General features: G+C 47.9%; 42 protein-coding genes (1 of these 42 only partly in view). 37 read left to right on the forward strand and 5 right to left on the reverse strand.

Going from position 1 to position 57,671, the window contains the following annotated elements; translation table 11 throughout:
• The 31 genes from HYN51_RS06785 to HYN51_RS06930 form a co-directional block, all read left to right on the forward strand.
• Positions 1-1,035, forward strand: partial view of an ImcF-related family protein gene (locus tag HYN51_RS06785; RefSeq protein ID WP_108899328.1) — the final stretch only. 2,577 nt of this gene lie to the left of the window's left edge; the window shows 1,035 of its 3,612 coding nt (coding positions 2,578-3,612); its start codon lies off the left edge, out of view; its stop codon occupies positions 1,033-1,035.
• Positions 1,025-2,293 (forward strand): type VI secretion system protein TssA, encoded by a 1,269-nt coding sequence (gene tssA, locus HYN51_RS06790; protein ID WP_108899329.1) that lies wholly within the window; start codon positions 1,025-1,027, stop codon positions 2,291-2,293. Before HYN51_RS06785 ends, tssA (HYN51_RS06790) begins: the two co-directional genes overlap by 11 nt.
• On the forward strand, positions 2,245-2,604 hold the full coding sequence (locus tag HYN51_RS16705) for a type VI secretion system domain-containing protein (RefSeq protein WP_268993528.1): 360 nt from the start codon (positions 2,245-2,247) through the stop codon (positions 2,602-2,604). The genes tssA (HYN51_RS06790) and HYN51_RS16705 overlap by 49 nt, the downstream gene beginning before the upstream one ends.
• Before the next feature lie 14 nt (positions 2,605-2,618).
• A complete protein-coding gene (tssF, locus tag HYN51_RS06800) occupies positions 2,619-4,385 on the forward strand; it encodes a type VI secretion system baseplate subunit TssF (protein WP_108899331.1) in 1,767 nt (588 codons plus the stop codon).
• Entirely contained in the window at positions 4,349-5,389 is a 1,041-nt protein-coding gene (gene tssG, locus HYN51_RS06805; RefSeq protein WP_108899332.1) for a type VI secretion system baseplate subunit TssG, read from the forward strand. The genes tssF (HYN51_RS06800) and tssG (HYN51_RS06805) overlap by 37 nt, the downstream gene beginning before the upstream one ends.
• A 17-nt stretch (positions 5,390-5,406) precedes the next feature.
• Positions 5,407-5,952 carry a type VI secretion system lipoprotein TssJ gene (gene tssJ, locus HYN51_RS06810; RefSeq protein WP_230514030.1) on the forward strand — a complete coding sequence of 182 codons (546 nt, stop codon included), beginning with the start codon at positions 5,407-5,409 and terminating at the stop codon, positions 5,950-5,952.
• Positions 5,953-5,964: 12 nt separating this feature from the next.
• Positions 5,965-6,378, forward strand: a complete 414-nt coding sequence (tssE, locus tag HYN51_RS06815; RefSeq protein WP_108899333.1) for a type VI secretion system baseplate subunit TssE — start codon at positions 5,965-5,967, stop codon at positions 6,376-6,378.
• A 62-nt stretch (positions 6,379-6,440) separates the two neighbouring features.
• Positions 6,441-9,449 carry a type VI secretion system tip protein VgrG gene (vgrG, locus tag HYN51_RS06820; RefSeq protein WP_108899334.1) on the forward strand — a complete coding sequence of 1,003 codons (3,009 nt, stop codon included), beginning with the start codon at positions 6,441-6,443 and terminating at the stop codon, positions 9,447-9,449.
• Between the two features lie 11 nt (positions 9,450-9,460).
• Positions 9,461-10,333, forward strand: coding sequence for a DUF4123 domain-containing protein (locus HYN51_RS06825; RefSeq protein ID WP_157953000.1), 873 nt, complete (start codon positions 9,461-9,463; stop codon positions 10,331-10,333).
• Position 10,334: 1 nt separating this feature from the next.
• Positions 10,335-13,049 (forward strand): T6SS effector BTH_I2691 family protein, encoded by a 2,715-nt coding sequence (locus HYN51_RS06830; RefSeq protein ID WP_108899336.1) that lies wholly within the window; start codon positions 10,335-10,337, stop codon positions 13,047-13,049.
• Positions 13,046-14,059 (forward strand): DUF6708 domain-containing protein, encoded by a 1,014-nt coding sequence (locus HYN51_RS06835; RefSeq protein ID WP_108899337.1) that lies wholly within the window; start codon positions 13,046-13,048, stop codon positions 14,057-14,059. Before HYN51_RS06830 ends, HYN51_RS06835 begins: the two co-directional genes overlap by 4 nt.
• 155 nt (positions 14,060-14,214) lie before the next feature.
• Positions 14,215-15,213 (forward strand): DUF6708 domain-containing protein, encoded by a 999-nt coding sequence (locus tag HYN51_RS06840; protein WP_108899338.1) that lies wholly within the window; start codon positions 14,215-14,217, stop codon positions 15,211-15,213.
• Between the two features lie 240 nt (positions 15,214-15,453).
• Positions 15,454-15,717, forward strand: a complete 264-nt coding sequence (locus tag HYN51_RS06845; RefSeq protein WP_108899339.1) for a PAAR domain-containing protein — start codon at positions 15,454-15,456, stop codon at positions 15,715-15,717.
• Positions 15,718-15,785: 68 nt separating this feature from the next.
• The gene (locus HYN51_RS06850; protein ID WP_108899340.1) at positions 15,786-16,970 is read left to right on the forward strand and encodes a hypothetical protein; all 1,185 of its coding nucleotides are present in this window, start codon (positions 15,786-15,788) and stop codon (positions 16,968-16,970) included.
• A gap of 32 nt (positions 16,971-17,002) precedes the next feature.
• Entirely contained in the window at positions 17,003-20,614 is a 3,612-nt protein-coding gene (locus tag HYN51_RS06855; RefSeq protein WP_108899341.1) for an ImcF-related family protein, read from the forward strand.
• Entirely contained in the window at positions 20,604-22,184 is a 1,581-nt protein-coding gene (gene tssA, locus HYN51_RS06860; protein ID WP_108899342.1) for a type VI secretion system protein TssA, read from the forward strand. The genes HYN51_RS06855 and tssA (HYN51_RS06860) overlap by 11 nt, the downstream gene beginning before the upstream one ends.
• A gap of 14 nt (positions 22,185-22,198) precedes the next feature.
• Positions 22,199-23,965: a type VI secretion system baseplate subunit TssF gene (tssF, locus tag HYN51_RS06865; protein ID WP_108899343.1), complete on the forward strand. Its 1,767-nt coding sequence runs from the start codon at positions 22,199-22,201 to the stop codon at positions 23,963-23,965.
• A complete protein-coding gene (gene tssG / locus HYN51_RS06870) occupies positions 23,929-24,969 on the forward strand; it encodes a type VI secretion system baseplate subunit TssG (RefSeq protein WP_108899332.1) in 1,041 nt (346 codons plus the stop codon). The genes tssF (HYN51_RS06865) and tssG (HYN51_RS06870) overlap by 37 nt, the downstream gene beginning before the upstream one ends.
• A 17-nt stretch (positions 24,970-24,986) precedes the next feature.
• Entirely contained in the window at positions 24,987-25,532 is a 546-nt protein-coding gene (gene tssJ, locus HYN51_RS06875) for a type VI secretion system lipoprotein TssJ (protein ID WP_230514030.1), read from the forward strand.
• A gap of 12 nt (positions 25,533-25,544) precedes the next feature.
• Positions 25,545-25,958: a type VI secretion system baseplate subunit TssE gene (gene tssE / locus HYN51_RS06880; RefSeq protein WP_108899333.1), complete on the forward strand. Its 414-nt coding sequence runs from the start codon at positions 25,545-25,547 to the stop codon at positions 25,956-25,958.
• 62 nt (positions 25,959-26,020) lie between these two features.
• On the forward strand, positions 26,021-29,425 hold the full coding sequence (locus HYN51_RS06885) for a DUF2345 domain-containing protein (protein WP_108899344.1): 3,405 nt from the start codon (positions 26,021-26,023) through the stop codon (positions 29,423-29,425).
• A 6-nt stretch (positions 29,426-29,431) separates the two neighbouring features.
• Positions 29,432-31,915, forward strand: a complete 2,484-nt coding sequence (locus HYN51_RS06890; protein ID WP_108899345.1) for a phospholipase D-like domain-containing protein — start codon at positions 29,432-29,434, stop codon at positions 31,913-31,915.
• Positions 31,912-32,982: a T6SS immunity protein Tli4 family protein gene (locus tag HYN51_RS06895; protein ID WP_108899346.1), complete on the forward strand. Its 1,071-nt coding sequence runs from the start codon at positions 31,912-31,914 to the stop codon at positions 32,980-32,982. Before HYN51_RS06890 ends, HYN51_RS06895 begins: the two co-directional genes overlap by 4 nt.
• 327 nt (positions 32,983-33,309) lie before the next feature.
• Complete coding sequence (locus HYN51_RS06900; RefSeq protein WP_108899347.1) at positions 33,310-34,374, forward strand: T6SS immunity protein Tli4 family protein; 1,065 nt, start codon at positions 33,310-33,312, stop codon at positions 34,372-34,374.
• A 161-nt stretch (positions 34,375-34,535) separates the two neighbouring features.
• The gene (locus tag HYN51_RS16325) at positions 34,536-34,676 is read left to right on the forward strand and encodes a hypothetical protein (RefSeq protein WP_157953001.1); all 141 of its coding nucleotides are present in this window, start codon (positions 34,536-34,538) and stop codon (positions 34,674-34,676) included.
• 380 nt (positions 34,677-35,056) lie between these two features.
• Entirely contained in the window at positions 35,057-35,845 is a 789-nt protein-coding gene (locus HYN51_RS16585) for a phage late control D family protein (protein WP_230514031.1), read from the forward strand.
• 76 nt (positions 35,846-35,921) lie between these two features.
• A complete protein-coding gene (locus tag HYN51_RS06910) occupies positions 35,922-38,681 on the forward strand; it encodes a T6SS effector BTH_I2691 family protein (RefSeq protein WP_108899348.1) in 2,760 nt (919 codons plus the stop codon).
• The gene (locus HYN51_RS06915; RefSeq protein WP_108899349.1) at positions 38,682-39,827 is read left to right on the forward strand and encodes a hypothetical protein; all 1,146 of its coding nucleotides are present in this window, start codon (positions 38,682-38,684) and stop codon (positions 39,825-39,827) included.
• A gap of 96 nt (positions 39,828-39,923) precedes the next feature.
• Positions 39,924-41,069: a DUF6708 domain-containing protein gene (locus tag HYN51_RS06920; protein ID WP_108899350.1), complete on the forward strand. Its 1,146-nt coding sequence runs from the start codon at positions 39,924-39,926 to the stop codon at positions 41,067-41,069.
• Positions 41,070-41,165: 96 nt separating this feature from the next.
• Positions 41,166-41,348, forward strand: coding sequence for a hypothetical protein (locus HYN51_RS06925; RefSeq protein ID WP_108899351.1), 183 nt, complete (start codon positions 41,166-41,168; stop codon positions 41,346-41,348).
• A 171-nt stretch (positions 41,349-41,519) separates the two neighbouring features.
• Positions 41,520-41,903: a hypothetical protein gene (locus HYN51_RS06930; RefSeq protein ID WP_157953002.1), complete on the forward strand. Its 384-nt coding sequence runs from the start codon at positions 41,520-41,522 to the stop codon at positions 41,901-41,903.
• 84 nt (positions 41,904-41,987) lie between these two features.
• Here the strand turns inward: HYN51_RS06930 and ltaE are convergent, their stop codons facing one another.
• Entirely contained in the window at positions 41,988-43,043 is a 1,056-nt protein-coding gene (ltaE, locus tag HYN51_RS06935; protein WP_108899353.1) for a low-specificity L-threonine aldolase, read from the reverse strand.
• A gap of 326 nt (positions 43,044-43,369) precedes the next feature.
• Here ltaE and HYN51_RS06940 point away from each other — a divergent pair, with 326 nt between their 5' ends.
• Complete coding sequence (locus tag HYN51_RS06940) at positions 43,370-43,834, forward strand: C40 family peptidase (RefSeq protein ID WP_108899354.1); 465 nt, start codon at positions 43,370-43,372, stop codon at positions 43,832-43,834.
• 59 nt (positions 43,835-43,893) lie between these two features.
• Positions 43,894-44,910 carry a lipoate--protein ligase LplA gene (gene lplA, locus HYN51_RS06945; protein ID WP_108899355.1) on the forward strand — a complete coding sequence of 339 codons (1,017 nt, stop codon included), beginning with the start codon at positions 43,894-43,896 and terminating at the stop codon, positions 44,908-44,910.
• 220 nt (positions 44,911-45,130) lie between these two features.
• Here the strand turns inward: lplA and HYN51_RS06950 are convergent, their stop codons facing one another.
• Together HYN51_RS06950 and ppsR are read right to left on the reverse strand one after the other, a co-directional pair.
• Positions 45,131-46,180 (reverse strand): 3-deoxy-7-phosphoheptulonate synthase, encoded by a 1,050-nt coding sequence (locus HYN51_RS06950; RefSeq protein WP_108899356.1) that lies wholly within the window; start codon positions 46,178-46,180, stop codon positions 45,131-45,133.
• Positions 46,181-46,413: 233 nt separating this feature from the next.
• Entirely contained in the window at positions 46,414-47,235 is an 822-nt protein-coding gene (gene ppsR / locus HYN51_RS06955; RefSeq protein ID WP_108899357.1) for a posphoenolpyruvate synthetase regulatory kinase/phosphorylase PpsR, read from the reverse strand.
• A gap of 290 nt (positions 47,236-47,525) precedes the next feature.
• Here ppsR and ppsA point away from each other — a divergent pair, with 290 nt between their 5' ends.
• Complete coding sequence (gene ppsA, locus HYN51_RS06960; protein WP_407936337.1) at positions 47,526-49,916, forward strand: phosphoenolpyruvate synthase; 2,391 nt, start codon at positions 47,526-47,528, stop codon at positions 49,914-49,916.
• A 263-nt stretch (positions 49,917-50,179) separates the two neighbouring features.
• Here the strand turns inward: ppsA and ydiK are convergent, their stop codons facing one another.
• A complete protein-coding gene (ydiK, locus tag HYN51_RS06965) occupies positions 50,180-51,277 on the reverse strand; it encodes an AI-2E family transporter YdiK (RefSeq protein ID WP_108899358.1) in 1,098 nt (365 codons plus the stop codon).
• Between the two features lie 297 nt (positions 51,278-51,574).
• On the opposite strand from ydiK, the gene ydiJ reads away from it, so the two are divergent.
• Genes ydiJ through zntB form a run of 3 tightly spaced genes read left to right on the forward strand, consistent with a single transcriptional unit; the run spans position 51,575 to position 56,119 of the window.
• Positions 51,575-54,628, forward strand: coding sequence for a D-2-hydroxyglutarate dehydrogenase YdiJ (gene ydiJ, locus HYN51_RS06970; protein WP_108899359.1), 3,054 nt, complete (start codon positions 51,575-51,577; stop codon positions 54,626-54,628).
• Between the two features lie 27 nt (positions 54,629-54,655).
• On the forward strand, positions 54,656-55,078 hold the full coding sequence (locus tag HYN51_RS06975; protein ID WP_230514032.1) for a hotdog fold thioesterase: 423 nt from the start codon (positions 54,656-54,658) through the stop codon (positions 55,076-55,078).
• A 57-nt stretch (positions 55,079-55,135) separates the two neighbouring features.
• Complete coding sequence (zntB, locus tag HYN51_RS06980; RefSeq protein WP_108899361.1) at positions 55,136-56,119, forward strand: zinc transporter ZntB; 984 nt, start codon at positions 55,136-55,138, stop codon at positions 56,117-56,119.
• Positions 56,120-56,296: 177 nt separating this feature from the next.
• Here the strand turns inward: zntB and ttcA are convergent, their stop codons facing one another.
• The gene (ttcA, locus tag HYN51_RS06985) at positions 56,297-57,220 is read right to left on the reverse strand and encodes a tRNA 2-thiocytidine(32) synthetase TtcA (protein WP_108899362.1); all 924 of its coding nucleotides are present in this window, start codon (positions 57,218-57,220) and stop codon (positions 56,297-56,299) included.
• Between the last annotated feature and the right edge of the window lie 451 nt (positions 57,221-57,671).

Genomic DNA, 57,671 nt, shown 5'->3' on the forward strand with positions numbered 1-57,671 from the left:
GAGCAGGCGTGGCAGGCGGTACTCGAGCCGGCGGCCATGAGCTTTAATAATGCTTGGCGTGAAAGCATTGTCGACCCGTGGTACCGGGCCTTTAATGGCCGCTATCCGTTTAAAGCCACGGCGAACGATGTTTCCCTGCCTGAGTTGGGGCGTTTTCTGCGTCCCGATACCGGCCTGATTGAGCGCTTTGTCAGCACTCAACTGGGGGGAATGCTGCATAAGCAAGGGGACGTTTGGGTTGCCGATGCGCTGAACTCTCAGGGATTAACCCTTAATCCGCAGTTTATCAGCGCGTTAAATCAGCTCAGTCGCATTTCCGCCATGCTGTATGCCAACGGTGATGCGGGAATGACCTTTGAATTGATGGCACGCCCCAGCCCGGGGGTCACCAAAACCGAACTGCTGTTGGATGGCGCAACCCTGAGCTATTTCAACCAAATGGAAAGCTGGAAAACCCTGCGCTGGCCGGGCGATGCTTACACTTCCGGCGCGCAGCTAAGCTGGAGTACCGAACAAACCGGGCTGCGCCTGTTGGACAGTCCAAAAGGCAGTTGGGGCTGGGTTCGCCTGCTGGATAAAGCCAACATCACTCAACTGGACAGCACCCGCTATCGACTGGTGTGGAAGGCGGATGACGGCAGCGAACTCAACTATATCCTGCGAGTTCAGAGCAATAGCGGCCCGGTCGAGCTGCTGAGTCTGAAAGGCTTCACCTTACCGGCTAACGTATTCCTGACCTCTCGGACGCCGGTGATGCCGGACGCCTCGGGAGATATGACGCAACCGGCCAAACCAGCAACCAAGACAACCGCCAGCCCACGAAAACATACGCCCGTGTCTACCGCCGACGCCTCAACGGTGATGCCGGCTAAGTACCGCAAGAAAAAGGCCGCTGCGGATAAGGTGGCGCAATCCATCGCCGAACAGGCAGCCGCGACCCCGGACGAAACGGCGACTGACGAAAGTGTACAGCCCGAACCGGCTGAGGAAACAACCATCGTCCCGATGATGAGAAGAGAACACGATGCTAACTAATTTACTGCAAGCCCTGTTTGGCAGCCGCGACCCGCAGGAAGGGGTGAAAAAACGCATCCAGCAACATTGGCAATCGTGGTTGGTGCCAATCGAAGGGGATAACCCCACGGGCATCGACCCCAGCTATGACGACGATTTTCAACTGATAAAAGAAGAGATCGCCAAACTGTCCGGTATTGACGCCGCGCTGATTATTGAAATCAGTGAAAAGCTGCTGCAAAAGCGCACCAAAGACATTCGCGTGGCCTCTTACTACGCTTGGGCGCGCCTGCGGCTGGACGGTATTTCCGGACTGGCGGACGGTCTGGAACTGATGGCCGGTCTGGTGGCCCGCTACGATACCGCGCTGTATCCCAAACGTGCCGAAAGCAAAAAGTCGTCCATCGAGTGGTTAGCCAGCAGTAAGTTTATTGACTTACTGGACGTGCAAAACAGCTTTCAGCATCAGGATCTGGAACGTGCCATCTCTGCACTGTCGCTGATGGTTGGCTATATCAATCAGTGGGAAGGGGAACTGCCGCCGGATTTACGCGGCCTGATCCGCCTGTTTGAAACTCGACTGGAAAACCCGGAACCGGAGCCGTTACCGTCGGCACCGGTCACGCCGCTGACCAATACGGTTTCGACCAACGGCCTGAAAGTGAAGACTGAGGACGTGCGTTCATTACGGGAAGTGCTGGACCAAACCCGTCAGATTTCTGCATTTTTGCGCGAGAAGCCGGATGGCTATCTGGCGGCGTTTCGCCTGATCCGCAGTATCCGATGGGATACGGTCACGGCGTTACCCCCGCACGATACCCACTATGCGACGCGCTTAATCGCTCCCCGCAGCGAGCTGAAACAGCACCTTAATCGCCTGTGGCTCCAACAAAGCTGGATAGAACTGCTGGAGCAGGTAGAGCGTGCGTTTTCTGAGGCGGCCAACCACTTCTGGCTCGATCTGCAACGCTATGCTTGCGATGCCATGCTCAATGCTGGCGCACCCTATAGCGGCTGGCAGGAGATCTGCCTGACGGATGTGGCCCTGATGCTAGACCGGTTGAAAGGGCTGGAGCGATTGACCTACAGCGACGGCACGCCGTTTGCCGATGATGACACCCTGAACTGGATAGCGTCGTCCGCCTCTATTCGTCATCTGGATGAAGGCGAGTCTCTGGCACCCATTCCGGTGAATGTAGGGGGAATTGGGGCGAAATTGAACAGCAGGCGATGGAAATCGCCGGTCGCGACGGGCTGGAATCCGCCTTTAACTGGATGAACAACCTGCCGGATATGGTGACCGACCGCCAACGCTATCTGCACCGTATGCTGTTGGCGCGACTGGCAGAACAGCATGGGCAGCGGGATATGGCCTTTCGTCTGTTGAATGCGCTCAATCGGGAATGTGATAACTACCGCTTAACCGGCTGGGAGCCGGATCTGGTGTTTGAACTCAAGTCGCGGCTGTTAAAGCTGGTTCAACAAAAAAGCGTACTGAAAGATGCGGATAAAACCACGCTGAATAAAGACGCCGATCAACTACTCAGTGAGCTAACGGTACTGCATCCTGCTCGCGCATTGACATTTTAAGGGCACCGACTCCAATGGACGATTTGATTAAACGCTATTATGAAGCGGAAATGCGTTATCTGCGTGAAGCAGGTAAAGAGTTTGCACAGGTGCATCCGGACAGGGCAGGCCTGCTGAATCTCGATCGGGTTGGCGACAGAGACCCCTACGTAGAACGGCTGTTTGAAGGCTTTGCTTTTCTCATGGGCCGCCTGCGCCAAAAGCTGGACGATGACCTGCCGGAGCTGACCGAAGGGGTGGTCAGTCTGCTGTGGCCGCACTATCTGCGTATTATTCCTTCGCTGGCGATTGTTGAACTATTACCAGACTTCAACGTACTGCCGCGTAAAGAGATCGTCGAGCCGGGGTTTGGGGTACAAACTTCGCCTATCGGTCCCTCGAAAACCTGTTGTAAATATCAAACTACGCAGCGGGTAGAAATACAGCCAATCAAAATTACCCGCGCAGGCATACGCAGCCATCAGGATGGGCGCTCGGTTATCCATATGCGCTTTGATTTTGGTGAGATGGCGGACAGAAAACAGATGGATCTGTCTAATCTGTGCCTGTATATCAACGCCGACACACCGGTGGCGTCAGCCCTGTACCGCGCTATGGTGTATCAGGTCGGCGCGATGAAAATCCGCTATCCCGGCTATCAGGATGGCGCGCTACAGCCGTTTAATGGGCGCATCACCCCGGCCGGTTTTTCTTCCGATGAGCGGCTGTGGCTGAAGCCGGATAATGCGTTTGGCGGCTATCAACTGCTGCTGGAGTATTTCACCTTCCGCGAAAAATTTATGTTTGTTGATTTACAGGGGCTGGATTTGGCGCAAATACCGCTAGCCTGTAACGCTTTTGAACTGGAGCTGGTGTTAAATGAAATCTGGGCTGACGACCTGCCTTTTAACGCAGAGAATATCCGTCTGCACTGTTCACCGGTGATTAATCTGTTTCCGATGGAAGCCGATCCGGTCAGAGTGAATCAATTGGACAGCGAATATCTGCTGCGTCCGCTGCTTTTGCAGGATGGACACATTGAAATCTATTCGGTGGATGCAGTGCAGTCCATCAGCCGCCACGGCCGTGCCAGCTATGTTCCCTTCACCAGCTTTCGCCATCGCGGCGGGATGTTGCGCCATGACGCACCGGAGCGCTATTACCACACGCGCGTACGGCGCGGCGCATCGGGATTGCACGATACTTGGTTGATTCTGGGGGGACAGGTATGGGATAGGGCAGAAGAAGTCTATGATGAGACGCTCTCTCTGCGCATTACCGGCACCAACGGCATGTTACCCCGCAAGGCGCTGCGTAATGCGTCAATCAATCAAATCAGCCATAGCCAAACCGGCGTGGTGGCGGTGCGTAATCTGTGTGCGCCAACCTTGCCGTGCTACCCACCGGTGAATGACCGTTTTCACTGGCGGGTGTTGTCCCATCTGGCTCCTAACTACCTGTCATTAATGAATGCCGAAGTGCTGCGCGGTACCTTGGCCCTGTACGATTGGACGGACAATGAGCTTAATCGCCGCCGTCTGGAAGGCATTGTGGAGGTGAAACACAAACCGGTACAGCGCATGACCAAGGGCATGCTGGAACGCGGGGTGGAAATTGAAATCACCCTGAATACCCATCAGTTCCCCGGCGAGGGGGATGTGGCCCTGTTTGGTGAGCTGCTGCATCAGTTCTTTGCGCTATATGCCGACCTGAATCTCTTTACCCGCCTGACGTTAGTACTTTTACCTACAGGGAAACGTTTAAAATGGACCGACAGCAAGACAGTACGTTCTCCCCTTTGATGGAAGGGCTGTTCCGGCACGTGCCGCGAATGAATTTTTATAAGTTCTGTCAGTATATTGAACAGCAACATCCTGATTTACCGCCGCTGGGCAAAACCGAAACGCCGGGCACCGATCCGGTTCGCTTTCGGCCAGTGCCGGAGATGGGGTTTCCCGCCAGTGAAATGAAGCGAGTAGAGTGGGACGCACAATTTCCCGAGCGCCCGCCGACGGTACGCACCACCTTTTTGGGACTGTACGGCGTCGATGCGGTACTGCCTTACGCCTGGCTGGATGACATTGTTCAGCGTCAGGAGGGGCATGAGTCGCTGGAAGGGTTTCTCGATATCTTCAACCATCGGGTCATGACCCAGTATTATCGAATTTGGCTGAAATATTACTATCCGGCCGGGTTTCGCGCCGGGGGGACCGATTTAGTCTCCCAGTGTTTACTGGGGCTGGCGGGCTTCGGTATCGAAGGATCTAGCGAGCAGATAGCCGCGCCGCCGTCGCGTTTTCTGGCGCTGCTGGGGCTGATCACCCAACGAACCCGCACCGGTGACGGCTTACGCTGTGTGGTAAATTTGCTGCTACCGGGCGCGGAGGTTGAGGTGCGGGAGTTCTATCCCCAGTGGTTCAATCTTGAGTCGCCCGCCCGATTACAACGGGATGAACCGGTTAGCCTACAGCGCTCGGCGGTTTTAGGCCGACGCTTTAAAGAGAGCAACAGTGCGGTTCACGTCACCATCACCCCCATCAATATTCAACAGGTAGAAGGGCTGCTGCCCGGTGAATCGATTCATACCGATTTAATGGCGCTGCTGCGGGCCTACCTCGGCTATCGTTTTGACGCCTGTATGAACATGAATGTGAAACGGTCGTTATTGCCTAAAGCACAGTTAGGGGAATCCCGGGTGCGTTTAGGGCTCACGGCGGTGCTGGGCATGAAGCAATGGGATAAGCAACATCAGGCAATAACGGTCAATCTGGGGCGCTATGTGGGTTTAGCCGCTGGACAGCAATAGAGAAAAGGAATGACAAAATGACAATGAAACAGCAAAAAAAGAATAAGTCAGTCGCGGTACTTGCTGTCGGCATGATGTTACTGGGCGGTCTGTTAACCGGATGTGGGCTGATGCAAACCGCAATGGATGGAACGGTCAGCGTCGCCAAAGCCATTTTTATTAAAGACATCAACGTGCTGCATCTGGACTTTGCTGCCCGCGCCGAGCTTAACCCCGGTGACGGCGGCGTTCCTGCGTCACTGGTGATTCGCACCTACCAGTTGGGCAAAAAGGAAAACTTTGAAAAAGCCACCTATCAAGACCTGCTGGAAAATGATGAAAAGGTGCTGGGGGCGGACTTCATCTCTCGGGATGACGTGGTGCTGACCCCGTCGTCCGCCATTGCGCTGGATTCATCAATGCATAAAGAGGCCGCGTTTGTCGGGGTGGTCGCCTTATTCCGCACGCCCAATTTGGACGATAACAGCTGGCGCGTGCTGATTGAACGTAATGATTTAGAGGCAGATAAACCGAGGCTGCTGGTGGCGAACTACGCGGAAATCGGTTTGGTTCCGGTCAAATAACAAGGAGTCACGATGGGACCGTCACTGTATGAATCCCTGATGGGGAATTTTAAATCGGGTATCGCGGTGGATGAGGTGAATGAACAGACGCAAACCATCCTCAGCGTGATGGACAACATTCAACGTATCCTCAACAGCCGGGCTGGCGCGATTAAATATCTGCCGGACTATGGCTTACCCGATCTCAGCCTGATTTATCAGGAATTGCCGTCATCAGCCCACAGCCTGATGCGAGCTATCCAGCATACGTTGCTCAAGTACGAACCGCGCCTGTATGACGTTGAACTGACGCTGGAGCCCGGCGGAAAAGAGATGATCCTCAGCTACACCTTAACCTGCCATCTAAAAGAAATAGGGCTGGTACGCTTCGGTACCTACTTTATGCCGGAAGGCAGGGCGATATTACGGCGGTTGACGGTGCGGTGAGAGAACGTAAATGGATGGCAGTCAGGTTGTTACCTGACCGGCATTAAGGGAGGAGAAATAGCGTGAAAGATAAAGTTATCAGTGCGGGTAGAGCCATGTTGAATGAGCAGCTTAAGGCTTATGGAATAGGTGATACTTCCGGGTCAGCCAGCACCGGTTTTTCATCATTAGGTGATGGCATCAACCGTTATCAGTTGGCGATAGACGGATTGAACGCCCCACTTTCTGTGTTAAGCGTACAGGGCCATGAACACCTGAGCGAAACCTGGCAATACGACATTCAGTTTACCGCACAGCATGGCCTGACCATGGAGCAGATACTGAGTGAAAAAGCGGTGTTTACGCTGGCTCCCGGCGGTATCAACAGCTTGAGCGGTGCAGCCGGTCAGTTAAGCCATGAACTGATGAGCGCGTTTAACGCCTTTGGCGGGATGTTCAGCGATAAGATTGGCGGTATCACCGGTAAAACCTCGGGCTTATTGGGCAAAGCAGGCTCCAGCCTGTCGACCCTCAGCGGTATCACCCGTTCACTAGGCGGTAGTGAAAGCGAAACCCGAATTTTATACGGGGTGGTCACCGCGTTCAGTCAGTTAGCCACATCGGCAGACGAAGCCCGTTACGCCATTACGCTCGCCCCGCGTTTAGCCCTGCTGGAAAATACCCAAAACAGCGCCATCTACCAGAACCAGACGGTTCCCCAAGTGGTAGAGCAGGTGCTGCGTCAACACGAAATGACCGGGGTGGATTTTCGCTTTGAGCTCACGGAAAGCTACCCGGTCAAAGAGTACATCTCTCAATGGCAAGAGAGCGACCTGACCTTTATTCGCCGGTTGCTGGCGGACAGCGGTATCTGGTTCCGCTTTGAAACCCACACCAAACACAACTGTGATGTGGTGGTGTTTGGCGATTGTGAACAGCAATATCAGGACGGCCCAACCGCCAGCTATCGTCAGCCTTCAGGCAATAACGACAACGGGGTGGAATCGGTATGGGATATGTCGGTAGCCCGCAAGACCGTGCCCAAAAATGTGCTGACCCAAGACTACAACTACCGTAACGCTCAAACCGGCATGAAGTCTGACGTTAACAGCGCGCAAAAAGATAACACCACCCGCGGTCAATATTATGTTTACGGTGAGCACTATCGCGACAAAGGAGAAGACACCAACCACGCCAATGCACAGGATGATTTAGTCGGTCAGTTCAGCAATATGATGCCAAACGGCTTAGGGGATATCCCCGGCGTCAGCCAGTTAAGCGGCGTGGCAGGCTCGGTGGGCGGTGCGGTCAGCGGCGTTAAGGGTGGGGTTTCATTACCCTCGCCAGCGGGTATCGCCGGAGGAACATCGGCTGCGGGTATGGGCGATATCGCTAGCGCTGCCGCGGGTTCAGTGGGTTCCTCTGCTCGTTCAGCGGTTTCCGGCGTGACCGGTACGGTACAGAACATGGCGGGTCAGGCCAAAGGGGCTTTCGACAGCGTCGGCAGTTCGCTGGGAGGCTTATCCGATAAAGGTGGAGACCTGCTCAATGGCTTGAGCGGCAGCGACAGTGAAAGTGACGCTGCTGCCAGCGAAGAGCCCGAGGGCGTGGGTCAAGGCGCGTGGTATGCTCGCCTGCGCCATCAGCGCTTTATGACCGAACAAATCACCATCAGCGGAAAGACCACCTTATCCCATCTGGCTCCGGGGCAAATTCTGACCGTATCCGGTTCGCCAATAGCCGAAGCGGGCAGCGGCATTCTGATTGTTTCAGTAGAGACGCAGGGCGACCGTCAACAGGCCTATGTCATCAGCTTCACCGGTATTCCTTACGACGTACTGCGGCCTTACCGCCCAGCTCGTTTGCCTTGGCCGACCATCAGCGGCACCTTACCGGCTCGGGTCACTAGCCCGGATAACGACACCTACAGCTACATCGATGCACAGGGCCGCTATCGGGTGAAGATGGACTTCGACCTGAACGACAACTGGCGTAAAGGGGAAGAAAGTTTATGGATGCGGTTGGCGAAATCCTACGCCGGTGAAACCTACGGCATCCACTTCCCGCTGATTGACGGCACCGAAGTGGCTATCGCCTTCACCGAAGGCAACCCCGACCGACCGTATATCGCCCACGCCATGCACGACTCCCGTCATGGGGATGTGGTCACTCTTGCCAACCATAAACGCAACCTGATCCGCACCCCAGCCAATAACAAATTGCGAATGGACGACGAGCGCGGCAAAGAGCACATCAAAGTCGCCACCGAATACGGCAAAACCCAGCTGAATATGGGGCATCTGGTGGATGCCGAACGTAAACAGCGGGGAGAAGGGTTTGAGCTACGCACCGATGAGTGGGGGGCTATACGGGCGGGGAAAGGCGTACTCCTGTCTTCTTACCTTAGGGAAAAAGCGCTGGGTAACCAGCTAGATATCGACGAAACTATAGCGCATTTAGAGAATGCACTGGGGCTTGCCCGCAGTTTTGCAAGGCAGCTTGAAATCGCAGGTATTGAGCCGATGGATGTTGACGGGCAGGAAAATTTTCTGAATCAGTCAATTAAGCGTCTTGAACAACCTGCGATTGTTGCGACATCGCCGGCGGGAATTTCTCTCTCTTCGGCTGAAAATATTCAACAGAGTACTAATGCGGACTATATTGTCGCCGCTCAGAAGAATATGACGTTTTCTGTGCTTAACAACTTTATCGCAGCGGCAAAAAAGTCAATCACCCTCTTTGCCAGTGGGTTAGGCATCAAATTAGTTTCAGCGAAAGGTAATGTGAGTATTGAAGCACATCAAGATGCTATTGATGTTATTGCCAATAAAAACGTCAATATAACCAGTGTTGGAGAGGAAATTATTATTTCTTCTAACAAGAAAATCACCCTAAATTGCAATGGTTCTTACATTACTCTTGATGGATCCAAAATAGAGATTGGCACCCTAGGTGATGTGGTTATTAAAAGTGCTTCTTTGTCTATTGAGGGACCACAAAATAACAAAGTGGCTATAAAAGGGTTTGAACAATGTGCGCAATTGGCGACAAAAAGTGCCGCTGATGGTAATGGGCTTGTTCCTCTGGGATAGGTGTAATGACTATGATGAAAAATATTAAGCTTCTTTCTCAACCGAGTGAACGAGGCTCACATAATTACGCGTTTATTGACCGTATTTTTTATGATCACATAGGGCAAACCCTTCCTGTTTTGGAGGTCGTTATGCCCACCATGCAGGCTCAGGCGCATTTATACCCCTATTTATTATTATTGGATGAATTAGATGATGATAGTTGGATTGCACTGAATGAAACCATTGCCGGCCAAATAGCACTGTCGGAACCTTTACTTTGTAGCGTTTTTTTCACTAGCAGATTATTGCCTAAAGCGTTATGCCAGATATTGGCAGAACGTCTTATCAGAAGGTATGACGATAAATATTATGTCCTTCGCTATTACGATCCGAGAGTGATGACCCATTTGCTCTGGATGTTTCCTGATGAGGAGTGGCAAGCGTTTGAGCTGGAAACTAAATGCTCTAGTTGGAGTATTTATCTGAACGGTGGTTGGCATTCGTTTGAGATTGGGTCAGATGAAAATGGTGTAGGGGCAAACACAGTAAGAATTAATAAAGAAACGTTGTTGAATATTGGCGATATTAATTGTGTTCTTTCTGCTTTGCCTAAAGAGACTCAGCTTGAAGACCACATACGTTTAAGCCAAAAGGTTAACGGTTATTTAATAACGGCAAAAGATCGATATGGTTTTGTGAACCCAACAGATCGTATTGCTTTTGCGCTTCATTGCGCTACGGTTGGAGAGCGGTTTGATGAAACACCTTTTATGACCAGAGCAATAAGCAATGCGAGACAAGAAAATATTGGGTATGCCATTTTCACAGGGAATTTTTCTCCCTTAGATTGGTTATTGATTAAAGATCAGTTAGTGCACGAATGTGTGAAGGAAAGGGTCTGATATGGGAACGTTAAAAGAAGAAAAGCCTTGTGGTTGTATCGAACATGACGCTCGGATGTCAATTCCGCTCATGCCTGTCAGAGCAGCGATTGCACCATTAGGTGCAAAAACGCCGACATTACCTAAAAATTTTCAAGTCTTGGCTAAGGCCGATGGTGAAATTACCTATACATCCAGAATTCTAAAAAAGGGGTTTCTCTATGTTTATGATGAAAAAGATAAGATTTGGTCAGAATATCTGATTAACGAGGGGGGATATTATTTCCCGTTAAAGAAAGATACCTTGGTTTCAGACCAGATGCTGAGTGCAAAAACGTTTAACTGCTCATTTAATCCAACCCATGAAGGAATGGCATCATTTATTACCGTGAAGGCGCATAAGGATTTTGTTACGCGGCTGGCATGGTCTCCGGTCAGATGGACGGACAAAGTCTGGAAGATGTACCAAGATGGCAAAGACGGTGCTGAGAATCGCAATAAGTTTATGCAGGTCTTTAATTCAGGGGCATGGTATGAGTATGTGATGTCTAAACAGGAGGAACCGACGAATGTTCCTAACTCTATAGGTATGCGTTCATTAGCGACTGTTGTTGCTGAATATGCTGAAAGTGCACAAAGCAACACGGAGAAATTTAATCGTTTTTCCCTGACGAATTTTACCAGTAAACCGCAAAAACTTGTTGGTTCTATTCATTCTGAGGCCGATAAGGTTTTATTCCACGGAGGCGCGCTCTTCAATGTGCAAGATCCAACGGGTATTACCACCGACTTGGCCTCGCTAAGACATGTCGCATTGGACGATAAGCTGTTTGAAAATGAAGAGTTTAAAGATGGTTTGTTTTTATTAGGTGCCATCACTCAGCTTGAAGTTAACATCAGGGAAAAAGCGGCGAAGGAGTTTAGCGATGCGCATTATAATCTTGGACAGCCTGTTCAGAGTATGGGGTCGATAGGCCAAGATCTGGAGATGTATAACAAGAGTGAAGAGCAACGAGAAGAGATTGAAGAGAAAAGGGATGCGGAGCGAGCTAAATTAGCAAAAGAAATCAAACTGGCTGAAGATGAAGCCTGGGTACAATATAGTGAAAGAATAGATGAACGGGGCAGAGGCAGTAGCGGCGGAGAGAAGAGCGCAAAGGTCCTGTTTGAAGAGAAGTATGCGGCTGCCTATAAAAAGATATGTGAAAACATCATCAAGCCTATCGATGATATGCATGCCGCCATTACAGGTTCAACGATATTTAGCGAGCAGTTTGAAGGCCATTTTGATGGTGACAATCCCAAGCATAGCGTCGTGTATGTAAAGCTTTTTTCAAGCTGTATTATTGGTACACAGGAAAGTCCTACTTGTGCTGCCGTATATAAAAAATGGATGGATGACGATACGGATAAATATAATCCACTGAACCGTGCGTTATTATTTAACAATGATGCATTGATAAAAGAGGTGGATCAGGCTGTTAAAAATAAAGTGGGTTACGATAAAATCCCGTGGGCCGATTATTTTAATCAACTGAAAGCTTTTATCGAGATGGCAGAAAAAGCACTGGGAAATAATGTTGAATATAAAGAAATCGGTCAATTGAATGATGCGCTGCTTAAAATTATAGCGAATCCCTTTTCAGAAACATTGCAACAGAATTCGACATTAATTAATAAAATATCGAAAACTATTATTGGTGCCGGTGTTTCGCAGTACCGGGCGTTTATACCCGTTAATGTCATCGGTAAGCAACGGGAGTTTATTACCGAAATTGTTCGAATTGCGACCGGGATAAACGCCAGCGATCATATTACGGATAAACAGGTTAGGGATATACTCCAGCGTCTAGCGATTAAAGGCGTAAGGGTTGCTGGTCAAGGTAAAAAAATAAAACGCTACTTTATTGCGTTAGATGAAAAAAGCCTCGATAAAATAGAGGAAATAATCAAGAACGGAATATCTTGGAAAGCGTATCGAGATCATACAAGGGATACGGCAGCGCGTATGCAGAGAACGACTGCGAGGGTACAGAGTACGCATTTAAGTGTTAGAGGATTTGTAGTTGTTCTACAGGCCGCCCAAGTATTGCAATTTATGATGGATAAGAATGAGTGGTCGAGGAGTGGAAGACCAGAAACTGTTTTTGCTGGATTAAGTTTAGCCGCTTTGGCGGGAGGGGCTATTGAGTTGGGGGCAGATGCGATACTCGCGTACCGAACGTTAACAACTTCAGGTACAGAAACTGTTAAGAGTATAGCAAGGTATGGGAAAAGATTGGGTGTTGCGGCAGGTATTGGATTAGCTATTTATGATGGGTTTAGGGCTGTTGAGGAATTTCAAGCTGAGAATTATTATCTTTCCGCATTGTATGGAGCCTCATTTATTTTAGGTGTCGGTGCAATATATGCATCTACAACCGTAGGTATTGCTATGCTAAGTGGTTTATTTGGAGTTAGTGTGGGCTTTTGGCCAGCTCTAATTATTATTGGATTGGCACTATTGGTTGGTTATTTGATTGATCAAATCAAGGGGGATGATATCGAACAATGGCTAATGCGTACTCGTTGGGGAATTCCATCTAACACTACCGTCATTAAGTTTAGAACAGGTAAAGATGAACAGAAGGCGTATCGGATTTTGATGGGGTTAGAAAAGGACGAAGAGAAAGAGAGAAAAGAGCAGGAACTTACTGATGCCATATATGAGGGATTTCAGCAGGGGGTTTATTTATGATTTATTATGAGGGTAAAGTAAGAAAAACGCTGCGAGCTAATGAAATCGAGGGGCGTTATTCACAATATAAAAAAGTTAAGCTGGAAACATTAGGCACTACGTTCTTAGATGCTGGATATTCTACTGTTCGCCTAAACTCTAGCTATTTAGAAACTGCAGATAGAGAGTTTGATGAACGAGGGGTTGATTTATTTACTATATTAATTCTTATGTTAATGTTATTAACGGCATTATTCATGAGCATTCAATTTAATTTTTTTAATTTTTCGCTAGTATTGGAACCATCTAATTCTCGACCGGTAAGTTATAGAACGATTTTGATTTTTGTATCACTATTATTTATTGTGGTCTTCTCTGTAGTAATGCTTTCATTTTTTAAAGATGCTTTTAATCATACCCATTACCCCATTAGATTTAACCGAAAAACGCGAATGGTTCACCTTTTTTTGCGTAAAGGTTTACGTAAGCATGAAGTCGTGTCGGTACCCTGGGATGAAATCATTTTCTGCTCTGATAAATTTATGTACATGCTAGGGGCTAATCAATGGGGAATTTCCGGTCATATCTTATCTAAAGATAAAGCGCAGGTGGAACAGACCTTTCAACTGGGGTATAGCTCATTTTTAAAACCCACGGTAGATAGTTACTGGGAGTTTATTCGCCGCTATATGGAAGAAGGTCCAGAGGCAGTAAAAGATGCTATCCCTTTCTATATTCCGGTAGAAAAGTGCAAAGAAACGTTTAAAGACGGTATAGTCCATATGCTTGCCCAAACACATTCTCGGGGCTCGCTCTCGTTTGGTGGTATATGTATGATTCTTACAGGTATTCCTTCTTGCGTAGGTCGGTTTGTGGCAATGAAAACCAGCAAAATCCCAGTCTGGCCACAGGAAATAGAAGAACAGTGCCAGATTGAATCGAGCGATCCAATCAATTTAAGTGCCGAAAATAATCCGACTTGGACATGGAGTAATGGATGGGTTCCTTATCATAAAGGAATAAGTGAGTAATATTAGTATTTCATGTTAATCACACCGGTATTGAAAATATTATGCCGGTGTTTAACATAGTCGGATTATATATTTTAGTTATATATATTTAATATTGGAGTTTAGGGAAAACTAACTATTAACTTGAGTGTAGTAGTGAATAGCATGGACTATATATGATTTACTATGAGGGTAAAGTAAGAAAAGCGCTGCGAGCTAATGAAATCGAGGGGCGTTATTCACAATATAAGAAAGTTAAGCTGGAAACATTAGGTACTACGTTCTTAGATGCTGGATATTCTACTGTTCGCTTAAACTCTAGCTATTTAGAAACTGCAGATAGGGAATATGATGATAGGGGGACTGATACATTTACTGTTTTAGTTGTTTCTTTAGTATTATTAATTGGAGGGGGGGCACTTGCTTGTAAGATGTATATTACAGGATATGATTATAATGCATTTTTGTCTGACATCCCCTATATCGCTCTAGTAATGGTCATATTTACTTTTGTTTTGTTAATGACAGTTCTTCTTGCCATGAAAGATATCTTTAGTTATACCCATTACCCCATTAGATTTAACCGAAAAACGCGAATGGTTCACCTTTTTTTACGTAAAGGCATACGCAAACGAGAGGTTGTATCTGTACCTTGGGATGAGATCATTTTCTGCTCTGATAAATTTATGTACATGCTAGGGGCTAATCAATGGGGAATTTCCGGTCATATCTTATCTAAAGATAAAGCGCAGGTGGAACAGACCTTTCAACTGGGCTATAGCTCGTTTTTAAAGCCAATGGTAGACAGCTACTGGGAATTTATTCGGCGCTATATGGAGGAAGGCCCAGAAGCGGTAAAAGATGCTATCCCTTTCTATATTCCGGTAGAAAAGCGTAAAGAGACATTTAAAGAAGGATTTGTGCACCTGTTTGCGCCGGGCAACCCCAGAGGAATTTTCTCGCTGAGCGGTGTGTTTATGGCCTTTATTCATTCTACCTCCGCCCTAGGTCGGTTTGTGGCAATGAAAACCAGCAAAATCCCAGTCTGGCCACAGGAAATAGAAGAACAGTGCCAGATTGAACCGAGCGATCCAATCAATTTAAGTGCCGAAAATAATCCGACTTGGACATGGCGTAAGGGGTGGGTTCCTTATCATAAAGGAATCAATAAATAATAAAGGTAGTAAGATTGAATTGCTGGTTTATTATTTTAGCTATTATTATATAAATTAATTTTCCAGCCAATAATATAATCTTGATTCAATAATATATTTTGTTTCTGGTTAAATATATATTTATAGATGGTGATTAATATAAGTGCAACTTGTCTGTTTTGATTGCATTGATCTTTGTATCAAAATTTCCGTTATAAAAACTTATAACTCTAATTATATTAAACCAACCACAGGAAAACTATGAAAGGAATAATTCGACTGGGTGATAAAACCGATCACGGTGGTGAAGTTATTACTGCCTCTTCAACATTTGTATGTCAGGGAAAGGGCGTAGCACGAGTTGGGGATCTGGTAGCCTGTCCGAAAGATGGGCACGGTGTCACTGCCATCATAGAAGGGCATGCTAGTTTTACCGATAACGGCATTCCGGTAGCCTTTGATGGTCATCACACCGCTTGCGGCTGTGAACTTATTTCATCGCTGGCGTCAGTTAACAGTGAGTAATTTAAATAAGTATCTTCTTCTCAAAAATATATTCATTCAGTTATACCGGCTAAATTAGGAATATCGATATGCCCGTTGTTCTCTCCCTGATCCCAGCGAAAAAAGAAGCCTCTAAACCACCAGGATTATTAGCTTGGGGGCTGCTGTTTCTTCTAGCGCTATCAATTGGCTTTATATTAACGGCATTCTTTTTCTCTCCTGAAGGCCGCGAGCGGAATCTGTGGTTTTGGTTACAGGCCGTATTGCTGCCAACGGTAATTTGGTTATTGCTATTTTGTGTTCGCTTTCTTTTTTACGACCATAGTGTGAAATACACGACGTCGTGGAACAAGCATCATGATAACCGCCGCAATGAGCTGATTGAATTTGCCCAGCGTCCATTAATAGTCGTCTCTCAAAGTATCATGACCGGGGCGGGATGTTTCGGCCATGCCACGGCAATAACGAACAATCTGTTAAAAATCGCTTCAACTAAACCGGTTAATGGCGAAATTCCCATACCGCACTCTTCAATTAAAAAAGATAACAGTTTTGACTCGGCAATAGCGATGTTGTCACACGTATTCACTCATCTTAAAAATGATTTGAAATTGCCTGAACAAGGCGAGTTTAAAAAGAACGGAGTACGGGTCAAGCTGGATATCGACTGTGAATTAAACCAGCAGGAGATTCTGAAGGTTTGGGAAACCATCTGGAAAGCCTGTCTACCGGAAGAGGTTAACGTTGAATTTGTCGCTAAACAGGAAGGGGTCATGCTATTGGATGAATGGCTTGACGACCTGCGTAATGATTATGGTTATTTGCTGGTTATTAGTGTTCAACTCCATGAACAGGCACAAAAGAATAGCGCAGAGGCGGCAATCGCCATGCTGTTTTCCGGCATTAACCTTAATCAGCCCGATGATAAGTTGATGACTTATGTACACCGTCCGGTGCAGGGAGACATTACCTCATCGTTGAATGATGCTGTTCTGTGGGGAAAAAATGAAGCGACTGAAGTAGAGGGTATTTGGTCCAGCGAAGGTGAACAGGCTTACCTGCCAGATATGCTGATTGCTTTTAACCAAATGGCAGGCACCACGCCGGATATTTACCGCATCAATGCTGCCCTGGGGTATGCCGGTATCGCGGCAGGCTGGTTAACGCTAACGATAGCGATTGAACAATCGAAAATCTCAAAACGACCTCAACTGGTTTCTTACAGCGATCATCGTAATGTTTTTATGATGGTCAAATCATCAAGCCGTGTCTGATATAAAAAATCTTCTTTTAACGAGTCAATAAAATGAAAAAATGGATTTTGGCTATTCTGGTCATTTTTCTGTTAGCCCTGTGTGCAGGCGTTGTTGCCTACATCTGGTTTGGTGATAACGAATGGTTAGAACCGCTGCTGGCAAAATTGTTAGCCACGGCTCTGTTTGCGATCCTCATATTAATTCTGCTGTTATTGAGATCCTGGGGCGCGATTGGTATTGATAAGGCTTCACAAGTATTATTTAGAAATAAAGACAAAACCCCCAATATTAATCGTGATATACCGCAATTAACGCCGGTATTATCGTTAGCTGAACAAATTAAATCCCACCTCCGCCACCGCTACGGCCTTTTCTCCTGGCGTCGCAAATTACGCTGGCTGTTAGTCACCGGTGAAGCGGTAGACGTAGAGCAGGCGGCACCGGGGTTAATCGCTCAGGGCTGGCAAACCAGTAACGATACGCTATTGATTTGGGGTGGTTCATCCCAAACGCCGCCGGATGAAGCGTGGTTAAAGCAGTTGAAAAAACTGCGCTGGCGCAGGCCGATTGATGCGCAGGTCTGGGTGGTGTCTGCGCTTCACTATGAGCCGACCAAAGTGCAGAAAGCGTTTCAGGATAAGGCACTGTGGCACATGCACAGCCGCAATAAGCTGTTGCGCTGGGCAGCGCCGCTGTATCTGCTGGACCTTCGCACCATGACGTGGACGCAGGATGAACGGGAAGAGCTTCAGGTGGGTACACTGTTCCCCGCCAAACCCCAGCCGGATACCCTGACCAAGCTGCTGTCCGCGGTGGTGAAACAAACTACCGGCTTGGGTATGGAGCAGGTGATGATCAACAATCGTCACGCCTTCCTGCTGCAACTGGCTCAGGACTTAGAACAGCGCGATATTCCTCGTTTGCGCGCGTGGTTACCGGCGTTTGTGACGACTCAGGGCGGTAATCAACTGCGTGGGTTGCTGTTTACGTCTAAAGTGACCCGACCCGATACGCTGGCGGAACACGCCTTTCTCCCTACGCCAGCATGGCAGGTGGTGACGGACGACAGCCGCAAAGCCAAAGGGCGGGGCGTGGGTATTCAGTGGGTAAACAGTGCGGTGGCAACGGTATTAGGTATTGTGCTGCTGTTTGGTGTGGGCTGCATTGTCTCCTACATCGGCAACCGGGGGCTTATCTCCTCGGCGGAAGATTTGGCGAAGCAGAGCACCGATCCTCGCGCCAGCCTGACCGAACGCTTAACGCGCCAGCAGGCGTTTAAACAGCAAATTTCCCAACTGCAATACCGCGCTGAGCACGGTAGCCCGTGGTATCTGCGCTTTGGTTTGAGCACCAACAATAAGCTGCTGACGGTGCTGTGGCCTTATTACCACACCGCCAATCAGCAGAACATTCAGCAGCCCATCGTGGATAACCTGTACGGCAAACTGAGTGAATTGGTGCAAATGCCCCCCAACAGCCCGGAACGCGCAGCGCTAGCCAAAGCGGGTTACGACCGGCTGAAAGCCTATCTGATGCTGTCCCGTCCCGACCGAGTTGATGCGCCGCTGCTGGGCAATATTCTGATTGAAAATAACAAACAGGCTCCGGCTACCGTCTCTGACGGCGTGTGGCAAAGCGTTGGCCCGGAGCTGATGCAGTTCTATGCCAGCAATCTCTCCCGCCATCCAGATTGGGCGATTAAGCCAGACAGAACGCTGGTTAGCGATGCCCGTCAGGTCTTGATCAACCAGATCGGTATGCAAAATGCGGAAACCTCGATTTATCAGGGCATTTTGCGGCGCGTGGGGCAAAACTACGGCAATATGTCGTTGAGTCAGGTGCTCAACGGCATGGACAGCCGCACGCTGTTTACCACCGACGAAGAGGTGCCGGGCATGTTTACCCGCGATGCGTGGGAAGGCATGGTGGAGAAAGAGATTGATAAGGCGGTGAAAAACCGCCGTGAAGAGATTGACTGGGTACTGACGGACGGCGGCAAACAGCCCGCCAACGACATTTCGCCAGAGGTACTCAAACAGCGGTTAAACGAACGTTATTTTACCGACTACAGCGCCGCTTGGCTGAACTTCCTGAACAGCATCAGTTGGACGCGGGCAGAGTCCATGTCCGATGTGATTGACCAATTGACCCTGCTGGCGGATGCGCGCCAGTCGCCGCTGATTGGGCTGATGAATACCGTCAAATATCAGGGCCAGACCGCCCAAAAAGGACGGGCATTAACCGAAACGCTGGTGAAATCAGCGCAGGCGGCGTTTGGCAGCAAAGCCAAACGGCTGGATGCCATTCCGATAGACGACGATACGCCCGTCGGCCCGCTGGATGGCACCTTCGCGCCGCTATTGCGTATTGTGCAGGCCACCACCAAAGAGGGCGGCGATAACCTTAGCCTGCAAACCTACCTGACCCGCGTGACTCGGGTTCGCCTCAAACTTCAGCAAATTACCAGCGCGCCGGACCCGCAGGCCATGACGCAATCGCTGGCTAAAACCGTGTTTGAAGGTAAAGCCATCGACTTAACCGACACCCGCGATTATGGCAGCCTGATTGCCGCCAGTATGGGAGAAGAGTGGGCGGGTTTTGGCAGCAATCTGTTTGTACAGCCGCTGGAGCAGGCGTGGCAGGCGGTACTCGAGCCGGCGGCCATGAGCTTCAATAATGCTTGGCGTGAAAGCATTGTCGACCCGTGGTACCGGGCCTTTAATGGCCGCTATCCGTTTAAAGCCACGGCGAACGATGTTTCCCTGCCTGAATTGGGGCGTTTTTTGCGTCCCGATACCGGCCTGATTGAGCGCTTTGTCAGCACTCAACTGGGGGGAATGCTGCATAAGCAAGGGGACGTTTGGGTTGCCGATGCGTTGAACTCTCAGGGATTAACCCTTAATCCGCAGTTTATCAGCGCGTTAAATCAGCTCAGTCGAATTTCCGCCATGCTGTATGCCAACGGTGATGCGGGAATGACCTTTGAATTGATGGCACGCCCCAGCCCAGGGGTCACCAAAACCGAACTGCTGTTGGATGGCGCAACCCTGAGCTATTTCAACCAAATGGAAAGCTGGAAAACCCTGCGCTGGCCGGGCGATGCTTACACTCCCGGCGCGCAGCTAAGCTGGAGTACCGAACAAACCGGGCTGCGCCTGTTGGACAGTCCAAAAGGCAGTTGGGGCTGGGTTCGCCTGCTGGATAAAGCCAACATCACTCAACTGGACAGCACCCGCTATCGACTGGTGTGGAAGGCGGATGACGGCAGCGAACTCAACTATATCCTGCGAGTTCAGAGCAATAGCGGCCCGGTCGAGCTGCTGAGTCTGAAAGGTTTCACCTTACCGGCTAACGTATTCCTGACCTCTCGGACGCCGGTGATGCCGGACGCCTCGGGAGATATGACGCAACCGGCCAAACCAGCAACCAAGACAACCGCCAGCCCACGAAAACATACGCCCGTGTCTACCGCCGACGCCTCAACGGTGATGCCGGCTAAGTACCGCAAGAAAAAGGCCGCGGCGGATAAGGTGGCGCAATCCATCGCCGAACAGGCAGCCGCGACCCCGGACGAAACGGCGACTGACGAAAGTGTACAGCCCGAACCGGCTGAGGAAACAACCATCGTCCCGATGATGAGAAGAGAACACGATGCTAACTAATTTACTGCAAGCCCTGTTTGGCAGCCGCGACCCGCAGGAAGGGGTGAAAAAACGCATCCAGCAACATTGGCAATCGTGGTTGGTGCCAATCGAAGGGGATAACCCCACGGGCATCGACCCCAGCTATGACGACGATTTTCAACTGATAAAAGAAGAGATCGCCAAACTGTCCGGTATTGACGCCGCGCTGATTATTGAAATCAGTGAAAAGCTGCTGCAAAAGCGCACCAAAGACATTCGCGTGGCCTCTTACTACGCTTGGGCGCGCCTGCGGCTGGACGGTATTTCCGGACTGGCGGACGGTCTGGAACTGATAGCCGGTCTGGTGGCCCGCTACGATACCGCGCTGTATCCCAAACGTGCCGAAAGCAAAAAGTCGTCCATCGAGTGGTTAGCCAGCAGTAAGTTTATTGACTTACTGGACGTGCAAAACAGCTTTCAGCATCAGGATCTGGAACGCGCCATCTCTGCACTGTCGCTGATGGTTGGCTATACCAATCAGTGGGAAGGGGAACTGCCGCCGGATTTACGCGGCCTGATCCGCCTGTTTGAAACCCGACTGGAAAACCCGGAACCGGAGCCGTTACCGTCGGCACCGGTCACGCCGCTGACCAATACGGTTTCGACCAACGGCCTGAAAGTGAAGACTGAGGACGTGCGTTCATTACGGGAAGTGCTGGACCAAACCCGTCAGATTTCTGCATTTTTGCGCGAGAAGCCGGATGGCTATCTGGCGGCGTTTCGCCTGATCCGCAGTATCCGATGGGATACGGTCACGGCGTTACCCCCGCACGATACCCACTATGCGACGCGCTTAATCGCTCCCCGCAGCGAGCTGAAACAGCACCTTAATCGCCTGTGGCTCCAACAAAGCTGGATAGAACTGCTGGAGCAGGTAGAGCGTGCGTTTTCTGAGGCGGCCAACCACTTCTGGCTCGATCTGCAACGCTATGCCTGCGATGCCATGCTCAATGCTGGCGCACCCTATAGCGGCTGGCAGGAGATCTGCCTGACGGATGTGGCCCTGATGCTAGACCGGCTAAAAGGGCTGGAGCGATTGACCTACAGCGACGGCACGCCGTTTGCCGATGATGACACCCTGAACTGGATAGCGTCGTCCGCCTCTATTCGTCATCTGGATGAAGGCGAGTCTCTGGCACCCATTCCGGTGAATGTGGGGGGGAATTGGGGCGAAATCGAACAGCAGGCGATGGAAATCGCCGGTCGCGACGGGCTGGAATCCGCCTTTAACTGGATGAACAACCTGCCGGATATGGTGACCGACCGCCAACGCTATCTGCACCGTATGCTGTTGGCGCGACTGGCAGAACAGCATGGGCAGCGGGATATGGCCTTTCGTCTGTTGAATGCGCTCAATCGGGAATGTGATAACTACCGCTTAACCGGCTGGGAGCCGGATCTGGTGTTTGAACTCAAGTCGCGGCTGTTAAAGCTGGTTCAACAAAAAAGCGTACTGAAAGATGCGGATAAAACCGCGCTGAATAAAGACGCCGATCAACTACTCAGTGAGCTAACGGTACTGCATCCTGCTCGCGTATTGACATTTTAAGGGCACCGACTCCAATGGACGATTTGATTAAACGCTATTATGAAGCGGAAATGCGTTATCTGCGTGAAGCAGGTAAAGAGTTTGCACAGGTGCATCCGGACAGGGCTGGCCTGCTGAATCTCGATCGGGTTGGCGACAGAGACCCCTACGTAGAACGGCTGTTTGAAGGCTTTGCTTTTCTCATGGGCCGCCTGCGCCAAAAGCTGGACGATGACCTGCCGGAGCTGACCGAAGGGGTGGTCAGTCTGCTGTGGCCGCACTATCTGCGTATTATTCCTTCGCTGGCGATTGTTGAACTATTACCAGACTTCAACGTACTGCCGCGTAAAGAGATCGTTGAGCCGGGGTTTGGGGTACAAACTTCGCCTATCGGTCCCTCGAAAACCTGCTGTAAATATCAAACCACGCAGCGGGTAGAAATACAGCCAATCAAAATTACCCGCGCAGGCATACGTAGCCATCAGGATGGGCGCTCGGTTATCCATATGCGCTTTGATTTTGGTGAGATGGCGGACAGAAAACAGATGGATCTGTCTAATCTGAGCCTGTATATCAACGCCGACACACCGGTGGCGTCAGCCCTGTACCGCGCTATGGTGTATCAGGTCGGCGCGATGAAAATCCGCTATCCCGGCTATCAGGATGGCGCGCTACAGCCGTTTAATGGGCGCATCACCCCGGCGGGTTTTTCTTCCGATGAGCGGCTGTGGCTGAAGCCGGATAATGCGTTTGGCGGCTATCAACTGCTGCTGGAGTATTTCACCTTCCGCGAAAAATTTATGTTTGTTGATTTACAGGGGCTGGATTTGGCGCAAATACCGCTAGCCTGTAACGCTTTTGAACTGGAGCTGGTGTTAAATGAAATCTGGGCTGACGACCTGCCTTTTAACGCAGAGAATATCCGTCTGCACTGTTCACCGGTGATTAATCTGTTTCCGATGGAAGCCGATCCGGTCAGAGTGAATCAATTGGACAGCGAATATCTGCTGCGTCCGCTGCTTTTGCAGGATGGACACATTGAAATCTATTCGGTGGATGCAGTGCAGTCCATCAGCCGCCACGGCCGTGCCAGCTATGTTCCCTTCACCAGCTTTCGCCATCGCGGCGGGATGTTGCGCCATGACGCACCGGAGCGCTATTACCACACGCGCGTACGGCGCGGCGCATCGGGATTGCACGATACTTGGTTGATTCTGGGGGGACAGGTATGGGATAGGGCAGAAGAAGTCTATGATGAGACGCTCTCTCTGCGCATTACCGGCACCAACGGCATGTTACCCCGCAAGGCGCTGCGTAATGCGTCAATCAATCAAATCAGCCATAGCCAAACCGGCGTGGTGGCGGTGCGTAATCTGTGTGCGCCAACCTTGCCGTGCTACCCACCGGTGAATGACCGTTTTCACTGGCGGGTGTTGTCCCATCTGGCTCCTAACTACCTGTCATTAATGAATGCCGAAGTGCTGCGCGGTACCTTGGCCCTGTACGATTGGACGGACAATGAGCTTAATCGCCGCCGTCTGGAAGGCATTGTGGAGGTGAAACACAAACCGGTACAGCGCATGACCAAGGGCATGCTGGAACGCGGGGTGGAAATTGAAATCACCCTGAATACCCATCAGTTCCCCGGCGAGGGGGATGTGGCCCTGTTTGGTGAGCTGCTGCATCAGTTCTTTGCGCTATATGCCGACCTGAATCTCTTTACCCGCCTGACGTTAGTACTTTTACCTACAGGGAAACGTTTAAAATGGACCGACAGCAAGACAGTACGTTCTCCCCTTTGATGGAAGGGCTGTTCCGGCACGTGCCGCGAATGAATTTTTATAAGTTCTGTCAGTATATTGAACAGCAACATCCTGATTTACCGCCGCTGGGCAAAACCGAAACGCCGGGCACCGATCCGGTTCGCTTTCGGCCAGTGCCGGAGATGGGGTTTCCCGCCAGTGAAATGAAGCGAGTAGAGTGGGACGCACAATTTCCCGAGCGCCCGCCGACGGTACGCACCACCTTTTTGGGACTGTACGGCGTCGATGCGGTACTGCCTTACGCCTGGCTGGATGACATTGTTCAGCGTCAGGAGGGGCATGAGTCGCTGGAAGGGTTTCTCGATATCTTCAACCATCGGGTCATGACCCAGTATTATCGAATTTGGCTGAAATATTACTATCCGGCCGGGTTTCGCGCCGGGGGGACCGATTTAGTCTCCCAGTGTTTACTGGGGCTGGCGGGCTTCGGTATCGAAGGATCTAGCGAGCAGATAGCCGCGCCGCCGTCGCGTTTTCTGGCGCTGCTGGGGCTGATCACCCAACGAACCCGCACCGGTGACGGCTTACGCTGTGTGGTAAATTTGCTGCTACCGGGCGCGGAGGTTGAGGTGCGGGAGTTCTATCCCCAGTGGTTCAATCTTGAGTCGCCCGCCCGATTACAACGGGATGAACCGGTTAGCCTACAGCGCTCGGCGGTTTTAGGCCGACGCTTTAAAGAGAGCAACAGTGCGGTTCACGTCACCATCACCCCCATCAATATTCAACAGGTAGAAGGGCTGCTGCCCGGTGAATCGATTCATACCGATTTAATGGCGCTGCTGCGGGCCTACCTCGGCTATCGTTTTGACGCCTGTATGAACATGAATGTGAAACGGTCGTTATTGCCTAAAGCACAGTTAGGGGAATCCCGGGTGCGTTTAGGGCTCACGGCGGTGCTGGGCATGAAGCAATGGGATAAGCAACATCAGGCAATAACGGTCAATCTGGGGCGCTATGTGGGTTTAGCCGCTGGACAGCAATAGAGAAAAGGAATGACAAAATGACAATGAAACAGCAAAAAAAGAATAAGTCAGTCGCGGTACTTGCTGTCGGCATGATGTTACTGGGCGGTCTGTTAACCGGATGTGGGCTGATGCAAACCGCAATGGATGGAACGGTCAGCGTCGCCAAAGCCATTTTTATTAAAGACATCAACGTGCTGCATCTGGACTTTGCTGCCCGCGCCGAGCTTAACCCCGGTGACGGCGGCGTTCCTGCGTCACTGGTGATTCGCACCTACCAGTTGGGCAAAAAGGAAAACTTTGAAAAAGCCACCTATCAAGACCTGCTGGAAAATGATGAAAAGGTGCTGGGGGCGGACTTCATCTCTCGGGATGACGTGGTGCTGACCCCGTCGTCCGCCATTGCGCTGGATTCATCAATGCATAAAGAGGCCGCGTTTGTCGGGGTGGTCGCCTTATTCCGCACGCCCAATTTGGACGATAACAGCTGGCGCGTGCTGATTGAACGTAATGATTTAGAGGCAGATAAACCGAGGCTGCTGGTGGCGAACTACGCGGAAATCGGTTTGGTTCCGGTCAAATAACAAGGAGTCACGATGGGACCGTCACTGTATGAATCCCTGATGGGGAATTTTAAATCGGGTATCGCGGTGGATGAGGTGAATGAACAGACGCAAACCATCCTCAGCGTGATGGACAACATTCAACGTATCCTCAACAGCCGGGCTGGCGCGATTAAATATCTGCCGGACTATGGCTTACCCGATCTCAGCCTGATTTATCAGGAATTGCCGTCATCAGCCCACAGCCTGATGCGAGCTATCCAGCATACGTTGCTCAAGTACGAACCGCGCCTGTATGACGTTGAACTGACGCTGGAGCCCGGCGGAAAAGAGATGATCCTCAGCTACACCTTAACCTGCCATCTAAAAGAAATAGGGCTGGTACGCTTCGGTACCTACTTTATGCCGGAAGGCAGGGCGATATTACGGCGGTTGACGGTGCGGTGAGAGAACGTAAATGGATGGCAGTCAGGTTGTTACCTGACCGGCATTAAGGGAGGAGAAATAGCGTGAAAGATAAAGTTATCAGTGCGGGTAGAGCCATGTTGAATGAGCAGCTTAAGGCTTATGGAATAGGTGATACTTCCGGGTCAGCCAGCACCGGTTTTTCATCATTAGGTGATGGCATCAACCGTTATCAGTTGGCGATAGACGGATTGAACGCCCCACTTTCTGTGTTAAGCGTACAGGGCCATGAACACCTGAGCGAAACCTGGCAATACGACATTCAGTTTACCGCACAGCATGGCCTGACCATGGAGCAGATACTGAGTGAAAAAGCGGTGTTTACGCTGGCTCCCGGCGGTATCAACAGCTTGAGCGGTGCAGCCGGTCAGTTAAGCCATGAACTGATGAGCGCGTTTAACGCCTTTGGCGGGATGTTCAGCGATAAGATTGGCGGTATCACCGGTAAAACCTCGGGCTTATTGGGCAAAGCAGGCTCCAGCCTGTCGACCCTCAGCGGTATCACCCGTTCACTAGGCGGTAGTGAAAGCGAAACCCGAATTTTATACGGGGTGGTCACCGCGTTCAGTCAGTTAGCCACATCGGCAGACGAAGCCCGTTACGCCATTACGCTCGCCCCGCGTTTAGCCCTGCTGGAGAACACCCAAAACAGCGCCATCTACCAGAACCAGACGGTTCCCCAAGTGGTAGAGCAGGTGCTGCGTCAACACGAAATGACCGGGGTGGATTTTCGCTTTGAGCTCACGGAAAGCTACCCGGTCAAAGAGTACATCTCTCAATGGCAAGAGAGCGACCTGACCTTTATTCGCCGGTTGCTGGCGGACAGCGGTATCTGGTTTCGCTTTGAAACCCACACCAAACACAACTGTGATGTGGTGGTGTTTGGCGATTGTGAACAGCAATATCAGGATGGCCCAACCGCCAGCTATCGTCAGCCTTCTGGCAATAACGACAACGGGGTGGAATCGGTATGGGATATGTCGGTAGCCCGTAAGACCGTGCCCAAAAATGTGCTGACCCAAGACTACAACTACCGTAACGCCCAAACCGGCATGAAGTCCGACGTTAACAGCGCGCAAAAAGATAACACCACCCGCGGTCAACATTATGTTTACGGTGAGCACTATCGCGACAAAGGCGAAGACACCAACCACGCCAATGCACAGGATGATTTAGTCGGTCAGTTCAGAAATATGATGCCAAACGGCTTAGGGGATATCCCCGGCGTCAGCCAGTTAAGCGGCGTGGCAGGCTCGGTGGGCGGTGCGGTCAGCGGCGTTAAGGGTGGGGTTTCATTACCCTCGCCAGCGGGTATCGCCGGAGGAACATCGGCTGCGGGTATGGGCAATATCGCCAGCGCTGCCGCGGGTTCAGTGGGTTCCTCTGCTCGTTCAGCGGTTTCCGGCGTGACCGGTACGGTACAGAACATGGCGGGTCAGGCCAAAGGGGCTTTCGACAGCGTCGGCAGTTCGCTAGGAGGCTTATCCGATAAAGGCGGAGACCTGCTCAATGGCTTGAGCGGCAGCGACAGTGAAAGTGACGCTGCTGCCAGCGAAGAGCCCGAGGGCGTAGGGCAAGGTGCTTGGTACGCTCGCCTGCGCCATCAGCGCTTTATGACCGAACAAATCACCATCAGCGGAAAGACCACCTTATCCCATCTGGCACCGGGGCAAATTCTGACTGTCTCCGGCTCGCCGATAGCGGAAGCGGGCAGCGGCATTCTGATTGTGTCAGTAGAGACGCAGGGCGACCGCCAACAGGCTTACGTTATCAGCTTTACCGGTATTCCTTACGACGTACTGCGCCCATATCGTCCGGCCCGTTTGGTCTGGCCGACCATCAGCGGCACCTTACCGGCACGCATCACCAGCCCGGATAATGACACCTACAGCTATATCGACGCACAGGGCCGCTATCGGGTGAAGATGGACTTTGACCTGAACGACAACTGGCGTAAAGGGGAAGAGAGCCTGTGGATGCGGCTGGCGAAAGCCTACGCCGGTGAAACCTATGGCATTCACTTCCCGCTGATTGACGGCACCGAAGTGGCTATCGCCTTTACCGAAGGCAACCCTGACCGTCCATATATCGCCCATGCCATGCACGACTCCCGTCACGGTGATGTAGTCACCGTGGCCAACCATAAACGTAACGTTATTCGCACCCCGGCTAATAACAAATTGGGAATGGACGACGAGCGCGGCAAAGAGCACATCAAAGTCGCCACCGAATACGGCAAAACCCAGCTGAATATGGGGCATCTGGTGGATGCGGAGCGTAAACAACGGGGAGAAGGGTTTGAGCTGCGCACCGATGAGTGGGGGGCAATACGGGCGGGGAAAGGGCTGTTTATTAGTGCGGATGAGCAGCAGACCGCCAAAGGTGAAGTCCGGTCGATGGAGCCTGCGCTAAGCCTGCTGGAAGCGGCTTATTCTCAAATGCAGGGTCTGAACCATGCGGCAGAACAGGCTCAGGCGCTGGTGGCGGAAATCGCGGCGCAGAAGACGCTGATTGAGCAAAAACTGAAGGATCTGACGGCGAGCGTGATACTGGCCAGTGCACCGGACGGCATTGGTATTGCCAGCGGTGAGGACATGCAACTGGCGGCGTCTAACAATCTGTATCTCAACGCGGGCAGCAATGCGGATATTGGCGTGGGTAAAAAACTGACGCTGGCAACGGGTGACGGTATCAGCCTGTTTACTCAGAACAGCGGTATGAAACTGCTGGCTAATCAGGGGAAGGTGGAAGTACAGGCGCAAAATGACGCCATGCAGCTGGCCTCAAAGCAGGATATGGAGATTGCCAGCGTGGATGGGAAGGTCTCAGCCGTGGCTGTCCAGGAGTTGATTCTGATTTGCGGTGGGGCATATATAAAAATTTCGGCTGGAAATATTGAATTAGGATGTCCGAAGAATATAACCATTAAGTCGATTGCGATGCAGAAGATGGGGCCGGCGAGTTTATATGTACCTAAGCCTGAATGGAATGATACTGAACTGGTTGATATTAAACTGAACCTAAAATTAAGCGATATTCCCGGTACCAGCGGTATCGCAATGAGTGGTCAGTTCTGGAGCATAGTACAAGCTAAGGATGAAATGGGGGCTTTAGTTCAGCGAAATTATATCCTTAGTGGTAAAAGCAATGATGAAGGGAATATCAGCTTGACTGACGAAGAAAATAAGACATTTAATCAGGCGTATAAGAAAAGTCCCAACCAATTGTGGCTGGTATCTAAAGGCCGGGCTACGGCTATGCGCTTTAAGCAGGTTTCAGAAAATTGGGATGAAGGTGAAAAACTCCGCCAGTCATTAGATGCTATGGGCTATACCTCTGGGCTGAACAGCACTCATGGTAAAGATAATATCGATGATGTCATTGACGTGGTTAAAACAGAACAGTCAGGCAGTGATGGAACACAATTATTTAATCGGTTAAAGGGATAACAGCTTATGACTAAGATATTAGTGGGTGACGATGGCAGTTGTTTACTATCATACCAAAACCATAAGTTATTTGGTGAAGCGAAGAATCAGTTTGCTCATTATAGATCGGGTAATAAAGCTGAACCCTGTATCAGCGGCCAAGACTACTACGCTAAGTTAGTTGAAGATATGAGGGGCGCAAAAGAAGAGATCAATATTGTCGGCTGGCAGGTAAACTGGGACGTACAGCTCAAGCCAGAAGATCCTGCAGAGAGTGGATTAAGACTGTATGACCTTATTAAAGAGGTGGTGACCAAAAACGAGAACTTAATTGTCCGGGTAATGATTTGGTCGGGTGACACTAAGGTACTTTATACCTATGCACCAGACACCCAGAAGGTGCTGGAAACCATCAATCAGCAGGTTGGCCGTGATGCAGTGTATGTACAGCTATCAAACACTATGGCTGACGATACACCAATGTATTTTAGCCACCACCAAAAATTTGTGGTTATAGACCGAAAAATTGCTTTCTTAGGCGGAATGGATCTCGCGCACGGGCGATATGATAATGCTCGTTACGACCTGCATCCGGAAATTAATCCTGAGCTGAAAAAGTCCGGTGCTATGGGACGTCAGATGCTTAACCGCTATAACTCCTGTATTGCCGGGGTAGGAAAATACCGCGAAGGTGAAATTATCGACCCCGACTTATTGACCGGTTTATACGATCGCTGGTTTAACCGTGATTCGGTGATTGAAAAAATTAATCAGGGTGCGTGGCAGGGCGGAAAAGTAGGCGAGATTATTCTGCCGAATTACATTAATAATGAAACGCTAGACTTAAATAAACAACCGCGAATGCCATGGCAAGATGTGCAGGTACGGTTTGAAGGGCCCGCTGTATTAGATCTGTTACGTAACTTTGCGTTGCGTTGGAACTGTCAGGCATCGGTGGCAGATTATTACCCCATTCCAACTATTGCGGAGTGTAAAGATCAGTCCACTGCGGTTGGCAATGTCGATATTCAGGTATTACGCAGCGTATCAAAAGTGCAGTGTAACAAAGAGCACAGAATAATAACGCGTTATGCACCTGATGAATTACCTTTTTATCCGAAAAAAGAAGATATTGGTATTCAGAGTGAGATTTATCAGGCAATGCGCCGGCTGATTCAGGGGGCACAGAATTATATCTATATCGAGAATCAGTTCTTTACCTCTTTCTATGGTGAGATGAGAGATTTTGATAAAGATCTTTCTATCCCTGCGCAACAGGCGCGAACAACATTATCGTATAAAGAACGCCTTAGTCAGGCGCTGGCGGCTTGGCCAGATACTTATAAAAATGGCGAGATCCACAATTTGATATGCCAGGACCTTGGTGAGCGTATCTATAAGCATATTTTGAATGAAGGTGCTGAGGAGGGAGAGCTGGAGGGATTTCACGTCTATATTGTACTGCCGGTCTACCCTGAAGGTGAGCTTGATGATACGGCTACCATGTCAACTATCTTTCATACCATGCAGGCGTTGGTTCACGGAGAGAAAAGCCTGTTAAAGCAGATACGCCGTGCAATTCGGGTTATGGAATTAATCAATGAACGAAATGAGGGTGAAAGTGACAATGGCATCACGACGAGAGATGCCGAGAAACTAGCGGATAGCGAATTTTTAGCTCGAGATGATCGCGGTGCTATCTTGATGGAAGATTATAAGAAATGTCAAAAATATGTATCGCTGCTGAATTTGCGCAACTGGGAAAAGATTGGCGGTAACTATGTGACTGAGCAAATTTATGTGCACAGTAAAATGATGGTGGTTGACGATCGCTATGCCCTGATTGGCAGCGCCAATATTAGCGATCGCAGTATGCTGGGTACGCGGGATTCAGAAGTAGCAGTATTGATGATTGATGGCGAGGGTGATTGTCATTCTCGTAAAGTGGCGAAAGCGTTGCGACAAAACCTGTGGAAAAAGATATTGGGCGCGAGTGATTCATCAGATCCGGATAAATCACCGGATCCGATAAGGAAAAAGATTGATGAGGGGCTATTAAAACATATTATGGAATATCCCTATTCAGAAAGAACGATTGAAGCAATAAATCAGATTGCTGAAGATAATTCGAGAATTTATGACAAGATGTTTAATTTTATCCCTCGTAACTATTTTGGGAATTCTGAAGATGAACAATTTTCATCTATATTTCCAACATTAGACTCAGAAAATATAAATAAGGGAAATAAAATAGATAAGAAAACCTTACCACTATACCCTGAATTCTGGGCAAACTATGTTAATAGTGATAAGAAAGAATTGGGAGATACACAAGGTTATATTACCCAATTCCCAATATTCTGGGGGAATACGGAGAATAATAATACCGGTATGGCTGAGCAGTCTATTACACAGAATGACAATTACCATGGTATCGATATTTTAAATCAATCGGCAGAGGAAGTGGTTCTTGCCTCAACAGAACAGCATAAACCGGAGACTAAGGTATGATAAAAGTTGATCGAATTTTCGCGATGATTGGCTTATATTTTTTCTGCATTGCTTCGGTATTTGCCGATATCGGGTATACCCAAGACTGTATTGGAAACTATCAATATCAGGTTCCCAGTGATAGCCGACAGGCATTAATCCCGATGAATATTGAATCCGTAGGAAAAATTCCTATAAATGAAAATTTAGCAAAATTTCCTAACGGGGATAACACTTTTCCTAATTATCAGAATAAAAATAATCTTAATGGGGTAAGGTTCTATTTTTTTAAAGCAACTAACAATGAGAAACTAAATCAATATCTTAAGGCGGTTATACAAAACTTTGAAAAGGTAAAAAAAAATAAATTAGAGTCAAGGTTGAATTTTGAACGAGCTGATGCGTTATATCTTCGCTATAAGAAAATTAATCAGCGTGATTATTTTTTTAATCTGAAATCTTATAAAACCTATTTATTTTCAGATAAACTTGCTTATTATTCATATAAGCCATTTAAGGACGATACCCCAGCAGATGTTATTGAGCAACAAGCAGTATCCGTTAATGAATTAGTCACTTATCGGCCATCTGAAAATATTCCTAACGCTCAAGGTGTTTGCTTTCCTAACGCATTCTTACATGGGAAAATCACTGTTGGTGGTCAATACAGTATTGCCTACCAGTTACTTAGTCATCCGGAGGTGACCTTTACTATTCAAGAGGAGGTTTCTTTTGGCGATATCGATAATGATAAGGATAGCAAAGAAAGGATCATCAGTTATTGGAAGTATGCCCCGGGCTTTGGTGAGAAAACCCGCTATTTAGGGTTTCCTGTTTTCCGCTCGTTTAAGATTGGTGGCATTAAAGGGGCAGAAGCGATGGTCGAATATATCAACCCAAAAAACCAACAGCCTGACTATGGCTATATGATCAACGCTGAAGCCAATAAACCGGGTGAATCGAGCCTGTTTTTTATGGCTCTGCGTGACTCATCCAAAGCCACTGGCGAAGTGATGTCAAAAGATGATTTTGAGGCCACGATGCGTCAGATAGCAAAATCAATCCAACGTCGTGAAATTGCGCCTTAAAAAGTCGAGTTCTGTTTATCTTAAACGTTACTTGAGCCGGTAATGACCACTGCCATCAATAAGGATAAATTATTGGTTCACCGGAAGAGTTAATTCAATAGGCCAATATTTTGCATGTCACAGAGCCGGAAGGTGTTCGCATAAAAGTCTTAAGTGGATCAATCTGTCCACACAGTGGTAAACAAGCCACTTTTGTGGAAGGTAGTTTTCATTATCAGCAGATGAAACAGGGCGAACACATAGCGGAATATATCAATAGCAACGATAAACCAACTCAGGTTTACTGGATGTTACATCAGCAGAACAGCATAAACAGGAGACTAAGGTATGATAAAATCTTATCGAGTTTTAGCTATTAGTGGTTTATATTTTTTCTGCATATTTTCAGCATTCGCTGATATAGGGTATACCCAAAACTGTATTGGGAACTATCAATATCAGGTTCCCAGCGATAGCCGAGAGGCACTAATCCCGATGAATATTGAGTCAGTAGGGGAAATTCCTATAGATGAAACTTTAGCCAAATTCCCTAATGGAGATAGCCCTTTTCCTAATTATCAGAATAAAAATAATCTCAATGGAGTAAGATTCTATTTTTTTCAAACAGTGAATAACGAGAAATCCGATCAATATCTTAAAGCGGTTATACGAGATTTTGATAAGATAAAAAAAAACATGTTAGGGTCAAGATTAGCTTTTGAACGTGCTGATGCGTTATATCTTCGCTATAAAAAAATTAATAATCGTGATTATTTTTTTGATTTGAGTTCCTATAGTGCCTATTTACTTTCAGACAAGCTTGCTTATTATTCATTAGGGCTATTTAAGGAAGGTACCCCGGCAGATGTTATTGAGCAACAAGCAGTATCCGTTAATGAATTAGTCACTTATCGGCCATCTGAAAATATTCCTAACGCTCAAGGTGTTTGCTTTCCTAACGCATTCTTACATGGGAAAATCACTGTTGGTGGTCAATACAGTATTGCCTATCAGTTACTTAGTCATCCTGAGGTGACTTTTATCCTCCATGAAGAGGTTTCTTTTGGTGATAATGATAATGATAACAAAGAAAGGATCATTAGTTATTGGAAGTATGCCCCGGGCTTTGGTGAGAAAACCCGCTATTTAGGGTTTCCTGTTTTCCGCTCGTTTAAGATTGGTGGCATTAAAGGGGCAGAAGCGATGGTCGAATATATCAACCCAAAAAATCAACAACCTGACTATGGCTATATGATCAACGCAGAAGCCAATAAACCGGGTGAATCGAGCCTGTTTTTTATGGCCTTGCGTGACTCATCCAAAGCCACTGGCGAAGTGATGTCGAAAGATGATTTTGAGGCCACGATGCGTCAGATAGCAAAATCAATCCAACGTCGTGAAATTGCGCCTTAAAAAGTCGAGTTCTGTTTATCTTAAACGTTACTTGAGCCGGTAATGACCACTGCCATCAATAAGGATAAATTATTGGTTCACCGGAAGAGTTAATTCAATAGGCCAATATTTTGCATGTCACAGAGCCGGAAGGTGTTCGCATAAAAGTCTTAAGTGGATCAATGTGTCCACACAGTGGTAAACAAGCCACTTTTGTGGAAGGTAGTTTTCATTATCAGCAGATGAAGCAGGACGAACGCGTAGCAGAATATATTAATAGCAACGATAAATCATTACTGGACATTGTTAAAACGCGGCGATAGCAGCTCAATCTATCTTTAGTACTGAGTGGATTCATCTTCACTGGTGATTTACACCTATCCGTTGATCAAAAAAACTTCAAAAAAACGATTTATTAAGAGTGCATTCATCTGCCCACAGTCTGATGAGTGCCATTCAGCATACGTTGCTCAAGTTTAAACTTCGCCTGTACACCGTTGAATTAACGCTGGAACAGGAAAAAAAGTGATGTTCTTCAGCTACACCTTAACCTGCCATCTAAAAGAAATAGGGCTGGTGCGCTTTGGCACCTACTTTATGCCGGAAGGCAGGGCGATATTGCGGCGGTTGACGGTGCGATAACAGAACGTCAATGGATGGCTGTCAGGTCGCTATCTGACAGTAATAAGGGAGGAGAAATAGCGTGAAAGATAAAGTTATCAGTGCGGGTAGAGCCATGTTGAATGAGCAGCTTAAGGCTTATGGAATAGGTGATACTTCCGGGTCAGCCAGCACCGGTTCTTCATCATTAGGTGATGGCATCAACCGTTATCAGTTGGCGATAGACGGATTGAACGCCCCACTTTCTGTGTTAAGCGTACAGGGCCATGAACACCTGAGCGAAACCTGGCAATACGACATTCAGTTTACCGCACAGCATGGCCTGACCATGGAGCAGATACTGAGTGAAAAAGCAGTATTTATACTGGCTCCCGGCGGTATCAACAGCTTGAGCGGTGCAGCCAGTCAGTTAAGCCATGAACTGATGAGCGCGTTTAACGCCTTTGGCGGGATGTTCAGCGATAAGATTAGCAGTGCGTTCAACTCGCGCTCCGGTGGTTTTTCCATTAACAGCGTGAGCCAGATGGCGAGTCGCGGCATGGGCAGAGTGAATCAGGCCAGCTCGGCGATAAGCCAACAGGGGGGAACGGCGGACTCGGTTGGCGGCATCGCCGGTAAAACCTCGGGCTTATTGGGCAAAGCCGGCTCCAGCCTGTCGACCCTCAGCGGTATCACCCGTTCACTAGGCGGTAGTGAAAGCGAAACCCGAATTTTATACGGGGTGGTCACCGCGTTCAGTCAGTTAGCCACATCGGCAGACGAAGCCCGTTACGCCATTACGCTCGCCCCGCGTTTAGCCCTGCTGGAGAACACCCAAAACAGTGCCATCTACCCCACACTGAAATTAAAGCCATGGTCATGCAGTCAATAGAACAAAATAGACCGCTAATTGACTTTTTTTCAGCAAGAACCGATGAATTTTGGATGTCAGTCAAAAGGATAATGTCATGACACAAGAAACTAATAATACCGCTTCGCCATCAATTCGCGATATTAGCGCTCAGGTATCGAATAACATATCTTCTGTACTTAATCCCGGTGGTTGCTCGGCAAAACATGAAGGGGGAGGGTGCCCTGCCTGTAAGAAAGAGGGCGATCTTTTCCTTTTGCCATTACGCTATGCGGCTGTCTGTAAAGAGGATGGGTTTCCGGTGTTGCCTTTACCAAACGGTGCCGAAGGGAAGTTTAGTGCGATGCCATTGACAGCATCGAGTTATAGCACTCAAATGTTGAGGGAAGGATTTTTATACGTATTGGAAGAGCGCGCTTCTTCAGTTAGATGGCGAGGCTTTACCGTTAGCGCTGAAGGGTGTTTGAATGAAAATGATCCTGAGAAATTGCCCGATATACCGCCGAAATTTGCTTGTGATATTACCACTGATGGCGTTAATGCTGCCTGTATCAATTTTCAAAATTCAGATCAAATTAACCTGATTTCGATGATCTTTAGCCCCGATAAAATGACTCAGTCACGTTTAGACTATTTCCAAGGAGAGGGGAAAGCCGAATTACAAAAAATTACCCCTGACCAGATAAAGTCTGCGGCAAATACATCAGATCAAAAACGGTTAGACGTGATTAAACCTGAAGATTTGTTATCACATGTATTAGAGTTTTATTTAGCCGATTTTTCTAAAAAGAAATATGACAGCGGTGGTCATATAGCGAAGCGATTTTACAATACCCAATCGCGTATTGAAGAAATCGAGAATATATCAGGAACGCGGGTCCCTAAGCTAAATGCGGAAAGCATTAACAAACCCTATAGTGATATGTTGTTTAGCGTTCCAGCTATTGATATGACGACCAGCCGTTATCCTAAATTGACTGAGGTATTGAGTAAGCATAATGGGGCGGGCATTGTGATGAGTGATGCGATTGGGATTACCCAGTCGTTATCAGATTGGCGTAATAAAGCCTACGATGAGTTTCTTAAAGATTGGTTTGATGAAACCGATAATGAAGGTTTTTCAAACGAAGATAAATATATTATCTATTTAAAGATAAAAGATTTACAAACAAGCTATGCGCAGAAAAGAGTGAGTACGGCCACTAAGCAAGCGATAGATAATGCTAAAGCTCAGTTTGATGATATGAAAGAGGCATCTTATATATCAGGTATGGAAATGAGTGATGAGCAGCGACAGAAAATCCTAGATTACATAGCAAAAGATACGACGGGTCGTTTATCCACTGTAGACAAAACAGCTGAGTATCAGGATGAGTTTCAACAAAAATACTGGAGCCAATTGGATCCGGCTAAATTAAGTGCGTTTGAAGATGAACTAAATAAACGGACTCTACTTGCTAATTTACATACGCTTTCCAGAGACAAAGATATATTGCTGTGGTTGAAATCTCCGCAACTGGTAAAACATTTAAATGTTTATGAGCAAGAAGATCTCAAAAACAGTGCGCAAGGAGTGCGGTTTAGTGAACAGGTAGGGCGGTGTATTTTTGGTATTTCATCGAGCCCCTTATTGGCGGAAGCATTAGATGTCTGGTGGCGATCTGATTTTGTTGATGAGGGCAACTTATGCTTACGGGCTTATTTTTTCAATCAAACGAATGCACAGGAATATTTAAATAACATTATAACCGTTGCAGCTAAAGACTTGAGCATTCCGGATCAGATTGCAACGGTGAGTGTAAATTTTGACAGCCTTTTGACGCTTTTCGGCCAAGTCGATGATATGGTAGATAAAATGCAGATAAAGAACTCGGCTGTCAGTATGTTGACAGTGGTGTTTGCTGATTTGACGCGTGCGACTTTTAGAGGGGCTGCTGTCAATGTTTTTGACCGACTGCTTGTCGGGCGGTTTACTAATATGGTTATTGCATCGATTGGCCAGCGAGCGGTACAGCTCAACATTCTTGACCAGTTAGGGAAGGGGGTCAGTCAGGTAGAACGCGGCTTAGCGGAAAGGTCTGGCGCGTATGCCCGTAGCTATGTTAGAGACAATTTAGCACGGTCATTAGAAAATCCTAAAATAGGTAATTTTTACAAGGTCAGGCTAAACGGAGCGTTAGCCGTATTGGAAAGTGTTATTTTAATCAATCTTATCGGTCACTATAAAGGGGAAGGTAAAGATTATTTAGTATTAACCGCCGCGGTAACAACCCTAAGCGCTACTGCATTTACCGTTTATTCCAGCTATATCGAGTTGGCCTATTTAGGCAGTTCGGTGAAAGTTAGGGAGAGTGCAGGAACGTTTATCGGGAAATTTTCTTTTTGGGGCGGTACGCTGAATTTTATTGCCGGTGGGGCGTTGGCGATATCGGATTTTATTGATGCGAAGAATAATACGGATAATAGTATTTTATTTACCGCTTATGGAGTTCGAATGCTTGCTATAACGGCCTATACAGTTTTTAGATATACCATAGCAATTGAAGCCTCCAGTGTTTGGTTTGAGTATGTCAGCAAAACGGCTAAAAAAGGTGTTATTCGTTTTGCAGCAGAAAAAATGGCAATTTTTGCTTCGTCAGAGTTTATCAAAGTCGCTGCAAGCAGAATGTTAGTGTGGGTACCTTATCTGAACTTATTAATTGTCGCCGTGACCATCGGTATGTGTATTTTTGAGCCTAACGCACTAGAAACTTGGTTTAAGCGCTGCTGTTTTGGAACGCGGGCGCTTAAAGATAAATATCAAAATCTGCAAGAAGAGATGGGTATGTTATCTTCCGCCGTTCAGGAGTGTATTTAAATGTATTTTTTCGAATGGATGATGTGGAATGATGCCACTGCGGGTGAATCCCGCCGAAAAGAGCTAAGTGAGTTCGATAAGCGCTTAGGCAATCGCAGTGAACGAATTCCTGTCAAGGTTTTTACCAAGGATTATACCCAACCTTCAGTCAGTGATAGTCCACAGCCTATTGGTCCCTACTACGCCTATAATGAACGATTTATGGAGATCCGTTCAGGGTTTATGGAAAATTATCGGGGCGTTATTACTGCATTTACTTTGTTAACACTAATTTGTTTTGTTGGTTTATTTATTTATCAGTTATTTCATTCTATTGATCAATTAATCAATAATCCTCCGCAAAAAGTAGGTGGAATATATTACCGCATTGTTTTTTCAATAATAATGTTGTTGGGGATTTGTTATTTATGTGTCCGATATGGCCGTTATATTAGTCGGCTAGAGGTATTTACCCTACGCCATATGCGGGTGCGTTTTAATCGTATAACCCGGCAGGTACATATTCAACAGCCGAGCTACTGCGGAGGCAATTTAACCCTGCGCTGGGAAGATATTATTTGTGACGTAGCGGATGGAGGTAAACCGGTAGCCGGTGAAGAGGATGTTGGTGGAATGGGTTTTCCCAATGTACTGGCCTGGCACCCTTACCGCACTGGATTACCATTTGGGGTTGTGGTGGCTATCGGTAAAAAGTTGATGAGTCAGCAGGCGCAGCTAGATGAATGGGAGTTTATCCGCCGCTATATGGAAGAGGGGCCAGAGAATCTACCGGTACCGCGCAAAGCGTCACATTTACCATTACCTTGGCACGGGCTGGTAGCCCATTTAGAAACGGTCGGTAGCCTATATAGGATGACGCCGGGGGTGATGAAACCTTTTTTAATAATGTTTCTGTTGCCCGTGATGGCGTTTTTGGGCGTAGCCTATTGGGCATCAGAGCTATTATGCTGGCAGCCGCGCTGGCCTAAAGTGATTCGACAGGCGGGCTTACCGGGAATGCCGGTTCCCCCGCTGACGAAGCTCAGCGACTACCCGCCGGATATTCAACAAAAGTTACGGGATAACGAAAGCTATTGGGACAGGGATAAAGAACTCGCCGAGGCCGAACGGTTAAATAAGCCAGTGGATAGTGACGCAGTTATTTAAGTTAACGGTATCGCTATAGAACACGATAGTCATTATTGCTAATCTGCCATTCAGTATGTAAACGAAGTATCTTCAGCCGTTCAGGAGTGTATTTAAATGTATTTTGTCGAATGGATGCAATGGAAAGATACCACGGCAGATGAAGAGAGCCGTAAAGAGCGCACTGAATTTGAAAAAAACTCAGGTGATGATGAGGAGCACTTCCCCGTAGAAGTCTTTACCGCTGATTATACTCAGCCTTCAGTTAGCGATAATCCGCGGCCCTTTGGCCCTTACTACGCCTATAATGAACGTTTTATGGAAATTAGGGCGGGGTTTATGGAAAGTTATCGGGGGGTTATTACTGCGTTTACTTTATTAGTTTTAATCGGCTTGATAGGGTTGCCGATAGATTTTTTGTTTGAAAATTTTCATGAGCTAATATATGCCGAGACTAAGAGAGTCGGTCAGTTGTATTTCAGTATTATTTTCTTTACGTTGATGCTATCAGGCATTAGCTATCTTTTTATCCGTTATGGTCGCTATATTAGTCGGCTAGAGGTATTTACCCTGCGGCATATGCGTGTGCGTTTTAATCGTATAACCCGGCAGGTACATATTCAGCAGCCGGCTTACTGCGGTGGTAATTTAACCCTGCGCTGGGAAGATATTATTTGTGACGTAGCGGATGGAGGTAAACCGGTAGCTGGTGAAGAGGATATTGGCGGAATGGGGTTTCCCAATATTCTGGTCTGGCACCCTTATCGTACTGGTTTACCCTTTATTGCTATGGTGGCAATTGGTAAAAAAATGATAAGCCAGCAGACGCAGTTAGATGAATGGGAGTTTATCCGCCGCTATATGGAAGAGGGGCCGGAGAATCTACCGGTACCGCGCAAAGCGTCACATTTACCATTACCTTGGCACGGGCTGGTAGCCCATTTAGAAACGGTCAGTAGCCTATATAGGATGACGCCGGGGGTAATAAAACCTTTTTTAATAATGTTTCTGTTGCCCGTGATGGCGTTTTTGGGCGTAGCCTATTGGGCATCTGAGCTATTATGCTGGCAGCCGCGCTGGCCTAAAGTGATTCGACAGGCGGGCTTACCGGGAATGCCGGTTCCCCCGCTGACGCAGCTCAGCGACTACCCGCCGGATATTCAACAAAAGCTATTGGATAACGCAAGCTATTGGGACAGGGATAAAGAACTCGCCGAGGCCGAACGGTTAAATAAGCCAGTGGATAGTGACGCAGTTATTTAAGTTAATGATATCGCTATAGAACACGATAGGCATTATTGCTAACCTGCCATTTAATATATAAACGAAATATCTTCAGCCGTTCTGGAGTGTATTTAAATGTATTTTGTCGAATGGGCAATGTGGCGTGAAGCCACAGCCGATGAAGAGAGCCGTAAAGAAAGTTTAGAATTTGATAAAAAGTCCGGGGGTGATGGTGCACAACTTCCCGTAGAGGTCTTTACCGCCGATTATACCCAACCTTCAGTTAGTGATAACCCGCGACCTTTTGGCCCCTATTAAGCCTATAATGAGTGCTTTATGGAAATTCGGGCGGGGTTTATGGAAAGTTACAGGGGGGTTATTACTGCGTTTACTTTATTAATATTAATTGGTTTTATAGGTTTATTCATATATGAATTATTTGGTTTTTTTTATGAATTAATATATACCCACTCTCATCGAGTGGGAGAGATGTATTTTGGTATTATTTCCTTCACATTAATGTTGTTAGGGGTTAGTTACTTTTTTGTCCGCTATGGGCGCTATATTAGTCGATTTGAGGTATTTACCCTACGCCATATGCGGGTGCGTTTTAACCGTATAACCCGGCAGGTACATATTCAACAGCCGAGCTACTGCGGAGGCAATTTAACCCTGCGCTGGGAAGATATTATTTGTGACGTAGCGGATGGAGGTAAACCGGTAGCCGGTGAAGAGGATATTGGTGGAATGGGTTTTCCCAATGTACTGGCCTGGCACCCTTACCGCACCGGATTACCGTTTGGGGTTGTGGTGGCTATCGGTAAAAAAATGATGAGTCAGCAAAACTTATTGGACGAGTGGGAGTTACAATAATTAAGGAATGGCCGGGGGCAATATACTGAAAAACCGCCCTCACCGAAGGCGGCCCAGCATCAACAACAATATACTCAAACCCCATCACCCATAAATCGCACGTGACTCACCATCACCGCTGCCTGAGGGGGTTATTCTTCCCTTAAATTCCTGCCATAAGTCTACTACGCGCTTCAGATCTTCCCGTGATACGTCCAGATGAGTTACCAGGCGGGTGATGGGGCCGGTGTTGATCAATATATCGTGCTGTTTCATCCAAGGGCCGAGCTGGCTGGCTTCGTCAGCCGGAAGGCGCAGGAACAGGATATTGGTTTGTGCGCCGGGGGAGGCGACTTCGACACCTAAAGCAGCTAACTGCTCTGCCAGCCATTGTGCGTTGTCATGGTCTTCACGTAGGCGTTCTACGTTATGGTGTAGGGCATACAGCGCCGCCTGAGCCAATATTCCCGCCTGACGCATACCGCCACCGACCATTTTCCTCCAGCGTCGGGCCTGTTTAATATATTCAGTGCTGCCGCACAGCAGGGAACCTACCGGTGCACCAAGACCTTTCGATAGGCAAATAGTCAGGGTATCGCAATATTGGGTTAGGGTCGTTAACGGAACGCGCATGGCGACTGAGGCGTTAAAGATACGCGCACCGTCTACGTGCAGAGCCAGTTTATTTTTGCGGGTAAATTCCCATGCCTGATGAAGATAGTCCAGCGGCAGCACTTTACCGTTATGGGTATTTTCAAGGCACAGCAGTCGGGTACGGGCGAAATGAATATCGTCAGGCTTAATGACGCTGGCGACCACCTCTAGCGGTAAGGTGCCGTCTTCAGCCGCATCAATGGGCTGAGGTTGAATGCTGCCTAATACCGCCGCGCCACCGGCCTCAAACATGTAGTTATGGGCTTTTTGCCCAACGATATACTCCTCACCGCGCTGGCAGTGGGTCAGTAGGGCGACCAAATTAGCCTGAGTACCGGTTGGCAAAAATAGCGCAGCCTCTTTACCGGATAGTGCCGCGGCTTCTTGCTCCAATTGATTGACGCTGGGGTCATCGCCATACACATCATCACCAACAGCAGCATCCGTCATGGCTTGCCGCATGGCTTTTCCGGGCTGGGTTACGGTATCACTTCGCAGATCTATCATATTGGGCACCTTACTGAACAATGAGGAATGAGGAAATTATGGGCTTCTTTTGTATCACGCTCGTTGAGTAAGAAAAAAGATAAAAATGAAGTGAGGTTGTTTTTGTTGATAGCCCGCGAGCGAGAACGCGAGTTTAACCTGATATTTGGCGATTTCATGCTGACGCAGTAATGATGTTATTTCTCTACTCAAAACATCACGAAAACCGATTAATTACCCAAAGATGCCGGTTAAATGGGCTAAACAGCACGGAAACCTTGTGTTTTCTCATTTTTTAGGCTAATTATGAAAAAGTTATCTGGATAACGTGTGGAGAAGAGAGACCGATGCATTTACGATATCTATTGCTTCTGGTTTTACTGGTACTGGCTGGTTGTTCCAGTAATACACCGCCGCCGAGCGGAAAACTTTCCGACCCTATTTTTGTTCTGGCCCAGCTTAAAGAGCAGCACCGAGAATGGCGTGGCGCACCTTATCGTTATGGCGGTTTGTCCCGAAGCGGTGTGGATTGCTCCGGTTTTGTGTATAAAACCTTCCATGACCGTTTTAATATCAATCTTCCCCGTACCACAAAACTGCAGGCCGAGGTCGGCTCTAAAGTGTCTCGTGATGAACTGATGCCGGGCGATTTGGTATTCTTCAAAACCGGCAGGGGTGAAAATGGGTTACATGTCGGCATCTACGATGCAGATGGCGCGTTTTTACATGCATCAACCAGTAAAGGGGTGATGACCTCGTCGCTGGACAGCCCATACTGGAAGAGCGCCTACTGGCAATCTCGTCGTCTGTGATTCGCCTGCGTCCATTAATCACTATATTGCAGTAACTTATTACCGAATGGATAATGTTTATGTCTTCTTTGCGTTTGCTTATCTCTGATTCTTACGATCCTTGGTTTAATCTGGCAGTAGAAGAGTGTATTTTTCGCCAAATGCCAGCCACTCAACGGGTGTTGTTCTTATGGCGTAATGCCGATACGGTGGTTATTGGACGAGCGCAGAATCCGTGGAAAGAGTGCAACACTCGCCGCATGGAAGACGATAAAGTTACGCTAGCCCGTCGCAGTAGCGGCGGTGGGGCGGTGTTCCACGATTTAGGCAATACCTGCTTTACCTTTATGGCGGGAAAACCTGAATATGACAAAACCGTTTCTACCGCGATTGTGGTGAAGGCATTAAATTTTCTTGGTATTGAGGCTACTGCCTCTGGACGCAATGACCTCGTGGTGAATACGGCTGAAGGGGAACGTAAAATTTCCGGTTCTGCCTATCGGGAAACGATGGATCGGGGATTCCACCACGGAACTTTACTGCTGGATGCGGATTTAACTCGACTGGCAAACTATCTTAATCCGGATATCAAGAAGCTACAGGCTAAAGGTATTACCTCCGTCAGAGGTCGAGTCACGAACCTGAAACAGCTTCTACCCACCATTACCCATCAGCAAATTTGTGACGCTGTCACTAAATCATTCTTTGAACATTACGGCGACCAAGTGGTTGCCGAGCACATCTCGCCAGATGCGCTACCGGATTTACCCAACTTTGTTGAGACCTTTGCTCGTCAGAGCAGTTGGGAATGGAACTTTGGTCAAGCGCCTGCATTCACCCATTTACTGGATCAGCGCTTTGTTTGGGGCGGCGTAGAGCTGCACTTTGATGTAGAAAAAGGCCACATCACCCGCACTCAAATCTTCACCGACAGCCTTAGCCCCACACCGCTGGAAACACTGGCAGAAAATTTACAGGGCACTCTCTACCACAGCGACGCGCTGAAGCAACAATGTCTCGACCTGATAAAACAATTCCCTGAACAGGAAAAAGAACTCACCGAGCTGGGCGACTGGATTGCGGAGATGGTTAGATAATAACGATAATTATTTGGTTAGACGTGTCTGTTTAGGTGTAAGAGATATTTTTAAACGGGAGTCATCGTCGGGCGAGGTTGCCGTGGGCGACACCGGCCCGACGCTTTCCGTAGCTAAATGTGGGTTGTCTCCCGGCCGTACTCAATAGAAATATAAGCACGCTGTTATTACGGCCGGAATATTCATTAAAGTTGATTTAAAAATCGCTAAACAAAAAGATCTAACTAAATCTCGACGCCACCGCCGTTGCTAAACTTTCAATCATCTTTTCCGTATCTCCCCAACTCAGACAAGGATCGGTAATCGACTGCCCATACGTAAGCGCCTGCCCGGCCTGAAGCTTTTGGGTTCCTTCAACCAGAAAACTCTCAGCCATTACACCCACCACCGCCATAGAACCAGCTTTGATCTGCTCACAAATATTCTCGCACACGTCTAACTGACGGCGATGTAACTTCTGACAGTTACCGTGGCTAAAGTCGACAATCAAATGCTCAGGCAGATCAAATTGACGCAAGTTATCACAGGCGGCAGCAATATCAGCGGCATGGTAGTTCGGCATATTACCGCCGCGCAGAATAATGTGGGCGTAAGGATTACCGTTGGTGCGGTAAATACTCATCTGGCCTAATTTATCCGGAGACAGGAACATATGGCTGGAACGGGCGGCACGGATTGCATCAATGGCGATTTTAGTACTGCCATCGGTACCGTTCTTAAAGCCAACCGGACAAGAAAGTGCTGACGCCATCTCGCGGTGGATCTGGCTTTCGGTCGTGCGGGCACCAATAGCGCCCCAGCTAATCAGATCGGCAATATATTGCCCGATCACCATATCTAAGAATTCAGTGGCGGTTGGCATACCCAACTTACTGATTTTTAGTAATAGTTCACGTGCCCGCTCCAGACCTTGATTTACTTGGTAAGAACAATCCAGATTAGGGTCGGAGATCATGCCTTTCCAACCCACCACGGTACGAGGTTTCTCAAAGTAAGTGCGCATCACGATTTCTAAGCGATCCTGATAGCGGTTACGCAAAACGTTTAACCGTTCAGCATAATCGATGGCAGCATCCACATCGTGAATGGAACAAGGGCCAACAATAACCAATAATCGACGGTCTTCACCGTGGATGATTTTTTCAATACGCTGACGCGACCGGGTGATATTGGAGCTGATTTCTTCAGTAATAGGAAATAGCTGTGCCAATCGCTCAGGGGTCACCAGACTGTCGATCAGCGAGGTGCGGAGCTCATCAGTTTTCTTCATGAATTGCCTTTCTCTAAATCTTATCTTCTCGTCGGTGATATACCGGGAAGTGATGGTCATCACAATAACGGAAACAGGAAGGGTTGCAAATAATTGATTAAATTAATTCGTTGCTATTTGTTAAATATTGATGGTGAAGCGAGAAAGTCTGCTTAATGGAAAAGTTTGGCGGCAAGGTGATGAATTCACTGAGACAACATCGGGGAAGGTGTAAGCCTTCCCCGATAAAGCGTTTAATACATTCGGCGGCTCATACCTAAAATATCCAGCAATTTGGTCGAGATCTCTTCTACAGAATAGTTGGTGCTATTAATAAAACGGATATTGTTTTTACGGTACAAAGACTCAACCTCGGCAATCTCCATGCGGCACTGACGTAATGACGCATAGCGACTATTCTCTCTACGCTCCTGACGGATTGCGGATAGCCGTTCCGGATCGATAGAGAGGCCAAATAGTTTATGCTGAAATGGCTTAAGCGCAGCGGGAAGCTGAATATTATCCATATCATCGGCGGTAAACGGATAGTTAGCGGCGCGAATACCAAACTGCATGGCTAGATAGAGGCTGGTGGGGGTTTTACCACAGCGGGAAACCCCTAACAAAATCACCTGAGCCTCTTCCAGATTGCGTAGTGAAATACCGTCATCGTGAGACAGCGTGTAATCAATGGCGGCGATACGTGCGTCATACTTCACCAGATTGCTAGCGGTTAGCCCATGAGTACGATGAGCGTTAGGCAGTGGTGCAATGCCTAACTCTTGTTGTAAAGGGGCGACTAGCGCTTGAACAATATTCTGACAGTAGCCCTGACTGCTCTCAATAATTGCTCGAATTTCCGGTGAAACAATAGAGTAAAACACCAGTGGTTTTTGTTGGCTTTCCCGATACAGATCGTCAATTTGTTGGCGAACCTCACAGGCTTTTGCCTCATTCTCAACAAAAGGGATGGTGTATTGATTCAGACTAATGGGAAATTGAGATAACACCGCATGCCCTAAAACCTCGGCGGTAATTGCCGTGCCGTCAGAAATATAGAAAACCGTACGCTCCATGGCGCTCTCCTGTTGCTGATTTTATATAGTGAGAAAACGCTTTATTAAAATCACGCGATCGATATGAACAAAATTGTTGTTGAATATGCGCATAAAAAGCGCGATTGCGAACAAGATACAATATTTATAAGACTAAGAAAACTCAGTTTAAATGCGGAAACGATTAACCATTTCATAAGTGATTCATTGCTGTGTAAGCTTTCCTACGTATCTGGATTTTTGACCTGTGCGGTATAAAACTTGTTTTGTCATTTAATCCGTCTTACTGACTCAATAATGGAACATCTCTGATGCCTGATATCAATAGTAATCAACATAACGTTGTTTGGTATAACCAACTGGGAATGCATGATGTTGATCGTGTTGGGGGCAAAAATGCCTCCTTAGGGGAAATGATCACTAATCTGAGCGAACTGGGCGTATCGGTTCCTAATGGTTTTGCTACTACTGCTCAGGCGTTTAATGATTTTCTTGAGCAAAGTGGCGTAAATCAGCGTATTTATCAGCTGCTCGACCAAATCGACGTGGATAACGTCAACGCACTGGCAGATGCCGGAGCGCAAATTCGGGGCTGGATTATCGATACACCATTCCAGCCAGAGCTGGAACAGGCGATTCATCAGGCTTATCAAACATTGTCGGAAGGTAATGTCGGCGCTTCATTTGCCGTTCGTTCTTCTGCAACCGCTGAAGACATGCCTGACGCATCGTTTGCTGGTCAGCAAGAAACCTTTCTTAACGTGCAGGGTATTGATGCAGTGATGGTAGCGATTAAGCATGTATTTGCTTCATTGTTTAACGATCGTGCAATTTCTTACCGTGTGCATCAGGGTTATGATCATCGTGGCGTGGCGCTCTCTGCTGGGGTACAGCGCATGGTGCGTTCTGACTTAGCTTCTGCGGGCGTGATGTTCACTATTGATACTGAATCGGGCTTCGATCAGGTGGTATTTATCACCTCGGCCTATGGTCTAGGTGAAATGGTGGTGCAGGGGGCGGTTAATCCGGATGAGTTCTATGTCCATAAACCAACGTTGATGAATGGTCGACCGGCTATCGTTCGTCGAACCATCGGTTCGAAAAAGCTTCGCATGGTTTATGCCGATAGCCAGGAGCATGGTAAACAGGTTTGTATTGAAGATGTGCCAGAAGCGGATCGTGTGCAGTACAGTCTGCGGGATGATGAGATCCAGCAGTTGGCTCATCAGGCGCTACTGATTGAGAAACATTATGGTCGCCCAATGGATATTGAATGGGCAAAAGACGGTCATTCTGGAAAATTGTATATCGTACAGGCTCGTCCAGAAACGGTGCGTTCCAATGAACAAGTGATGGAACGTTACCAACTGTACAAGCGTGGTGAAATTCTGGCGGAAGGGCGAGCCATAGGCAACCGCATTGGTGCGGGGCCGGTAAAAGTGATTACCGATTTAAGCCAGATGGACCGCATTCAGCCGGGTGATGTATTAGTTACTGATATGACTGACCCAGATTGGGAACCGATCATGAAGCGTGCAGCGGCTATCGTCACTAACCGTGGCGGAAGAACCTGCCATGCGGCGATTATTGCCCGTGAGCTAGGTATTCCTGCGGTTGTGGGCTGCGGTAATGCCACCGATCTATTGCATGAAGGACAGAAAGTGACGGTCTCTTGTGCTGAAGGTGATACGGGCTTTATCTATCAGGATATTCTGGACTTTAAGGTACAAAGTTCTCAATTGAATCAACTGCCGGAGATTCCGGTAAAAATCATGATGAATATCGGTAACCCGGATCGTGCCTTTGATTTTGCCCGCCTGCCAAATGAGGGCGTTGGTCTGGCTCGTCTAGAATTTATCATCAACCGTATGATTGGTGTGCATCCACGCGCGTTACTGGAATTTGACCAGCAGGAAGCCTCGGTTCAGCAGGAAATTCGTGAACTGATGGTGGGTTATGACGATCCGGTTGAGTTCTATATTGGTCGACTGTCCGAAGGTATTGCAACGCTGGCTGCTGCATTCTGGCCGAAGCGGGTGATTGTGCGCCTGTCTGACTTCAAATCTAACGAATACGCCAATCTGGTGGGCGGAAGCCGTTATGAACCCCATGAAGAGAACCCGATGTTAGGATTCCGTGGTGCAGGGCGTTACGTATCCGAAGACTTTAAAGCTTGCTTTGCGCTGGAGTGTGAAGCGGTTAAACGGGTTCGCAACCAGATGGGACTGACAAATGTTGAAATTATGATCCCATTTGTACGCACCGTCGATCAGGCCAAAGCGGTTATCGATCAACTGGCCCATGAAGGGCTGAAACGTGGTCAGGATGGGCTGAAAGTGATTATGATGTGTGAAATACCGTCTAACGCACTCTTAGCAGAAGCGTTCTTGGAACACTTTGATGGTTTCTCCATCGGTTCTAACGATATGACTCAACTCACCTTGGGTCTGGATCGGGACTCGGGGGTAGTTTCCGAACTGTTTGATGAACGTAACGACGCAGTCAAAGCCTTACTTTCTATGGCAATTAAAGCCGCCAAGAAGAAGGGCAAATACGTCGGAATTTGCGGTCAGGGCCCGTCAGATCATGAAGACTTCGCCGTATGGTTAATGGAGCAAGGCATCGACAGCCTCTCCCTCAACCCGGACACCGTCATCAAAACCTGGATGGCACTGGCAGAAGAAAGTGCAGAAACGGTTTGATAAATAATTACACCAAGTCGGCGTTATTCGTAGCATGAGATAGGTAATCGGCGGGAGAGGCCGCCGTTGGGGGCGACTTGACGTAAGCGCTGGTCCGAAGGGTGAAACACCGCAAGGTGTTTCATCACTGCCCCTAAGCGGAGTAGGCCCGGTACGCTCTGTCGCTGAGTTCGGAGGGGCTTCCGGCCAAGTACAAAGTCGATATACACAATATCGCTTTTACGGCCGGAAGATCCTCAACATCCAATCAGAAACAACCCAACTTAAATATTCAGTTCCCGATCCAAATCCGGTAACTCATCCGTTGGCTCCGGAACCTCATCAATCCAGGCAGAAATTAAACGATACGATACCGCCAGCACCACGGGACCAATGAATAATCCAATCATACCAAAGGCCAGTAATCCCCCAATAACCCCGGAAAGAATCAGCAACAGCGGTAAATCTGCACCTAAACGAATCAGCGCTGGGCGCAGGAAATTATCCATAGAAACCACAATGCAGCTCCAGACTAACAGTACCGTACCCCAAGTGTTATCTCCGCTCCAGTAAAGCCAGAATACCGCAGGGAACAGGATCAGCGATGGCCCGATTTGTGCCAGACAACAAATAAACATCAATACCGTTAACAGTGTGGCATAAGGGATACCGGATATGGCTAACCCAATCCCTCCTAACAGTGCCTGAGTCAGTGCGGTAACCACCACGCCCAACGCCACGGCACGAATAGCCTGAGCACCTAGAATAACGGCCGCTTCCCCACGTTTTTCGGCTAAACGTAACGCAAAGTGACGGATGCCTTTAGCCACGGCTTCACCCTTAGAGTAAAGAATGGCACTGAATATCACCATTAGCGTGCCGTGCAACATAAAACCGCCAACGTGAGCCACTTGAGAAACAAACCAGGTTGTAGCGGCACCCGCATAAGGTTGAATACTGGCAACCAGCGCTTTACCACCATCAGTAGACAGGGCTTGCCAGTTGCGATACAGACGCCGACCAACGCCTGGAATATCATTTAGCCAAGCCAGTTTAGGAATATGCCAGTTCTCTGGTTTTCCAACCCAATCAACTAACTGGCCACTGTTGTCGACAATACTATTAATGACCAAGCCAAAAGGCAGAACGAATACCACCACCAGTAACAAAGTCATGATGATCACCGCCGGAGTCCGCCGTCCGCCGGTATATTTTTGTACCCGTAATAGTAACGGCCAGGTTGCTATAACCACCATGCCCGCCCAAGCAAAGCCCAAAATAAAAGGGCGAACGACCCAAAGGCAGATTACGAGCATCATCAGAATAAACAGTATTCCAAACATCAGACGTGCAAGATCAAAACGTTTTTTCGGTTGTGTCATGGATGTACTCATCATGAAATAGAGTTGTTAATAACTAAGCTATAGTATCGGGTATAGCCAAACGTTACGCTATTTTAATTAATAAATTGATAATTATCATTTAAGCGTAAGCGCTGGCAAAAGTATGTAAATGAACCCTTACTCTTGCCTCAATATTGAGAGAAGGCGTTAAGGGTTGCGATAAATTTAATGGATGGGCTACGCAAACGATAAAGCAGTATGCTAGTTTAGTTCGCTAGATTGGGTAATGTTTAGAACATAATAAAATAAAAAATAACGCAAAAGAGATTAATGGCAATGATTCCACAGCTAAAGCAAGCACCCGGCGTTGATTCACCGGTTCAGGAGTATTTAGGCGCGTTAAAACAGGCGGGTTTCAGTGGTGATATTGCAACGCAATATGCGGACCGTCTGAGCATGTCGACGGATAACAGCATCTATCAGATGCTGCCTCAGGCCATTGTGTTTCCTCGTTCTACTGCCGATGTGCTGTTGATTGCCCGAACCGGTCAGCAGGCAAGTTTTTCCGCCATTACGTTTACCCCACGGGGCGGTGGCACAGGGACCAATGGACAGTCACTCAATGATGGCATTGTGGTGGATATGTCGCGCTACATGAACCGTATTCTTGAGTTGAATTTAGAGCAAGGATGGGTTCGTGTCGAAGCCGGTGTAGTTAAAGATCAACTGAATCAATATCTGAAGCCTCACGGCTATTTTTTCTCGCCAGAACTGTCGACCAGTAACCGGGCAACGCTGGGGGGGATGATTAATACTGATGCCTCCGGTCAGGGTTCGTTGGTTTATGGTAAAACGTCCGACCATGTTTTGGGCTTAAGAAGCGTTTTGCTGAACGGAGAACTTCTGGACACGTATGCCATGCCGGTAGCGGTCGCAGAACAGTTAGCCTCACAACAAACGGCGGTAGGGAAGGTTTATCAGACGGTGTTGGAAAGGTGCCGTCAGCAGCGTCAGCTTATTATCGACAAATTTCCCAAGTTGAACCGTTTTCTCACCGGTTATGATCTCCGGCATGTTTTTAGTGACGATCTGCAAACGTTTGACCTTTCGCGCATACTGACCGGTTCTGAAGGTTCGCTGGCATTTATTACCGAAGCTAGGCTGAATATCACGCCGTTACCCGCACTGCGTCGACTGGTGAATATTAAGTATGACAGTTTTGATTCGGCACTGAGAAATGCGCCATTAATGGTAGAGGCCAATGCGTTATCGGTGGAAACCGTAGACTCGAAAGTCTTTAACCTAGCCCGTGAAGATATTGTCTGGGAATCAGTAAAAAATCTGATTACTGACATTCCGGGCAAAGATATGCAGGGGCTGAATATCGTTGAATTTGCCGGTCAGGATCCCGAAGTGATTAACCGTCAGGCTGAGTTCCTCTGCTCCCGGCTGGATCAATTGATGGAAAAGGGCGAAGCCGGCGTGATTGGCTACCAACTGTGTAGCGATTTAGCCGATATCGAACGTATCTATGCGATGCGTAAGAAAGCGGTCGGTTTGTTGGGCAATGCTAAAGGGTTAGCCAAACCCATTCCTTTTGCTGAAGACACATGTGTACCGCCGTCGCATTTGGCCGACTATATATCTGAGTTTCGCGCATTATTGGATAGCCATAATTTGGCTTACGGTATGTTTGGTCATGTAGATGCGGGGGTATTGCACGTTCGGCCGGCGCTGGATATGTGCGATCCACAGCAGGAGCTATTAATGAAACAGCTCTCTGACCAAATCGTTGCGCTGACCGCTAAATATGGTGGTTTGTTATGGGGAGAGCATGGCAAGGGCTTTCGCGCCGAGTATAGCCCTGACTTTTTTGGCCCAGCGCTGTATGACGAACTGCGTCGTATTAAAGCGGTGTTTGACCCGGATAATCGACTGAACCCGGGTAAGATCTGTTCACCCATGGGGAGAGAGGACGCTCTCTATAAAGTGGACGCGGTAAAACGCGGCACATTTGATCGTCGCATCCCGCTGGCGGTACGAACGTCTTTTAAAGGTGCTTTGGAGTGTAACGGTAACGGCCTGTGTTTTAACTTTGATGCTAACAGCCCAATGTGCCCGTCAATGAAGATTAGTGCTAATCGGGTTCATTCACCTAAAGGCCGGGCAACGCTGGTGCGAGAATGGCTGCGATTACTGGCAGAAGAAGGTGTTGATCCACTGGCACTTGAGACGCAACTGGCTGAACAACGCTTGAGTTGGCGGAGTGTGTTAGATAAGACCAAAAATAGCCTGCGCCAACGTCAGGGAGAATATGATTTTTCTCATGAGGTCAAGCAGTCCATGGCGGGCTGTCTGGCCTGTAAGGCCTGTTCCACTCAGTGCCCAATAAAGATTGATGTTCCGGCATTTCGTTCTCGTTTCTTGCAGTTGTATCATACGCGCTACTTCCGCCCGGCTCGGGACTATATTGTTGCATCAGTAGAGAACTATGCGCCAGTGATGGCAAAAGCGCCGCAGGTGTTTAACTTCTTTATTCGTCAGTCTTGGGTTCAGATGTTGGGGGCTAAAAGTATAGGCATGGTGAATTTACCGTTGCTCTCTTCTCCAACGCTGAAACAACAGCTACAGGGGCATCAGGCTTGTACTATGACGCTGGAGCAGTTGGAAGCAATTGACGCGGCAAGTAAGCAGCAATACGTCTTAGTGGTTCAGGACCCCTTTACCAGCTATTACGATGCTAAAGTTGTGGCGGATTTTATTCACCTGATTGAAAAACTGGGGCTGAAACCGGTGCTGTTGCCGTTTAGCCCAAATGGTAAAGCCCAGCATATTAAAGGCTTTTTGCGGCAATTTGCCAAAACTGCCCAACGTACGGCGGATATGCTGAATCGGGTTGCTAAGTTGAATATACCGATGGTAGGCGTCGACCCGGCTCTGGTGTTGTGTTATCGCGATGAGTATAGCCAGATTTTAGGTGAAAAACGGGGTGATTTTAAAGTTCAATTGATGCATGAATGGTTGAACGCCAATCTTGCGCGTTTTCCAGCAAAAAGCGAAGCACAGTCGCCTTGGTATCTGTTTAGCCACTGTACTGAAAGTACAGCGCTTCCCGCCAGCGGCAAGCAGTGGGAAAACCTGTTTAGTCACTTTGGCGCTAAATTGAATAATGTCAGCCTTGGTTGCTGTGGTATGGCTGGAACCTATGGTCATGAAGCGGATAATTTGAATAATTCTGCCGGAATATATGCGTTATCTTGGCAAAAAGCGCTGGAAGGCAAAGACGCGAGTCGCTGTCTGGCTACCGGGTATTCATGCCGTAGTCAGGTTAAACGTTTTAGTCATGTGGTATTGAAACACCCGCTTCAGGCTTTGCTTGAGCTGGTGTGATAAACAATGAATCAAGGTAAGTCATCTATGTGGAAACGACATAAAACACTGGTAGAACTGAACCAGATGTCAAAAGGAACCATGATCGAACATGTCGGCATTGTCTACACGTTACAAACGGAAGACAGTCTGGAAGCGACCATGCCGGTGGATCATCGTACCATTCAACCTTTTGGCCTGTTACATGGCGGCGCTTCGGTAGTGCTGGCAGAAACCTTGGGCTCAGTCGCTGGTTATCTGTGCTGTGAGGGAGAGACGCAGGTGGTCGGTATCGATATTAATGCGAACCACGTGCGGGCGGCTAAACAGGGAAGGGTTCGTGGGGTATGTAAAGCCATTCATTTAGGGCGTAGCCATCAAGTATGGGAAATTAAAATTTACGATGAGGCGGATCGGCTTTGCTGTATTTCTCGACTGACAACGGCCGTTCTGGATAAGACATTGCGTTAATAACCCATGTTATTGATGACTAGAAGTACCTGATTATTTTATATAAAGGTGGTTGATGTGAATAAGGTAAGCGGTAATCAATTAGAGGTTCCGCAGGAAATTCACGCTTATCAGTTAGATGGCAAGGGCGGTATATTGCCGGTTACGGATAAGACGGAAGCAACGGCAGCAGAGCCTTGCTGGATACATATAGATTACGAACAGCCAGAAAGTCTTCATTGGTTAAATGAAACCCCTCTGTTACCCGAGAGTTTTAAAGAGGCGCTGTCTGGAGAAAGTTGTCGCCCACGAGTTACTCGTCAGGGGAATGGAACACTAATTATTCTTCGCAGTATAAACCTGAATAGCGAGTCGGTTCCCGATCCGTTGGTGACGCTAAGGGTATTTATTTCCGATAGTTTGATTATCTCCAGTCGTCATCGGGCCATTCATGCGGTAGATGAGGTGGTAAATGAATTAAAAAAAGGAACCGGACCATTTCATAGCGGAAGCTGGCTGGTGGAAATTCTGGATTTTCTGACCGATCAGGTCAGTGATTTTATTGATGACCTCCATGGACGGGTTATCGATCTGGAAGATGGGTTACTGGAGAAAGAGGTGCCAGAACGAGGGGTTATTGCGCTTATTCGTAAGCAGCTTATTGTATTACGCCGTCACTTGATGCCTCAACGAGATGTATTTTCTCGGTTGGCCAGTGAGCGGTTACCATGGATGAGTAATGAAGATCGCCATCGGATGCAGGATATTGCCGATCGACTGGGTCGCGGTCTGGATGATTTAGATGCAACGATTGCTCGTACTGCCGTGGTGGTGGATGAAATTAATTCTCTGCTGGCTGATGCGATGAACCGCCGCACCTATACCATGTCGCTCATGGCGATGCTGTTTTTACCCGCGACGTTTCTTACTGGGCTATTTGGCGTAAACCTAGGTGGGATTCCCGGCGGCGATAAAGAACATGCTTTCACCATTTTCTGCATTTGCTTGGTCGTTGTTGGCGGTAGCATTTTGTGGTGGTTGAAGAAGAGTAAGTGGTTGTAGGTATTTTATGAAATATCGGGTGGTTTTGTTTTTATACCTAAAATAGACAATCAAAGGCCCGGCGCACTCTATCGCTAAGTATCGGATCCTTTCCGGTCGATGACATAATAAATATAAGTATTATGTCATTACGGCCGGAAAATCCACGGATGTTAATTTATTAGGTCAGTCAGCAGCCTACTTAACTTCAACCACATCAATACCTAAATCTACATTTTCATCCGGTATAAAACCGGTAGGCTGTAGGGGGAATTCTTCCCGGTCAAATGCCAAATCACCGCCGTTTACCACTTCCATACCTTGCTGAATAGCAGTGAAATCAAACAGTTCACGGTCGCACAGATGAGATGGCACAACGTTTTGCATAGCGCTGAACATGGTTTCAATTCTGCCCGGATAACGGCGATCCCAATCTCTCAGCATATCCTTAATCACCTGACGCTGTAGGTTAGGTTGTGAGCCACAGAGGTTGCAGGGAATAATGGGGAAAGCTTTCGCCTCGGCATAACGCTCAATATCTTTTTCACGACAGTAGGCCAATGGACGGATAACGATATGTTTGCCGTCATCGCTGATGAGCTTTGGTGGCATCCCTTTTAGTTTGCCGCCGTAGAACATGTTTAAGAATAGGGTTTGCAGAATATCATCGCGATGATGGCCTAATGCAATTTTAGTGATACCGAGTTCAGTTGCCGTACGATAAAGAATACCGCGACGCAGGCGAGAGCAAAGAGAGCAGGTCGTTTTACCCTCAGGTATTTTATCTTTCACAATACCGTAGGTATTTTCTTCAACAATTTTATATTCAATACCTAGCGTATTTAGATATTCCGGCAGCACGTGTTCAGGAAAGCCCGGCTGTTTTTGATCCAGATTAACGGCAATCAGCTCAAAATTAACCGGTGCACTTCTCTGCAAATTTTGCAGAATATCCAACATGGTATAGCTATCTTTTCCACCGGACAGGCAAACCATGACCCGATCGCCATCTTCAATCATTGAGAAGTCTGCGATAGCTTCACCCACGTTACGACGTAAACGTTTATGCAGTTTATTAAGGTTGTATTGCTCTTTCTGGTTCAGCGCTGCTGTTGTGCTCATAGCGATAACTCTATCTGCCTGATTGTTGCCTGTTAGCAGGGAAGACCTGCCGGAAATCGTGGAGGTGTATGGTACGGATTATTGAGCGGGTTGTCAGTAGAATAATACGCTTCGATAGCGGTAAAAACCGATGATAATGGTAAAAAACAATAACAAACAATTCGAAATGATTAATTTACACTCGGAATATAACTAAAAATTCAATTTGAATAGGTTAATTGATAAAACAATGATGAAAATATCTATGCAGAACTGTCAATTATACTAGTGATGTAATCGTAAAATATATATTAGAATCGACAAGGTAAACCAACATAAAAATTATGACGATTAATTTATATCATGACTATTCTGGATAATATTGGGAAGGTTAGCTTGCCATATAAGCGCTTAATTCATTCTTAATGAGAGTGTTATAGATACGAGGTAAGTTAATAATATTCTGAATTAT

The organism is Limnobaculum parvum (assembly GCF_003096015.2).
GTDB lineage: Bacteria > Pseudomonadota > Gammaproteobacteria > Enterobacterales > Enterobacteriaceae > Limnobaculum > Limnobaculum parvum.

What these genes read in the sequence shown, in the direction of transcription:
- tssA (WP_108899329.1), top strand. Translation starts at nt 1,025, where the DNA reads ATGCTAACTAATTTACTGCAAGCCCTGTTTGGCAGCCGCGACCCGCAG.
- HYN51_RS16705 (WP_268993528.1), top strand. Translation starts at nt 2,245, where the DNA reads ATGGAAATCGCCGGTCGCGACGGGCTGGAATCCGCCTTTAACTGGATG.
- tssF (WP_108899331.1), top strand. Translation starts at nt 2,619, where the DNA reads ATGGACGATTTGATTAAACGCTATTATGAAGCGGAAATGCGTTATCTG.
- tssG (WP_108899332.1), top strand. Translation starts at nt 4,349, where the DNA reads ATGGACCGACAGCAAGACAGTACGTTCTCCCCTTTGATGGAAGGGCTG.
- tssJ (WP_230514030.1), top strand. Translation starts at nt 5,407, where the DNA reads ATGACAATGAAACAGCAAAAAAAGAATAAGTCAGTCGCGGTACTTGCT.
- tssE (WP_108899333.1), top strand. Translation starts at nt 5,965, where the DNA reads ATGGGACCGTCACTGTATGAATCCCTGATGGGGAATTTTAAATCGGGT.
- HYN51_RS06825 (WP_157953000.1), top strand. Translation starts at nt 9,461, where the DNA reads ATGATGAAAAATATTAAGCTTCTTTCTCAACCGAGTGAACGAGGCTCA.
- HYN51_RS06830 (WP_108899336.1), top strand. Translation starts at nt 10,335, where the DNA reads ATGGGAACGTTAAAAGAAGAAAAGCCTTGTGGTTGTATCGAACATGAC.
- HYN51_RS06835 (WP_108899337.1), top strand. Translation starts at nt 13,046, where the DNA reads ATGATTTATTATGAGGGTAAAGTAAGAAAAACGCTGCGAGCTAATGAA.
- HYN51_RS06840 (WP_108899338.1), top strand. Translation starts at nt 14,215, where the DNA reads ATGATTTACTATGAGGGTAAAGTAAGAAAAGCGCTGCGAGCTAATGAA.
- HYN51_RS06845 (WP_108899339.1), top strand. Translation starts at nt 15,454, where the DNA reads ATGAAAGGAATAATTCGACTGGGTGATAAAACCGATCACGGTGGTGAA.
- HYN51_RS06850 (WP_108899340.1), top strand. Translation starts at nt 15,786, where the DNA reads ATGCCCGTTGTTCTCTCCCTGATCCCAGCGAAAAAAGAAGCCTCTAAA.
- HYN51_RS06855 (WP_108899341.1), top strand. Translation starts at nt 17,003, where the DNA reads ATGAAAAAATGGATTTTGGCTATTCTGGTCATTTTTCTGTTAGCCCTG.
- tssA (WP_108899342.1), top strand. Translation starts at nt 20,604, where the DNA reads ATGCTAACTAATTTACTGCAAGCCCTGTTTGGCAGCCGCGACCCGCAG.
- tssF (WP_108899343.1), top strand. Translation starts at nt 22,199, where the DNA reads ATGGACGATTTGATTAAACGCTATTATGAAGCGGAAATGCGTTATCTG.
- tssG (WP_108899332.1), top strand. Translation starts at nt 23,929, where the DNA reads ATGGACCGACAGCAAGACAGTACGTTCTCCCCTTTGATGGAAGGGCTG.
- tssJ (WP_230514030.1), top strand. Translation starts at nt 24,987, where the DNA reads ATGACAATGAAACAGCAAAAAAAGAATAAGTCAGTCGCGGTACTTGCT.
- tssE (WP_108899333.1), top strand. Translation starts at nt 25,545, where the DNA reads ATGGGACCGTCACTGTATGAATCCCTGATGGGGAATTTTAAATCGGGT.
- HYN51_RS06890 (WP_108899345.1), top strand. Translation starts at nt 29,432, where the DNA reads ATGACTAAGATATTAGTGGGTGACGATGGCAGTTGTTTACTATCATAC.
- HYN51_RS06895 (WP_108899346.1), top strand. Translation starts at nt 31,912, where the DNA reads ATGATAAAAGTTGATCGAATTTTCGCGATGATTGGCTTATATTTTTTC.
- HYN51_RS06900 (WP_108899347.1), top strand. Translation starts at nt 33,310, where the DNA reads ATGATAAAATCTTATCGAGTTTTAGCTATTAGTGGTTTATATTTTTTC.
- HYN51_RS16325 (WP_157953001.1), top strand. Translation starts at nt 34,536, where the DNA reads ATGTGTCCACACAGTGGTAAACAAGCCACTTTTGTGGAAGGTAGTTTT.
- HYN51_RS06910 (WP_108899348.1), top strand. Translation starts at nt 35,922, where the DNA reads ATGACACAAGAAACTAATAATACCGCTTCGCCATCAATTCGCGATATT.
- HYN51_RS06915 (WP_108899349.1), top strand. Translation starts at nt 38,682, where the DNA reads ATGTATTTTTTCGAATGGATGATGTGGAATGATGCCACTGCGGGTGAA.
- HYN51_RS06920 (WP_108899350.1), top strand. Translation starts at nt 39,924, where the DNA reads ATGTATTTTGTCGAATGGATGCAATGGAAAGATACCACGGCAGATGAA.
- HYN51_RS06925 (WP_108899351.1), top strand. Translation starts at nt 41,166, where the DNA reads ATGTATTTTGTCGAATGGGCAATGTGGCGTGAAGCCACAGCCGATGAA.
- HYN51_RS06930 (WP_157953002.1), top strand. Translation starts at nt 41,520, where the DNA reads ATGTATTTTGGTATTATTTCCTTCACATTAATGTTGTTAGGGGTTAGT.
- ltaE (WP_108899353.1), bottom strand. Translation starts at nt 43,043, where the DNA reads ATGATAGATCTGCGAAGTGATACCGTAACCCAGCCCGGAAAAGCCATG.
- HYN51_RS06940 (WP_108899354.1), top strand. Translation starts at nt 43,370, where the DNA reads ATGCATTTACGATATCTATTGCTTCTGGTTTTACTGGTACTGGCTGGT.
- lplA (WP_108899355.1), top strand. Translation starts at nt 43,894, where the DNA reads ATGTCTTCTTTGCGTTTGCTTATCTCTGATTCTTACGATCCTTGGTTT.
- HYN51_RS06950 (WP_108899356.1), bottom strand. Translation starts at nt 46,180, where the DNA reads ATGAAGAAAACTGATGAGCTCCGCACCTCGCTGATCGACAGTCTGGTG.
- ppsR (WP_108899357.1), bottom strand. Translation starts at nt 47,235, where the DNA reads ATGGAGCGTACGGTTTTCTATATTTCTGACGGCACGGCAATTACCGCC.
- ppsA (WP_407936337.1), top strand. Translation starts at nt 47,526, where the DNA reads ATGCCTGATATCAATAGTAATCAACATAACGTTGTTTGGTATAACCAA.
- ydiK (WP_108899358.1), bottom strand. Translation starts at nt 51,277, where the DNA reads ATGACACAACCGAAAAAACGTTTTGATCTTGCACGTCTGATGTTTGGA.
- ydiJ (WP_108899359.1), top strand. Translation starts at nt 51,575, where the DNA reads ATGATTCCACAGCTAAAGCAAGCACCCGGCGTTGATTCACCGGTTCAG.
- HYN51_RS06975 (WP_230514032.1), top strand. Translation starts at nt 54,656, where the DNA reads ATGTGGAAACGACATAAAACACTGGTAGAACTGAACCAGATGTCAAAA.
- ttcA (WP_108899362.1), bottom strand. Translation starts at nt 57,220, where the DNA reads ATGAGCACAACAGCAGCGCTGAACCAGAAAGAGCAATACAACCTTAAT.